The organism is Mycobacterium mantenii (assembly GCF_001667865.1).
GTDB classification, from domain to species: domain Bacteria; phylum Actinomycetota; class Actinomycetes; order Mycobacteriales; family Mycobacteriaceae; genus Mycobacterium; species Mycobacterium mantenii_A.
In genome coordinates, this window is record NZ_LZJP01000130.1 from 169,417 (window position 1) to 211,912 (window position 42,496).

General features: G+C 68.1%; 38 protein-coding genes (1 of these 38 cut by a window edge). 19 read left to right on the top strand and 19 right to left on the bottom strand.

Translation table 11 applies throughout. The annotated features are described in order from the left end of the window. On the top strand, positions 1-791 hold the 3' portion of the coding sequence (locus A5688_RS26010; RefSeq protein ID WP_067909476.1) for an AMP-binding protein. The gene continues 868 nt to the left of window position 1, outside the view; only the last 791 of its 1,659 coding nucleotides appear in the window; its start codon lies beyond the left edge, outside the window; its stop codon occupies positions 789-791. Between the two features lie 32 nt (positions 792-823). Here A5688_RS26010 and A5688_RS26015 read toward each other — a convergent pair whose 3' ends face one another. The 3 genes from A5688_RS26015 to A5688_RS26025 all read right to left on the bottom strand — a co-directional run bounded on the left by A5688_RS26015 (position 824) and on the right by A5688_RS26025 (position 3,048). Further along, positions 824-1,783 (bottom strand): alpha/beta hydrolase, encoded by a 960-nt coding sequence (locus A5688_RS26015; RefSeq protein WP_067909473.1) that lies wholly within the window; start codon positions 1,781-1,783, stop codon positions 824-826. 107 nt (positions 1,784-1,890) lie between these two features. After that, a complete protein-coding gene (locus tag A5688_RS26020; protein ID WP_067909470.1) occupies positions 1,891-2,370 on the bottom strand; it encodes a hypothetical protein in 480 nt (159 codons plus the stop codon). Positions 2,371-2,571: 201 nt separating this feature from the next. Continuing rightward, a complete protein-coding gene (locus tag A5688_RS26025) occupies positions 2,572-3,048 on the bottom strand; it encodes a DUF417 family protein (protein WP_067909467.1) in 477 nt (158 codons plus the stop codon). 177 nt (positions 3,049-3,225) lie between these two features. On the opposite strand from A5688_RS26025, the gene A5688_RS26030 reads away from it, so the two are divergent. Beyond that, on the top strand, positions 3,226-3,786 hold the full coding sequence (locus A5688_RS26030; RefSeq protein WP_067909464.1) for a pyridoxamine 5'-phosphate oxidase family protein: 561 nt from the start codon (positions 3,226-3,228) through the stop codon (positions 3,784-3,786). On the opposite strand, the gene A5688_RS26035 is transcribed toward A5688_RS26030, so the two are convergent. Beyond that, positions 3,787-4,257 (bottom strand): SRPBCC family protein, encoded by a 471-nt coding sequence (locus A5688_RS26035; RefSeq protein ID WP_067839504.1) that lies wholly within the window; start codon positions 4,255-4,257, stop codon positions 3,787-3,789. A gap of 227 nt (positions 4,258-4,484) precedes the next feature. On the opposite strand from A5688_RS26035, the gene A5688_RS26040 reads away from it, so the two are divergent. The 4 genes from A5688_RS26040 (at position 4,485) to A5688_RS26055 (ending at position 9,572) form a co-directional block, all read left to right on the top strand. Then, positions 4,485-4,697, top strand: coding sequence for a heavy-metal-associated domain-containing protein (locus A5688_RS26040; protein ID WP_067909461.1), 213 nt, complete (start codon positions 4,485-4,487; stop codon positions 4,695-4,697). Beyond that, positions 4,694-6,991 carry a heavy metal translocating P-type ATPase gene (locus A5688_RS26045; RefSeq protein ID WP_068268316.1) on the top strand — a complete coding sequence of 766 codons (2,298 nt, stop codon included), beginning with the start codon at positions 4,694-4,696 and terminating at the stop codon, positions 6,989-6,991. The genes A5688_RS26040 and A5688_RS26045 overlap by 4 nt, the downstream gene beginning before the upstream one ends. 173 nt (positions 6,992-7,164) lie before the next feature. Then, positions 7,165-8,556: an alpha/beta hydrolase gene (locus A5688_RS26050; RefSeq protein WP_068268318.1), complete on the top strand. Its 1,392-nt coding sequence runs from the start codon at positions 7,165-7,167 to the stop codon at positions 8,554-8,556. A gap of 206 nt (positions 8,557-8,762) precedes the next feature. Continuing rightward, positions 8,763-9,572 (top strand): polysaccharide deacetylase family protein, encoded by an 810-nt coding sequence (locus A5688_RS26055; RefSeq protein ID WP_067913688.1) that lies wholly within the window; start codon positions 8,763-8,765, stop codon positions 9,570-9,572. Between the two features lie 10 nt (positions 9,573-9,582). On the opposite strand, the gene A5688_RS26060 is transcribed toward A5688_RS26055, so the two are convergent. Beyond that, the gene (locus A5688_RS26060) at positions 9,583-10,959 is read right to left on the bottom strand and encodes an FAD-binding oxidoreductase (RefSeq protein WP_067913685.1); all 1,377 of its coding nucleotides are present in this window, start codon (positions 10,957-10,959) and stop codon (positions 9,583-9,585) included. Positions 10,960-11,117: 158 nt separating this feature from the next. Between A5688_RS26060 and A5688_RS28375 the strand changes: the two genes are divergently transcribed. Further along, entirely contained in the window at positions 11,118-14,027 is a 2,910-nt protein-coding gene (locus tag A5688_RS28375; protein ID WP_067839524.1) for a helix-turn-helix transcriptional regulator, read from the top strand. Positions 14,028-14,033: 6 nt separating this feature from the next. On the opposite strand, the gene A5688_RS26070 is transcribed toward A5688_RS28375, so the two are convergent. Together A5688_RS26070 and A5688_RS26075 are read right to left on the bottom strand one after the other, a co-directional pair. Then, positions 14,034-14,303 carry a DUF4242 domain-containing protein gene (locus tag A5688_RS26070; RefSeq protein ID WP_067839526.1) on the bottom strand — a complete coding sequence of 90 codons (270 nt, stop codon included), beginning with the start codon at positions 14,301-14,303 and terminating at the stop codon, positions 14,034-14,036. A gap of 75 nt (positions 14,304-14,378) precedes the next feature. Beyond that, positions 14,379-14,837, bottom strand: coding sequence for a MarR family winged helix-turn-helix transcriptional regulator (locus A5688_RS26075; RefSeq protein ID WP_067913682.1), 459 nt, complete (start codon positions 14,835-14,837; stop codon positions 14,379-14,381). A 74-nt stretch (positions 14,838-14,911) separates the two neighbouring features. On the opposite strand from A5688_RS26075, the gene A5688_RS26080 reads away from it, so the two are divergent. The 3 genes from A5688_RS26080 to A5688_RS26090 all read left to right on the top strand — a co-directional run bounded on the left by A5688_RS26080 (position 14,912) and on the right by A5688_RS26090 (position 17,856). Further along, positions 14,912-15,859: an extracellular catalytic domain type 1 short-chain-length polyhydroxyalkanoate depolymerase gene (locus A5688_RS26080; RefSeq protein ID WP_067913680.1), complete on the top strand. Its 948-nt coding sequence runs from the start codon at positions 14,912-14,914 to the stop codon at positions 15,857-15,859. Between the two features lie 71 nt (positions 15,860-15,930). Continuing rightward, positions 15,931-17,220 (top strand): lipase family protein, encoded by a 1,290-nt coding sequence (locus A5688_RS26085; protein ID WP_207546748.1) that lies wholly within the window; start codon positions 15,931-15,933, stop codon positions 17,218-17,220. Positions 17,221-17,295: 75 nt separating this feature from the next. Continuing rightward, entirely contained in the window at positions 17,296-17,856 is a 561-nt protein-coding gene (locus A5688_RS26090; protein WP_067913664.1) for a TetR/AcrR family transcriptional regulator, read from the top strand. Here A5688_RS26090 and A5688_RS26095 read toward each other — a convergent pair. After that, positions 17,853-18,515, bottom strand: a complete 663-nt coding sequence (locus tag A5688_RS26095; RefSeq protein ID WP_067913657.1) for a TetR/AcrR family transcriptional regulator — start codon at positions 18,513-18,515, stop codon at positions 17,853-17,855. The two genes, A5688_RS26090 and A5688_RS26095, sit on opposite strands and share 4 nt — an antisense overlap. A gap of 194 nt (positions 18,516-18,709) precedes the next feature. On the opposite strand from A5688_RS26095, the gene A5688_RS26100 reads away from it, so the two are divergent. Further along, positions 18,710-21,730: an MMPL family transporter gene (locus A5688_RS26100; RefSeq protein WP_067913654.1), complete on the top strand. Its 3,021-nt coding sequence runs from the start codon at positions 18,710-18,712 to the stop codon at positions 21,728-21,730. Here the strand turns inward: A5688_RS26100 and A5688_RS26105 are convergent, their stop codons facing one another. Then, positions 21,731-22,336 (bottom strand): TetR/AcrR family transcriptional regulator, encoded by a 606-nt coding sequence (locus tag A5688_RS26105; RefSeq protein WP_067839547.1) that lies wholly within the window; start codon positions 22,334-22,336, stop codon positions 21,731-21,733. 67 nt (positions 22,337-22,403) lie between these two features. Here A5688_RS26105 and A5688_RS26110 point away from each other — a divergent pair, with 67 nt between their 5' ends. From A5688_RS26110 to fadD1, 3 genes are all read left to right on the top strand, one after another. Then, the gene (locus A5688_RS26110; RefSeq protein WP_067913651.1) at positions 22,404-23,234 is read left to right on the top strand and encodes an alpha/beta fold hydrolase; all 831 of its coding nucleotides are present in this window, start codon (positions 22,404-22,406) and stop codon (positions 23,232-23,234) included. 48 nt (positions 23,235-23,282) lie between these two features. Continuing rightward, positions 23,283-24,053 (top strand): SDR family NAD(P)-dependent oxidoreductase, encoded by a 771-nt coding sequence (locus A5688_RS26115; protein WP_067913649.1) that lies wholly within the window; start codon positions 23,283-23,285, stop codon positions 24,051-24,053. A gap of 386 nt (positions 24,054-24,439) precedes the next feature. Beyond that, positions 24,440-26,128 carry a fatty-acid--CoA ligase FadD1 gene (fadD1, locus tag A5688_RS26120; RefSeq protein WP_067913645.1) on the top strand — a complete coding sequence of 563 codons (1,689 nt, stop codon included), beginning with the start codon at positions 24,440-24,442 and terminating at the stop codon, positions 26,126-26,128. Here fadD1 and A5688_RS26125 read toward each other — a convergent pair. The 6 genes from A5688_RS26125 to A5688_RS26150 are packed head-to-tail and all read right to left on the bottom strand — an operon-like array spanning position 26,067 to position 32,371. Beyond that, a complete protein-coding gene (locus tag A5688_RS26125) occupies positions 26,067-26,717 on the bottom strand; it encodes a MarR family transcriptional regulator (protein WP_067839558.1) in 651 nt (216 codons plus the stop codon). The genes fadD1 and A5688_RS26125 overlap by 62 nt on opposite strands. Beyond that, positions 26,714-27,148, bottom strand: a complete 435-nt coding sequence (locus tag A5688_RS26130) for a Zn-ribbon domain-containing OB-fold protein (protein ID WP_067913642.1) — start codon at positions 27,146-27,148, stop codon at positions 26,714-26,716. Before A5688_RS26130 ends, A5688_RS26125 begins: the two co-directional genes overlap by 4 nt. Then, positions 27,145-28,314, bottom strand: a complete 1,170-nt coding sequence (locus A5688_RS26135) for a thiolase family protein (protein WP_067913639.1) — start codon at positions 28,312-28,314, stop codon at positions 27,145-27,147. Before A5688_RS26135 ends, A5688_RS26130 begins: the two co-directional genes overlap by 4 nt. Before the next feature lie 25 nt (positions 28,315-28,339). Then, the gene (locus tag A5688_RS26140; RefSeq protein WP_067839567.1) at positions 28,340-28,678 is read right to left on the bottom strand and encodes a hypothetical protein; all 339 of its coding nucleotides are present in this window, start codon (positions 28,676-28,678) and stop codon (positions 28,340-28,342) included. Between the two features lies 1 nt (position 28,679). Beyond that, positions 28,680-31,013, bottom strand: a complete 2,334-nt coding sequence (locus A5688_RS26145) for a CaiB/BaiF CoA-transferase family protein (protein ID WP_067913637.1) — start codon at positions 31,011-31,013, stop codon at positions 28,680-28,682. A 2-nt stretch (positions 31,014-31,015) separates the two neighbouring features. Continuing rightward, positions 31,016-32,371, bottom strand: a complete 1,356-nt coding sequence (locus A5688_RS26150) for an amidohydrolase family protein (RefSeq protein WP_067913634.1) — start codon at positions 32,369-32,371, stop codon at positions 31,016-31,018. 299 nt (positions 32,372-32,670) lie between these two features. Between A5688_RS26150 and A5688_RS26155 the strand changes: the two genes are divergently transcribed. Then, positions 32,671-33,648, top strand: a complete 978-nt coding sequence (locus tag A5688_RS26155; RefSeq protein WP_067913631.1) for a LacI family DNA-binding transcriptional regulator — start codon at positions 32,671-32,673, stop codon at positions 33,646-33,648. Between the two features lies 1 nt (position 33,649). Here A5688_RS26155 and A5688_RS26160 read toward each other — a convergent pair whose 3' ends face one another. The 3 genes from A5688_RS26160 to A5688_RS26170 are packed head-to-tail and all read right to left on the bottom strand — an operon-like array spanning position 33,650 to position 37,513. Then, positions 33,650-34,060, bottom strand: a complete 411-nt coding sequence (locus A5688_RS26160; protein WP_067913628.1) for a Zn-ribbon domain-containing OB-fold protein — start codon at positions 34,058-34,060, stop codon at positions 33,650-33,652. A gap of 4 nt (positions 34,061-34,064) precedes the next feature. Continuing rightward, positions 34,065-35,273 carry a thiolase family protein gene (locus A5688_RS26165; RefSeq protein WP_067913625.1) on the bottom strand — a complete coding sequence of 403 codons (1,209 nt, stop codon included), beginning with the start codon at positions 35,271-35,273 and terminating at the stop codon, positions 34,065-34,067. Positions 35,274-35,281: 8 nt separating this feature from the next. Continuing rightward, positions 35,282-37,513: an acyl-CoA dehydrogenase gene (locus tag A5688_RS26170; RefSeq protein WP_067913622.1), complete on the bottom strand. Its 2,232-nt coding sequence runs from the start codon at positions 37,511-37,513 to the stop codon at positions 35,282-35,284. A 228-nt stretch (positions 37,514-37,741) separates the two neighbouring features. Between A5688_RS26170 and A5688_RS26175 the strand changes: the two genes are divergently transcribed. Beyond that, positions 37,742-38,338: a TetR/AcrR family transcriptional regulator gene (locus A5688_RS26175; RefSeq protein WP_067839587.1), complete on the top strand. Its 597-nt coding sequence runs from the start codon at positions 37,742-37,744 to the stop codon at positions 38,336-38,338. On the opposite strand, the gene A5688_RS26180 is transcribed toward A5688_RS26175, so the two are convergent. Further along, positions 38,339-38,935 (bottom strand): TetR family transcriptional regulator, encoded by a 597-nt coding sequence (locus tag A5688_RS26180; RefSeq protein WP_067839632.1) that lies wholly within the window; start codon positions 38,933-38,935, stop codon positions 38,339-38,341. Positions 38,936-38,997: 62 nt separating this feature from the next. On the opposite strand from A5688_RS26180, the gene A5688_RS26185 reads away from it, so the two are divergent. The 3 genes from A5688_RS26185 (at position 38,998) to A5688_RS26195 (ending at position 42,418) form a co-directional block, all read left to right on the top strand. Further along, complete coding sequence (locus tag A5688_RS26185; RefSeq protein WP_067913615.1) at positions 38,998-40,095, top strand: DUF1214 domain-containing protein; 1,098 nt, start codon at positions 38,998-39,000, stop codon at positions 40,093-40,095. Then, entirely contained in the window at positions 40,092-41,264 is a 1,173-nt protein-coding gene (locus tag A5688_RS26190) for a sulfotransferase family protein (protein WP_067913613.1), read from the top strand. The genes A5688_RS26185 and A5688_RS26190 overlap by 4 nt, the downstream gene beginning before the upstream one ends. Positions 41,265-41,344: 80 nt before the next feature. Beyond that, entirely contained in the window at positions 41,345-42,418 is a 1,074-nt protein-coding gene (locus tag A5688_RS26195) for a DUF190 domain-containing protein (RefSeq protein ID WP_067913691.1), read from the top strand. Positions 42,419-42,496: the final 78 nt, after the last annotated feature.

A 42,496-nucleotide genomic window follows, 5' to 3' on the forward strand; every position in this document is an offset into this window, starting at 1 on the left:
GCCTCGCCGAACGTCGTGCGACGGCGATGATCGCGGTGCCCATCATGCTGCGCCGGCTGATCGACCTTGGGCCGCAGACATTCTCGGGCAGGGATCTCTCGGCGCTGCGGATCGTGTTCGTCGCGGGCTCGCAGCTTGGCACCGCGCTGTGCCGAGAGGCCATGGACGCCTTCGGCCCGGTCGTCTACAACATGTACGGGTCCACCGAGGTTGCCTACGCCACGCTCGCCACACCGGTGGATCTGGCGGTCGAGCCCGGCTGTGTCGGCCGGGTGGTGCCCGGCACGGCCGTCAAGCTCTACGACGACCGCAATCGACCCGTGCCGGTCGGGTCACCGGGCCGGATTTTCGTCGGCAACGACATCACGTTCGACGGCTACACCGGCGGGGGTGGCAAGGAATCCATCGACGGCCTGCTGGCCACCGGAGATATCGGCCATTTCGATGCCGACGGCAGGCTGTTCATCGACGGTCGCGAGGACGACATGATCGTCTCCGGCGGAGAGAATGTCTTTCCCGGGGAGGTCGAGGACGCGCTGGCCGCCCATCCCGCCATCTGCGAGGCAGCGGTCGTCGCGGTGGCCGACGACGAGTACGGGCAGCGGCTGCGCAGCTTCATCGTGCTGAGGCCCGGCGCGACGCTCACTGAGCATGACGTCAAAGAGATTGTGCGGCAACGGCTTGCGCGGTTCAAAGTACCGCGCGACGTCTACTTCGTCGAGGCGTTGCCCCGCAATCCCACCGGCAAGGTCGTCAAGCGCCTGCTCGACACCGGCGGGACTCCTGATTAAGCACACCTAGATCACCGGCGCGGAGCGCAGCGCTACAGCGATCGCAACCGGCGGATCCGGTCGGCGATGACCCGCTGTGAAACGTCCGCGCGCGGCGCCAGCCATTCGAATGCGTGCGGACAGCCCGGGTGCACGTGCAATTCGGTCGGTACTCCGGCGGCCATCAGCCGGCTCGCGTAGGCAATGTCTTCGTCGCGGAAGATGTCGAGGTCCCCGACGTCCAGGTAGGCCGGCGGTAACCCGGCCAGGTCGATGGCCCGGGCCGGGGCGGCGTACGGCGCGACGCCAACACCGCCGACGGTCTCCCCGAGCAAGGCTGCCCAACCGGTCCGGTTGTCGTTGTGGGTCCACGTCAACAGCTGTGCCAACTCCGAATCGGGCATGGGGCTTCGATCATCGAGCATCGGATATGCCAGCAGTTGCAGGGCGATCGGCGGCCCGGCGCGGTCGCGGGCCAGGAGGCACACCGCCGCCGCGAGGCTACCGCCGGCGCTGTCACCCATAACCGCGAGCCGTGTCGGGTCGATCCGGAGTTCGGCGCTGTGACCGGCCAGCCACAGCAGCGCCGCGTAGCAGTCCTCGACTGGCACCGGATGGGGATGTTCGGGCGCGATGCGGTAGTCGACGACCAGCATCGGCACTCTTGAAGCGGCGACGTAATGACGCACCGCGGTGTCATACAACAGGCCGAGCTCGTCGAGCCCGAGAATCATCCCGCCGCCGTGCAGATACAGCCCCGCGCTACCCGGTTGTTGCGCCCCGGCGAGCCAATACCAGCTCAGCGTCACTGTTGCGCCGTCGTCGGTGCGCATCGCGAAGCGCCGCACGTCGACACCTTCTACGGACGGCAGAAAGCCGGCCGCTTGGTCAAACACTCGGCGTGCCTTGGCCCTTCGGGCCGAGATGTCGCCGACCGGGGGCGGTTCGGTGGGATCCGCGGCCGCCAGCGCGGCCAATGCGGCAGCGACCTGGGGATCGATTCGCAGTGCCACTTGCGGTCAGCGGTGGGCGCGTGGAAGCGCGAGGGCGATGGTGTCGATGATGTTCCACTGGATTTCGCCCCACGCGAAGACGCGTTCGCGGTGGGAACGCGTCCACTTCACGCGGGTACCGGGTCGGCTTCGAAATCGGCGACGAGAGAGTCGATCGTGATCTGGGCGACGACGTTCATGTCGGCGTCGTAGATCTCGTACAGCAGACCCGTCGGCGAGTCCGGCCGCGCGCCGAAGTAGACCAGGCCGCCGGCCGCCCCGCCTCGCTCGAGATGTGGCTTTTGGTCATTGCCGGTCAGTGCGTAATCGCCGGCGCGGCGGAACCGGTGGTTGTCGACCGACCCGTCTTCTTCGACGTCCCAAAGGTGTTGCTCGCCATCGAGGACGATGACGCTGGTGGTCGCGGCGTGGCGGTGGATGGGGCAATGGCCACCATCGCCCTGCCACCGGACCACCATGTCGAGGGATGCGGCGTCACGGTCGTAACCGAGGATCGTGTAGTCGTGGTGAATTTTGAACCTCGAGCCCGGACGTCCCGTCACCTCTTTCCAGCGGTACCGGGACTGATCGAACGTGCCGTTGATCATAGCTAGACCCCCTGACTGCACGGGCTTGGGAGGCGATCACCGTCTCGTGGTGGGGCACCATCCCCATTCATCACCGCGCACCGCCTTGGCCGCAATCACCAGTTCCTACAAAGCGTCCGACCGATTCGGCCGACGCATGCCAGTGAGCCTAATCCCGGCAGGTGATGTAATCAACCGCTTGATCACATCTCGCTGTCCGGGTCATCCTCTTCCGCGACCTTCGTCCAGCGAGTCGCCCAGCGTCCACACCGCGACCCCCAGCAATACCAGGTCCTTGAGCAGAAACTGGCCGGGCAGCGCCGAGAGCACCGGAAAGCCGTGGGTATACGAGGCAACGACCCCGGGGGTGTTAACGAGAAAGCTCAGCGTCCCCAAGAACAGCACCACCGCCAGCGCGCTGCCCGCCGCCGAGACCCGCGGCCATACCGGCCGCAGCGCGATGAGAAGCGCGGCAACGATTTCCATCGTCCCGAGCGCACGCGCGACGAACGTGACGCTGAAGACGTCGTAGACCCAGCTCATCAGGGGGCTGTGTTGGATGAGCACGCGGGCTTCCATCTTCACGTACTTGCCGAACCCGATCCAGGCCAGGACAACGACCAGACCGTAGCGGCTGATGAGCTGTCCCCACCGGGTCAGTGCCGGCGCCGCAGATGGCGCCAGGGTGCGGTCGAGCATCGGGCGAAGTCCTTTCGGGAGCTGTCACGCGGGTATCCACCCAAGCCACGGTTCAGGCGGCGATCGCGTTCACTTTTGGAGTTCCTCAAGCCCGGCGGCGATGAGCCGCAGCCCGAGCGCGAGTTCGTCGGCCATTACACTGTGAATCAACCCCCTTGACAGCAAGGAACATTCGCCATGCTCCTCCCCCTTGCGGCCGAGCCGTTCACCGCTCCCACCGACCGCGACATGCTGCCCTCCGAACGACGCGAATTCGTGCGCACGCATCGCACGTGCGTGTTCGGCTACCGTCGCCGCAACGATGGCCCGGCCATGTCGATCGTGTACTACATCCCCACCGATGCCGATGAATTGCTCGTCTCCACCATGGCCGGCCGCGGCAAGGCTCGCATCGTCGCACGGGACGGCAAGGTGAGCCTGTGCGTCCTCGACGAGCGGTGGCCGTTCGCGTATCTGCAGGTCTACGCCGACGCCACCATCGACACCGATCGGGATCTGGCGGTCGATGTGATGATGGCGGTCGGCGGCCGCATGTCCGGCCAACCACTCGGCGCCGAGGCGCGCCCGCACATCCAGGCGATGTGCGAACGCGAGGACCGGGTGGTCATCCGTTGCCGGCCCTACGCCACCTTTGCGACGCCACCGCGCCATCTGCACCGCAACGACCAGGCCAGCGAACTCAGCCATTGGGTATCCGGCGTGATGCCTTGGGATGCAGCCGATCCGGCGACGGATTGATCACCCCGCGTAGCGGTCGCGCAGTTTGCTCAGCGTCGCCTCGATACCCGACGCGTTAGCTTTTGCAAAACCCATCCGCTCGTAGTACTTCACCTTGTTCTTCAGCGCACCGGCATCACGGTAGTCGAACGTCTCGGTGACCTGGGTCAGCGTGGGTGACAACGACTCGAATTCCCACCGCCAGCGGTGGCCGAACGGGTGGCGCCACTCGACCACCTCGTTCGGCATGAGGGCGGTGATCGTGCTGGTGATGCGGTAGGGCATGCCGAACATCTTCATGTGCGTCGAAAACTTTGATCCCTCAAGAAGTTTCTCCGGCATCGTGATGTTGTCGCGTACCGTGCCGGAACCATCCAGCTCGTGGTGGCGGCGCGGATCGGCGACCATGGCATACAGCTCCGCGGCCGGTGCGGCCACTTCAACCCTGCGGCTCACCTGGCGGGGCCCGCGGTCGACAACGGTGACGGTCATTGGGGTCTCCTTCCGCTACCCGGCAGCCTAATCCCGTCCAGTTCTGCGACTCCGGAATGTTCGGATCCCATGCCGGCGACGGCACGAACCGCGCCCCGAATGGATCCCCGGTCAGGTCTGGTACATCGGCGCCGGATCGCACCTGCGGCAACAGGGGCGATAGGCCGCCCGACCGAGCAGGCAGAATGGTGTGGTCAAGACCTGCCGGGGGATCGAGAAGGAGCGGCATGCCCACCAGCGAATATCGGGTGAGCGGGATGAGCTGTGGCCACTGCGAGGCAGCGGTCCAGGCCGAGGTGGCCCAGATCCCGGGCGTCCAGGACGTGACGGTCAGTTCCGCCACCGGCAGGCTCGTCGTCACGAGTGCGCAGCCCATCGACGCGGACGCCGTCCTCGGCGCGGTCGACGAGGCCGGCTACGAGGCCGTCTTGGTCGCATGAGCACGCCCCCGATCAACGAGGGCGCCCTTCCCGGTAACACCGCGTCAACCGCCCAGCCCCGGATCGAGCTGGCGATCACCGGGATGACCTGCGCCTCCTGCGCAGCCCGGATCGAGAAGAAACTCAACAAACTCGACGGCGTCGCGGCGACCGTCAACTACGCCACCGAGAAAGCCACCGTCACGATCCCCGCCGGTTACGACGCACAGATTCTCATCGGCGAGATCGAAAAGGCCGGCTACGCCGCCGCCCTGCCGCAACACCCGCCGGAGCGCGTCCGCGAGGCCACCCCACCTACGCCGGACGACGCTGAGCTGACCTCGCTGCGCCGGCGTCTGGTCACCGCGATCGTGCTGGCCGGCCCCGTCATCGCCATGGCCATGGTGCCCGCCCTGCAATTCCCGCACTGGCACTGGGTCTCGCTGGCGCTGACCACACCGGTGGTCGTGTGGTGCGGCCGGCCCTTCCACGCGGCCGCCTGGGCCAACCTCAAACACGGCGTCGCCACCATGGACACCCTGGTCTCGATCGGCACCCTGGCGGCCTTCTCGTGGTCCCTCTATGCCCTGTTTCTCGGCACGGCCGGACAACCGGGCATGCAGCACGACTTCGAGCTGACCGTCGGGCGCGACGGCGCGCCCTGCCACGTCTACTTCGAAGTCGCCGCCGGCGTGACCCTGTTCGTCCTGGCCGGTCGCTATTTCGAACGGCGGTCCAAGCGGACGGCCGGCGCCGCGCTGCGGACACTGCTGACCCTGGGTGCCAAGGACGTCGCGGTGCTGCGCGGGGGCCTCGAGACCCGCATCCCCATCGAGCAGCTCGGGGTCGGCGACGAGTTCGTCGTGCGTCCCGGGGAGCGAATCGCCACCGACGGGATCGTCGTCGCGGGCTCCTCGGCCGTGGACGCCTCCATGCTGACCGGCGAGTCCGTCCCGGTCGAGGTCGGCGAGGGGGACGTCGTCACCGGCGCCACCGTCAACGCCGGCGGTCGGCTCGTCGTCCGCGCCACCGGCGTCGGTGACGACACCCAGCTGGCGCAGATGGCCAGCCTCGTCGAGCGGGCCCAATCCGGTAAGGCCCGGGTGCAGCGCCTCGCCGACCGCGTCTCGGGCGTGTTCGTCCCCGTTGTCATGACCCTGGCGGTGGCGACGCTGGCCGGCTGGCTCGCGGCGGGCTTCTCCCCCACCACCGCCCTGACGGCGGCGGTCGCCGTGCTCATCATCGCCTGCCCGTGCGCGCTGGGGCTGGCAACGCCGACCGCCCTGCTGGTCGGCACCGGACGCGCGGCTCAGCTCGGCGTGCTCATCAGCGGCCCCGAGGTGCTGGAGTCCACCCGCAACGTCGACACGGTCGTGCTGGACAAGACCGGCACCGTCACCACCGGCAAGATGACCCTGGTCGACGTGATCGCCGGAGCCGAGGCCGACCGCAGCACGGTGTTGCGCCGGGCGGGCGCCCTCGAAGATGCCTCCGAGCATCCCGTCGCGCGCGCGATCGCCCGAGGCGCCCGGGCGCAACTCGGCGCACTGCCCGCAGCCGCGGGCTTCAGCGCGGTCAACGGCGAGGGCGTGTGCGGCACGGTCGATGGCCAGGCCGTCGTCGTCGGGCGCGAGAGTCTGCTGACCGAGCGCGGAATGCACCTCGACGGCACGCTGTCGGCGGCCAAAGCACGCGCGGAGAGCGAGGGCAAGACGGCGATCACCGTCGGCTGGGACGGCGCGGCCCGGGGCATTCTGGTGGTCGCCGACACCGTCAAACCGTCCAGCGCCGAGGCGGTGCGGCGGTTCAACGAACTCGGCCTGACCCCGGTGCTGCTGACCGGCGACAACGCCACCGTCGCCGCCCGCATCGCCGACGAACTCGGCATCGCCCAGGTGATCGCCGAGGCGATGCCCGCGGACAAGGTCGCCGCCGTCCAACGCCTGCAAACCGAGGGCAAGGTGGTCGCCATGGTCGGTGACGGCGTCAACGACGCGGCGGCGCTGGCCGCCGCCGACCTGGGCGTGGCCATGGGCACCGGCACCGACGTTGCGATCCAGGCCGCCGACCTCACCGTGATCCGCGGTGACCTGCGTGCCGCGGTCGACGCGATCCGGCTCTCCCGGCGCACGCTGGCCACCATCAAGACCAACCTGCTGTGGGCCTTCGGTTACAACCTCGCCGCGATCCCGCTGGCCGCGCTCGGCATGCTCAACCCGATGTTCGCCGGCGCGGCGATGGCCCTCTCCAGCCTTCTCGTCGTCGGCAACAGCCTGCGGCTGCGCTCGTTTACCAGCGTCATCGCGGACGCATGAGCCGAGCGGCCCGGGCCGCGCCCATCTGGTCGGCCCACACGCAGAAACGGTCAGCTGACGGGCCGCGATCGTATGGGATAGTTGGTCCGGCCGCCGCCTTCGGTGACCCCGACCGGCCCTTCGATACTCACCTCACCCGCGCGCAGCGATCGATCTAGCAAAGGTCACGACCGTTGGAGCAGTTCTTCGGACAACTGTCCCTGTTGCATGGCTGGTTCCCGCCGGCCGTGCAGGGCCTGGCGCTGTTCGTGCTGCTCGTCGCGATCCAGTGGCGCGCGCGAAGCTGGCTCAAGCGGGTGCTGCCGGTGGCGTTGATCGCGGCCGTCGCGGTGACGCTGCTGGCGCGCTGGTACATCACCTCGCTCGGGGTGGCCGGCGACCCGGCGCCGACGACGCTGTGGCTCTGGATCGCGATGAGCGGCCTGGCCGCGGCGGTGTTCCTGGTGGGTTGGCGGGGAATCCGCTGGTGGCGGCGCGGGGTGGCGGTGCTTGCGATACCGCTGTGCGTCCTGTGCGCGGGCATGGCGCTGAACGGCTGGGTTGGCTACTTCCCCACCGCGCTCGCCGCCTGGAACCAATTGACGTCGGTCCCGCTGCCCGACCAGATCGACCGGCTGCGGGTGACCGAGATGCAGGTCGCCGGGACCAAGCCGACCAAGGGCGTGGTGGTGCCGGTGGACATCGACGACAACGCGTCCCACTTCCCCCACCGCAGGGAACTGGTCTACCTGCCTCCCGCCTGGTTCAACACCAACCCGCCACCCCGGCTACCGGCCGTGATGATGATCAGCTCGGCCTTCAACACCCCGGCCGACTGGCTGGGCCCCGGTGGCGCCTTCACCGCCATCGACAACTTCGCCGCCGCACACCACGGGTTCTCCCCGGTGCTGGTGTTCGTCGATCCCACCGGCTCCTTCGACAACGACACCGAGTGCGTCAACGGCACCCGCGGCAACGCCGCCGACCATCTGACCAAGGACATCGAGCCCTTCATGGTGTCGAACTTCGGCGTCAGCGCCGATCGGGCCAACTGGGGCGTCGCCGGGTGGTCGATGGGCGGGACCTGCGCCGTGACCCTGGCCGTCATGCATCCCGAGCTGTTCAGCGCGTTCGTGGACATCGCCGGTGACCGCAGTCCCAACGGCGGCTCCAAGGATCAGACCGTCGCCCGCCTGTTCGGCGGCAATCACGACGCCTGGGCCGCCTTCGACCCGGTCACCGTCATGACCAAGCACGGTCACTACGACGGCCTCTCGGGATGGTTCGACGTGCCGTCATCGACGGAGGCGCGCACCGTCGCACAGGAGGCCAATCCGACCCTCACCGCGTCCAGCAGCGATCCTGCCGCCAACCCCGAAGGCCAGGATGCCGCAGCGAACTCGCTGTGTGCCGTCGGTACCGCCCACGGCATCGCCTGCGCGGTGGTCACCCAGCCCGGCAAGCACGACTGGCCGTTCGCCGCTCAGGCGTTCGCCGCGGCACTGCCCTGGCTGGCCTCGGCGCTGGGCACGCCCAACACCGAACCGGTGCGGCTACCGCAGCACGCCACCGGGGAACCACACTGATCCCAAAATTCACAGCTGACCCACCCGTAACGCAGCCGACATATCGGCCCTGGTAGTGGTACGGTTCGCTGCTGATGCCTGGCGATTTTCTGCATGACGGGCCGCCCCCACGCGGGTCGGCTCGACGCTCGCCGCAGCGCAGCCAACATCGGGGCCGGCCCGGATCACCCCGTCCGTCGTTTACTCCAGGCCTTCGCCTGCCCGCGATGAACCGCCGTCAGTTCCTCGGATCGCTCGCCGCGTCAGTGGTTGCGGGCGTGGGCGCCGCGCGGCTCATTGTCGACCCACAGCCGCGAACGTTCGCCCAAGCACCGACCGATTTGGTGCCGACCTCCGGCCCCACCGCGCCGCAGGCCCTGTTGCCGCCCCCGCCGCCGAGCGCCCGCATCCCGCTGCCCGGCGGCGGCGCTCTGATGAAGATCCCGGGTGAAGGCGACCTGCTCGCGCTCACCGTCGACGACGGCGTCAACAGCGACGTGGTGCGCGCCTACACGCAGTTCGCTAAGGACACCGGCGTGCGGCTGACCTATTTCGTCAACGGGGTCTACGACTCGTGGACCGAGAACAAGGAAATGCTGCGGCCGCTAGTCGACAGCGGCCAGATCCAGCTCGGCAACCACACCTGGTCACACCCGGACCTGACGACGCTGACGAAAGAGAAAGTCGCCGAGCAGCTCACCCGCAACGACGAATTCCTCAAGAACACGTACGGGATTGGCGCGAAGCCGTATTGGAGGCCGCCCTACGCGAAGCGCAACGCCGCCGTGGACGCGGTGGCCGCCGACCTCGGGTACAAGACCCCCACGTTGTGGTCGGGCTCGCTGTCGGATTCGACGTTGATCACCGAGGAGTACATCGTCCAGATGGCCGATCAGTACTTCACTCCGCAGTCCATCGTCATCGGACACCTCAACCATCTGCCGGTGACGCATGTCTACCCGCAACTCGTCGACATCATCCGCGACCGCAACCTGCGCACCGTCACCCTCAACGACGTCTTCGTCAAAACGCCGTAGCCCCAAGCGTTTACCCGGCGGGCCGGATGTTCTGGTTGATGCGGAACACGTTGCCCGGATCGTACTGCGCCTTGATCTCGGTGAGCCGGCGGTAATTCGGGCCGTAGGTCGCCCGGACGCGCTCCTGGCCCTCGTCCATCATGAAGTTCACGTAGGCGCCGCCGGCCGAGTACGGATGGGTGGCGTCCCAGTAGTCGACGGCCCAGCGCCTCAACAGTTCCGCGTTCGCCGGGTCCGGGTCCACCCCCGCGATGACTTGCGAGAAGTTGACGTCCCGGTAGGCAAACGCCGTCTCGGTCTGGCCGACCCGATGCACGGCGCCGTCGATCGGGTACAGGTGCATCGTGGAGTGCATGGTCGGCAGTTCCTCGGTGAAACGGGCGTGCGCCGCCACGGCGCCGTCGTCGAGGTTGCGGAAGAAGTCGCCGCGCCAATACCATTGCAGCCCTTTGGGATACAGCGCATCAAAGGTGGAATTCAGGGCGGGGAAAGGCGCGGTGCCCAGGCCGTCGAATGCGGGTTGCATCTGGCGGACGGGCGCGAACGCCTCCTCGGCGCCGGCGGGATCGCCTGTGTAGCACCAGACCACGGCGCAGGCCTTCTGCAGGTGGAACGCCTCGGGGAACGGCGCCACCGGCGGGACGGTCATGGCCGCGAAGAATCCGTAGAGATTCTCGTCCTGAGCCGGGATGAACTCCCGATACCAGCTGAGGATGTCGGCGGTGGCCGACGCGGGCCAGGCGGTGGGACCGCAGATCACGGTGTGCACCGGATGCAGCCGGAAGGTGAAAGACGTTACGACGCCGAAGTTTCCGCCGCCGCCGCGCAGTCCCCAGAACAGGTCGGGGTGCTCGGTTTCGGACGCACGCGCCACGCGGCCGTCGGCCAGCACCAGCTCGGCCTCCACTAAATTGTCGATCGTCAGGCCGTATTTGCGTGACAGGTAACCGTGGCCGCCGCCGAGGGTGAGGCCGCCCACTCCGGTGGAGGAGATGATGCCGGACGGCACCACCAACCCGTGTGCGTGCGTCGCGGCGTCCACTTGAGCCCAGGTCGCGCCGCCCTGCACCCGGGCGGTGCGCCGCTGCGCGTCCACGTCGACCCGGTTCATCGGCGACAGGTCGATGACCAGGCCGCCGTCGACCGTGCCGAAGCCGGGGCCGTTGTGACCGCCCCCGCGCACGGCGACTAGAAGATCGCGATCGCGCGCGAATTCAAGGGCTGCCGCGACATCCGCGGCGGATCCACAGCGGGCGATCACCGCCGGCCGCCTGTCGATCATGCCGTTGTGCACCGCGCGGGCCTCGTCGTACCCCGGGTCGCCGGGCACGATCACCTCTCCGCTCACCCGGGCCCGCAGTCCGTCGTTCTCGATTGCCAGGCTCATGACCCCGCACCTCCTTGTTTGCTCGGCATTTCGTGATGCCGCGACGCTACGGGGCGCGACGTCCGCGCGTCATGACCATGATGAGGCACTTTGGCGTTGCTGGGCGATAGTTAGAACTGACTATCGACCAGCCCTGTCGGCGCGGTTACGTTGAGACGATGGCGCTGTGGGTGTCGCCCCCGCTCCCGGCCGAGCTGATCGCTCGTCGCCGCGGCCCGCTCGTGGGTCGCGACGCGGAACTCGCGGTGTTCGAGCAGGCCTGGGAGCGCGTCGAACGGGGCAATCGCCAGGCGGTTTTCATCGGCGGTGAGCCCGGGGCCGGTAAGACGAGGCTGGCCGCGGAGGTGGCCGGGACGTTGTCCGACCACGGCGTCGCGGTGCTGGTGGGAAGTTCGACCGCCGACGAGGATCTGCCCTACGCGCCGTTCGCCGAAGCGCTCGACCGGCTACTGATCGCGGGTTCGCCGGGTTCGATGGCCGCGCCGTTGCGCGACGTGGGATCGCAGCTGCGGCGCCTGTCGCCACACGTGAGTCGGCATTTGCCCGACGACGGCCCGGTGCCCGATGTCGGCCAGCCGCGCCTGGCCCTCTTCGACGCGTTGACCGGCTTGCTGCGGCGGCTCGCGGATGACCGACCGATCGCCTTGATCCTGGACGACCTGCACTGGGCGCAGTTGCCCACCCTCGCGCTACTCGAGCACGTGTTGATCGGCTGCGCCGACGTGCGCGTGCTGGTGGTGGTCACGTTCCGCAGCACCGAGCCCGACCGGTCCGACGAGCTGGCCACCCGGCTGGCCGAACTGCACCGGTTCGACGGGGTGCGGCGCCTGGACCTGGCGGGCCTGGACACCGAGGCGATCGCCGAGTTCGTGGCACGAACCCAGCAGCTGGCCCCGGCGTCCGCACGCACGGCCGCCGCCCTGCTGCGCGAGAGAACCGGCGGCAATCCGTTCTTCCTGACCGAACTGGTCAACGACCTCGAAATCCGCGGTGGTCTGGCCACATTGAGCACGCAGCAGACGGTCCCCGCATCGATCGGGGACGCGATCGCGCGCCGCCTCGCCGGGCTGGGGGCCGGCGTACGTGCGGTCATCGAGCAGGCGGCGGTGTTGGGCCAGACGTTCGACCTCCCGGCGCTCATCGCGACGTGTGAGGCGGAGGTCGGTGCGACGCTGGCGGCGATCGACTCGGCCGAGGCCGTCGGGCTGGTCCGTGCCGTGCACGGATCCGATGACGAATTCGCGTTCGTGCACGCGCTGACCCGTGAATCGGTGCTCGGCGGGATGGCGGCGTCGCGGCTGCGGATCATGCACGCGCGCGCCGCCGAGGCCCTGGAGGGACGCGCGGACCCGTCGCTCGTTCCGCGGCTGGCCAACCACTTCCTGGTGGCGCACGTGCTGGGCTACCACGAGCAGGCCTTGCGGTACGCGCGTCAGACGGCGCGGATGGCCGAACAGAGCCTGGCCTATGAGGATGCGGCGAAGTGGTTCGAGCGGGCGGCGTCGCTTCCCGAACTCAACCTCGCCGAGCGGGCCAGGCTGCAACTCGACGCGGCCGCCAACCACGTGCGCGGGGGCTCGTTCGCGCGGGCGCGGGCCATCTACGAACGCATCGGCGGGCTGGACGACCCGCTGATGCGGCTGGAGGCCGCCGTCGGCTACGAGGAGGCGAATTGGCGTCCCGGGCAGTCGAATTCGAAGGCGGCCGACCTGCTTGCGTCGGCGCTGGAATCGTGCGGGCTGCAGGCCGACGACCCCCGTTACGTGCAGGCGCTCGGCAGCTTCGGCCGGGCGCTGGCGTTCGCCGGTGAGGCGGCGCGGGCCCGCGAGGTCGGTGCCGACGCGATCGAGCGCGCGCGGGCCCTCCGCGACGCGGCCGTGCTGCTGCACACGTTGAAGACGAGCCTGTGGCAGGGCCTCACCCCGGAGATGAGCGAAGTCCAGGCGGTGCGTGCGGCCGAGGTGTCGGGGATGGCCCTGTCGCGTCGCGACTACGAGTCATTGGGTGCCGCATCACATTTCCACGCCTTGGTCAGCTACCTCGCCGGCCGGCCCGACGGCCTGGCAGCCGCGACCGCTGACATGCGGCGGGCGGCCCAGAGCTGCGGCCAACCCGCCTTCGGCTTTGTCGGCGCGTGCATGGAGCAGGCACTGGCCTACCTGCGCGGGGACTTCACCGGCGCCGAGCGGTGGGCCGACATCGCCCTGCGCACAGGCGATCTGTTCGGCGGCGACGACACCGAGGGCTCGAACGGTGTCCAGATGTTCATGATCCGCCGCGAGACCGGCGACCTGAAAAGGTTCGGCGAGTTTATCGACGGCAGTGAGACATTCGCCGGCCGCTGGGTGCCCGGCCTGCTTGCGCTCTACACCGAGCTGCAGTGCGAACGCGGCATGAGCCGCGCGTTGAATCAGTTGCTCAACCGCAACCTTGGCGACCGCCTCGAGGACGCGCAGTGGCCGATGGAGCTGGTGTTCATGGTGGAGGCCGCGTTGGAGCTGTCCCACCGTGAAGCGGTGCACGCGCTGCGCCCGTTCGTCTCGCGTTATGCCGGAAAGAATTTGGTGGCCGGCCAGTTCGTCGCGCTGTTCGGCAGCGCCGACCGGTATCTGGCGCGGATGGCGGCGCTCTGCGGGGACGGCGCCGCCGCCGAGCGGCACTTCGCCGTCGCACTCGAAATGGACCGCAGGATGGGCTCGGTGGTGCATGTCAGCGAGACGCTGGCCCGGCAAGCGTCGTTCGCGGCGTCCTGCGGTCGCACGGAGGACGCCCGGCACCTGGCCGACGAGGCTCGCGCCATCGCCGCTGCGATCGGGCAGGCCCGCGTCGTCGACCTTGCGGAGTCGGTGCTGACCACGGGTCCCATGGGCCCGGACGGCCTGACCGAACGGGAGGTCGAGGTACTGCGGTTGCTCGCAGAGGGGTTGAGCAATCGCGCGATCGGCCAACGCCTTTTCATCAGCACCAACACCGCCGCCAACCACGTGCGCAACATCCTGATCAAGACGGGCGCCGCCAACCGAACGCAGGCGGCGATGTACGCCGCTGATCACGAACTCCTCGGGTAGCGCGTCTCAGATGTCGGACAGGGCCCCGTCCGGCATCAGTCGGTCCTTCACTTCGACGACGGCGTCGGCCGGCAGGCCGGCACGCGCGGCCGCGGATCTGATGGCCTCGGGCGACGGCGCCTCGTATAGGCAGTAGGTCTTACGCTTGTCCGCCGACAGGAACGAGTACATCCAGCGCACACCCTCCTGGTCGTTGATCCGGTTGATACCGTCGGCGATCTCGAGGCCGGGTTCTAGTTCCTCGGCAAAGTTGCGCTCGACCATGAAGATGGGCACGGCGGACTCCTGTCACTGTGTTGGGTCGAGCCTAAGCCGTCGGCGCCGGTGACGACACGGGAATTCCGGGCGGGGTTATTCCCCCGCGGCCTCGCCCTGACCGGCGAGCAACATGTGTAAGGTCTCCCGGAATTCGTTCAGTCGCCGCCGTCCCAGGACTTGCTCCCAACGCTGCTCCAAATCGACTGCGTTCGAACGCATTACCCGCAGCGCCTGCCGCCCGCGCGGCGTCAGCTCGATGATTCGGGTACGCGCGTCCAGGGGGTTGGGGACCCTGGTGACGTAGCCGTGTCGCTCCAGTCCGGTGATCGCCTGGGCCACCGCCTGCCGGCTCACCCGGAGCCGATCGGCCAGATCGGAGGCATGCAACCCGCCGGCCGCCAGGGGGACCAGCGCGACCGCCTGCGCCGGGCGGATCCCGTCAAGTCCCGCCGCGGCAAACGCCGCCCGCAACCGCGGCGCCCCGGACGCGGCCACCATGTTCACCAGCGCGGGCACGGTGGGCTGCCAGTCGGGATGCAGAGGCTGTCGCATGGGGAAAGTGTGCCACCCAGTCCCAGATTGACAAGTTACTTGTCAAATCACTCGACGCCTGCCACGATGGCGTCATGCGATCGCCAAGCGCCCGGGCCGTCAGCGTTTCCCTCGTCGCCGTCTTGGCCGTCGTGCTGGGCGGGTGCCTCGGCGGCGGCGGCCATGCGCTGGGAACGCCTGGTGCGCAATCGATTCCGGTCGGGCAATCCAGCCAGAGCATCGAGTCGGGCGGGGTCAGCCGGAGCTTTCACCTGTACCGGCCGCGGGGGTTGACCGATGCGGTGCCGGTGGTGGTGATGCTGCATGGCGGTTTCGGCAACGGGGCGCAGGCCGAGCGCTCGTATCACTGGGACAGCGAGGCGGATGGCGGACATTTCCTGGTCGCCTACCCCGACGGCCTCAACCGCGCCTGGAACGCCGGGACCTGTTGCGGCGAGCCCGCGCACCTCAACACCGACGACGTCGGATTCATCAACGCCATGGTCGGCGCCATCGAGGAACAGATCCCGGTCGATCGCGCGCGGATCTATGTCACCGGCATGTCCAACGGTGCGATGATGGCGCTTCGGCTGGGCTGCCAGTCCGATACCTTCGCCGCGATCGCTCCGGTGGCGGGCACCCTACTGACCGACTGCTCCGCGGCACGGCAGGCATCGGTGCTGCAGATCCACGGCACGGCCGACGACCGGGTGCCGTATAACGGTGGTCCCGGAAAAGCGCTCGCGGTCAATGGATCTCCGCGCGTCGACGGCCCGTCGGTGGAGTCCGTCAATGCCACCTGGCGCGCTATCGACGGATGCGGGACGCCGGACTCGACCACCGCCGGCGATGTCACGACGCGGACGGCGGGCTGTACGGACGGACGCACCGTGCAGTTGATCTCGGTGGCGGGGGCCGGCCATCAATGGCCCGGCGGCGAGCCGAGTCCCCTCGCCGAAAAGGTCGCCGGGATTCCGGCGCCGTCGACGGCGCTGGACGCCACCGACACCATCTGGCAATTCTTCAGCCAAAAACATCGGTAGTGGAAAATCAATCTCTAAAAATTTAGAGATTTCCCTTCCGCTGGCGCGCCCGCGGTTGTTACCGTTCCGTAATGCGTCGGGCCGGGGGAGTTCTCGCAGCACTGCTGGTAATTGCTTCAGCGCTCGTGGGAGTCGGAAACGCCCGGGCCGACGGCGGGGACGAACCGCGGTACGCGGACTTCTACACCCCGCCGGATCCGCTGCCGCCCGGCCGGGCCGGCGATGTGATCCGTACCGAGCCGTCGCGGCTGGTGCTCGAGCCGTCCGGCCAGCTGGGCGCGATCATGGCCACCGGCACCCGGATCATGTACCGCAGCACCGATACTCGCGGTAACCCGATCGCGGTTACCGGCACCTACTTCGAGCCGTACAACGCGTGGCCGGGCAGCGGTCCGCGACCCTTGATCAGCTATGCACCCGGCACCCAGGGCCAGGGCAATCAATGCGCCCCATCGCGAATGTTCAACCAAGGCATTCACTATTCGGGCGGCTGGGACATCATGTTCAACTACGAGGAACTGTTCGTCGCCACCATGGTCGCGCGTGGCTTCGCGATCGTGATGACCGACTACGAAGGCCTGGGCACCCCGTCCATGCACACCTACGTCGGTCGGGTGGCCGAGGGACAGGCGGTGCTCGACGCCGCCCGCGCGGCCATGAAACTCCCCGACACATCGCTGGATCCCCGTGGGCCGGTTGCATTTTGGGGCTACTCGCAGGGCGGCGGTGCGACCGCTTCGGCGGCCGAGTTGGCATCGGCCTATGCTCCCGATCTCCATATCGTGGGCACCTACGCCGGGGCGCCCCCGGCCAACCTCAAGGAGCTGTTTCCGTACGCGGACGGCAGCGCCCTGGTCGGTGTCGTCGGGTACGCGCTCAACAGCGTGATGGCGGCCTATCCGGAATTCGCCGACACCATCCGGTCCAAGATGACCCCCCGCGGGCTGGCGATGCTCGAATCGGTCTCGCGCCAGTGCGTCGGACAAACCCTGCTGGACTTCATGTTTCGTCATATCCAGCCCTATTTCACCGAAGACATCAATCAACTGGTCAACGAGGAGCCGTTCAGCACCATGTTCGAAGACCAGCGGATCGGACGCTTCAAACCCAATGCGCCGGTGATGATCGACAGCAATCGCTACGACCCGCTGGTGCCGTGGACCGCAGCCAATCAGCTCGGCCGCGACTGGTGCGCCCAGGGCGCCGACGTGGAATTCCGCACCAACGAAGAGCCGCCCTTCCTCAACAAGCTCGTCATCAATCATGCGCTGCCCATGCTCGTCGACGGCGAACCGGCCATGCAGTGGATCGCCGCCCGCTTCAACGGCGAGCCCACCACACCGAACTGCGGTCAGTTTTAAACTGGACGCATCGCTGCACGTAGAAAGCACAACGCGCCGGAGCGGCGCCGCCAGCTCGCCGACGCCGCGATAGAACTGCTGGGCGGCGACGGGGTGCATGGCGTCAGTCACCCCAAGGTCGACGACCAGGCCGGAGTGCCGGCCGGCACCACCTCGTTCTACTTCAGGACCCGCAAGGCCCTGATGCATGCGATGGCGACGCGGCTGGCCGAACTCGACGTCGCCGACTTCTCGATGATGGCCGAACTCGCCGAGGATCACGCCACTCAGTTCACCGGCACCGCGGGCCTGGCCCGCATCGTCATGTACGTGAACAGCGAACCCTGGCTGACCCGCGCCAAGGCGCGCTACGAACTCGCGCTGCTCGCCGGCCGCGACCCGGAGCTCGCCGCGGCCCTCAACGAATCCGCCGACCGGCTCTATGCCCTGGCGCGCGACGTCGTCACGCAATGGCATCCCGCCGGCAGCGCACCCGATCCGGCATTGGTCGACGACCAGGCGACCGCCACCCTGGCGTTCATCAACGGCATCATGCTGACCTTCGTTGCGGGTCAGCCGGCCGTCGACGATCCCGAGCACCTGGACCGGCTGCTCCAGGGCGTCATCGCGGGCGTGGCGCAGGTGCGCGGCGCCTAGCGATCCTTGCGGCGCCCGGTGCGGCTTCGGGGCGCGAGTTGGCGTTCGAGCGCGCCGGTGATGTCGGTGGTGGTCACCACCAGGGCGGTCATGAACTCGATGAGCTGCGGTCGGCTGACGCTGATCTGGTCGCGGTACCACTGAGTGGTCAACTCGAGCAGGCCGCCGACGACGGTCAGGGCGGTCAGCATGACGTTGTCGTCGGTCCCTGCGGCCTCACCGAGCAGCGCGCGCACCTGCCCGATCATCACCTGGGTGAGGACGTCGATCACCTCGTGCCGGCGGTCGACCAGGGCTTCGGCCGTTTGCAGCTCTATCAACAGCCGGGGACGCCGCGGGTCCTCGTCGATGAAGGCGAACGCGAACTCGACGACGGCCCGCACCCGGGGCTTGAGTTCGGGTGGTGACTCCGCGACGGTTGCCATGATCCCTGTCAACGCGCGGTTGAACTGGTCCTCGAACGTCGCGATCAACAATTCGTGGCAGTCGCGGAAGCTCTCGTAGAAGTAGCGGTCGTTGAGCCCGGCCCTCGCGCTGACGGCCCGCACCCGTAGATTGCCCACCCCGTGCTCGGCGATGGTGTCGAAGGCGGCCTCGATGAGCTGCCCGCGGCGTTGCTCACGACGCTGATCCGCGGTCAGGCCGCGATGTACTGCCATGCGGGCGTCACCCCTCCTTGGCTCGCGGACTTGCGCCCGCGCCAATGTTTGGTGAAGTATTTCACCAAATGGTTTGGTGAACCTCTTCACCAAACGATCATAGGGGGAACGGTGCCACGGGGGACCTTTTCGGGGAACGGGTACGACCACGCCGATGGCGCTTGCGCGGAGTTGGCCGTCCGGCGGGGACCACGGTGACCACCTGCGTGGACGCGCCGCGGCGTGCTGGGCCGCCGCGTGAACGCACCGCAGAATACAGCGCGCGCCTTGCCGCCCTGGGCGGCTTTGCCGTCCGGCACAAGAGATTGGTGATCGGGGCGTGGATCGGCGTGGCGGTCATCCTCGCCGTCGGCTTCCCACAGCTGGAGACCGTCGTGCGCCGACAGTCGGTCCAGCTGTTGCCCAGCGACGTGGCGTCGTTTCAGGCGCTCGACCGCATGGCGACCGCGTTCGACGAGCGAGGCGCGAAGACCTCGATCGTCATCGCGATGGAAGACCCGGCCGGGCTGACCCCACCCGCGCGGCAACGCTACGACGCGCTCGTCGCCGCACTGCGCGCGGACAAGACCCACGTCCTGTTGGTCCAGGACCTGCTCGCCGATCCCACCACCAGAACCCACGCGTTGAGCCAGGACGGGAAAGCGTGGTTCCTGCCGATCGGGATCGCCGGCACACTCGGCGACCCCACGGCGGCGGCATCGGTCGACGCCGTGCGGGCGCAGGTTTCCTCCGTCTTCACCGGATCCCCGACCGTCGCCTACGTCACCGGCCCGGCCGCGACCTTCCGCGATCAGATCGCCTCCGGCGAACACGAACTGCTCTTGATCTCGGTCGCCACCGCCGCCCTCATCGGGCTCATCCTGCTGCTCGTCTATCGATCGGTGGCCACCGCCCTGCTGCCGCTGCTGGTCATCGGCGCGAGCGTGGCCGTTGGCCGGGGCGTGTTGTCGGCGCTGGGTGAATTCGGTGTTCCCGTCTCACAATTCACCATCGCATTCATGACCGCGGTGCTGTTGGGCGCAGGCACGGACTACAGCGTGTTCCTGATCAGCCGGTATCACGAGCAACGGCGACACCGAAACGCCCCGGATCAGGCCATCATTCACGCTTGCGGTAGCATCGGGCGCGTCGTGTTGGCTTCGGCGGCCACGGTAGCTCTGGCGCTGGCGTCCATGGTGTTCGCGCACCTGAGCGTGTTCCAAGGCGTGGGCCCCGCCTGTGGGATTGCCGTTTTGATCGGATTCCTGGCCACCGTCACACTGCTCCCCCCGCTGTTGGCGCTGGCGGCCGCCCGCGGCATCGCCGAACCCGGGGCCGACCTGTCGCGCCCGTACTGGAATCGGATCGCCGTCATGGTGGTTCGACGACCAACGCCATTGCTGGTCGCGAGTCTGGTGGCATTGCTGGCGCTGGCCGGGGTCGCGGCCACCATGACGATCAGCTACGACGACCGCACAGGCCAACCCGCCGGCACCGCCAGCAATCGCGGTTACCGGCTGTTGGATCGCCACTTTCCCAAAGACACCGTCATCAACGAATTCCTGCTCGTGCAGTCCGACACCGACATGCGCACGGCGAAAGGCCTCGCCGACCTCGACGGGCTGGCGTCGCGGGTCGCCCAGCTGCCCGGGGTCACCCGTGTCTCCGGTGTCACCCGCCCGACCGGGAGCCGGCTCGATCAGGCCCAATTGTCGTGGCAGAACGGGCAAATCGGCGACAAGATGGCTGGCGCCGTCGCCGACGGGCAGGCCCACCGCGACGACCTAACCAAGCTCACCAACGGGGCCGACCAACTAGCGGCCGGTTTGGGCCAACTCGACGCCACACTGCGCCGCGCGCTTACGCCGCTGACCGATCTGTTGAACCAAGCACGCAGCAGGGGCCAGACGCTGCAGACCGCTCGGCCCTTGCTGCAACAACTCAACGCCACCGCACCCGCGGTCGATCAGGCCGTCCACACCGGCGCGGGGCTGCGGCCGCTGGCCCAACAAGCCACCGGCGCTATCGCGGCAATCGAACCCCTCATCGACGGCCTCAACACCTCGGCCTGGTGTGCGGCCACGCCGCAATGCGGGCAGCTGCGCGACGAAACTCAGGTGCTGGTCACGCTGCGCAACGGTGGATTCTTCGACCGGGTGGCCGGTCTCAGCGATCAGTTCAACCAAAACACCTCCCTCGCAAGCACACTCGCCGATGTGCAGAACGCCGCCACCACCCTGCAGCAGACGCTCGGCGCGACCGGCGACCCCGCCGACCTCGCGGGCAACGTCCACCGCCTGCAAGACGGCGTGAGCCGGCTCGCCTCGGGCGCCCAGGCACTGGCCGCGGGGGTTCATGCCCTGGCCGACAGCAATATCCGTCAGCTCAGCGGCATGAGCCAAATCGCCGCCCAGCTCCAGAATTCCGCACGCGCCACGGCAGGATCGGACGCCGCCTCCGGCTTCTACCTCCCCCCAAACACATTCGAGAATCGTCAATTCGGCGATCTGGCGCGCCAATTCATTTCCCCGGACGGACACACCGCCCGGTTCGCCGTCACCTCTTCATTCGATCCCTATTCCGCCGCCGCAATGGACCTGAACCACAAGATCATTGACACCGCCAATGCCGCCCGGCCCAATACCTCGCTGGCCGGCACGACGATCTCCATGGCCGGCTTCACCGCCGTCAATTCCGACCTGCAGCACCTGCTGTCCGCCGACTTCGGCCGGCTGGCCACCACCACCCTGCTGATCGTCGGCCTGGTGTTGATCCTGCTGCTGCGCGCCCTGGTCGCCCCGCTCTACCTGCTGGGCACCGTCGTTCTGAACTACTTCGCCGCCCTCGGACTGGGAGTGCTGGTCTTCCAGTACGGGCTCGGCCACGACATCGCCTGGCCCGTACCGCTTCTCGCGTTCATCCTGCTGATCGCGGTGGGCGCCGACTACAACATGCTGGTGATCTCCCGCCTGCGCGAAGAATCCGTCCGCAGCATGCGCGTCGGCGTCCTGCGCACCGTCGCCGGCACCGGCTCCGTCATCACCTCCGCCGGACTCATCTTCGCGGCCAGCATGTTCGGGCTCATGATCGGATCGCTCGACATGATGATCCAAGCCGGCTTCATCATCGGCTGCGGACTGTTGCTGGACACCTTCGTCGTGCGAACCCTCACCGTCCCCGCTATCGCCACCCTGTTACGGGAACGGAGCTGGTGGCCCCAGCGGCGAAGCGCGTGATCACCCGTCGAACATCGCATTGATCAGTCGATGAAAGACCTGACCGACTTCGAGGCGGGACCGCTCCGGGTCGTCGGCGGTCGCAATGACCATCGCCGCCTCGTCCAGCGCGCCGATCAGCACGTGCGCCAACGGCCGCACCGGTTGCTCGGCCAGCTGGCCGGCCCGGATCGCCTCGGCGAGCATCTGCTCGGTCATGCCCAGGCTGTACCGCTGGGCGACATCACGAAAACCGGCCCAGCCCAGCACGCTCGGGGCATCCAGCAGCATCAACTGGCGCACCTCCGGATCGCCGGATACGTCCAGCCACGCGTCGACCGCGGCCCGGACCGCTTCCGCGGGTGTGGTGGCTCCGGACTCGGCCACCATGACGGCCATCCGCGCCATCACGTCCTGCTCGACGGCCTCGACGACCTCGCGGAATAACGCTGCCTTGTCGGCGAATTGGTGGTACATCGCGCCCCGGGTGACCCCGGCCGCGCTGGCGATCTCCGGCGTCCCCACCTCGGTGTAACCCCGCAGCCCCCACAGCTTGCGGGCAGCCGAGATCAGCGCGTCGCGGGTCGCCGCGGAGCGCTCTTCCTGGGTCCGTCTCTTGCTTTCCATACAGCCTGTTGGTAACTTACGAACAGGCAGCCTGTTTGTAAGTGTATCCCTGAACTAGGAGTTTGCTATGTCGACGATCGACATTAGTGCCGGAACCATCCATTACGAAGCAACCGGACCCGAGGACGGCAGGCCCGTCGTGTTCGTGCACGGATACATGATGGGCGGGCAATTATGGCGCCAGGTCAGTGAACGCCTGGCCGCTCGCGGGTTGCGGTGCATCGCCCCGACCTGGCCGCTGGGCGCGCACCCGGAGCCGCTGCGCCGCGGCGCCGACCGGACCATCACCGGTGTCGCCGGCATGGTCGCCGAGGTACTTGACGCGCTCGACCTGCAGGACGTGGTGCTGGTCGGCAACGACACCGGCGGCGTCGTCACCCAGCTGGTGGCCGTGCATCATCGCGAGCGGCTGGGTGCGCTGGTGCTCACGAGTTGCGATGCGTTCGAACACTTTCCGCCGCCGATCCTCAAGCCGGTCATTCTGGCGGCGAAGACCAAGCCGACCTTCCGGGCCGCGGCCCAGGCCATGCGCTTGCCGGCGGCGCGCAAGCGCGCGTTCGACGGGCTGGCGCATCGCAACATCGACGCCCTCACCGAGGCATGGGTGCAGCCGGGGCTCTCCGACCCGCGCATCGCCGAAGACCTTCGGCAGTTCACACTTTCGATGCGCACCGAGGTGACGACGACCGTTGCGGCCCGGCTGTACGACTTCGACAAGCCGACGCTGATCGCGTGGTCGGCCGACGACGTGTTCTTCGAGCAGGAAGACGGGGCGCGGCTGGCCGCGACCATTCCCAACGCCAGGCTCGAAGTCATCCCGGGAGCCCGTACCTTCTCCATGATCGACCAGCCCGACCGGCTCGCGGATCTGCTGTCGACGATCGCGGTCCGCACCTGAGCGGCTGGCCTGCATGACGCCACCGCTGCTCGCGGTAGCGTCTTGGCCATGTCAGATGCAACGTCGCCCCTGCACGGCCGGCGAATCCTGGTGACCGGCGGCGCCACCGGTATCGGCGCGGCCGCCGTCGAAGTCCTCACGGCGGCGGGAGCCGAGGTGGCCGCGACGTATCACCAGACGCCACCGCCGGAAGACCTGGCGGCCGAGTGGCTGCAGTGCGACGTGCGCGAGGCCGAGGCCGTCTCCGCGATGGTCGCCGAGGCGGCGCGGCGCCTGGGCGGCCTCGACGTTCTGGTGAATGCCGCGGGCCTGTGGCAGGCGGGGATCCCCGGCTACATCGACGCCGACGCCATCTCGTTCCTGTTGGACACCAACGTCAAGGCGACTATCCTCACCAACCAGGCCGCCTACGCGGTGATGAAGGATCAAGACCCCAAGGGCGGCAGGATCATTAACTTCGGGTCCTCCGAAGCCGTTATGGGCAGCCCGATCTCGGCGGTCTACGCGGCGACCAAGGGTGCGGTGCAGGCGTGGACGCGGTCGGCCGCCAAAGCCTGGGCCGGTGACAAGGTCACCGTCAACGCGCTGGCGCCGGCGGTGCAGACGGCCGGCGCCGATCGGCTCCGGGAATTCCTCGGCCCGGACGCCGCGGCGCTGATCGACCAGCAGATGCAGATGATGATCCCGCTCGGCGGCACCCTGGGCGAGCCCGCCCGCGACGTCGGGCCGATGCTGGTGTTCCTGGCCGGGCCCGGTTCTGGCTTCATCACCGGGCAATTGCTGGCGGTGGACGGCGGCCTGATGATGGTGGGCGGATAGGCAGTGCGCCCCGCTACCAACACCGCGGCGCCGCATCAGCTTTGGGTGTCGCCTTCCGGCGAGGCCGATCGGCTGCCGCGACGCCGCCGGCCGGAGGAGCCAACCGACCGCGATTCCGAGACTTCGTCACGTATCTCGCGCGCTCGGTTCCTGAGCAGGATCAGCGACCTGTGCAGTTCAAACAGCATGGGGCAATGATCGCACCCCGATGCGGACGGACCCGCCATACACGCTGGCTTCGGCGGGAACCCTGGGCGAAATGGGCGTGAAGACTTTTACAACACCATCGGTGGGTGTGCGGCGGTTTTCCGGCGCGGAACCGCCCGCTACTATAAGACGGACCGTCTCGTCTCGTAGGATGGGCAGAGTGAGGGTGAATCCGGCCGATGGCTGACGACACGATTCAAGCACTGCTGCGCAAGCGCTTGTCCGACCCGTCGATCGCGGTGAAATACCGTGACGTGCAATGGACTTGGCGCCGATATCTTCAGGGCGCCGCGTCGCGGGCCGCCGCGCTGATCGCCGCCGCCGATCCGAACCGGCCGATGCACATCGGCGCGCTGCTGGGCAACACCCCCGAGATGGTCAGCCAGATGGCGGCGGCCGGGCTCGGTGGCTACGTGCTGTGCGGACTGAACACCACCCGGCGCGGTGAGGCGCTGGCCGCCGACGTTCGCCGCGCGGACTGCCAGTTCGTCGTGACCGACGCCGAACACCGGCCGCTGCTGGACGGCTTGGACCTGGGGGCGACGCAGATCCTCGACTCGTCGACGCCGCGATGGGACGAATTCGTCGACGCCGCCGGTGAGCTGGAACCGCACCGTGAGGTGACTGCGATGGACGCCTTCATGATGATCTTCACCTCGGGGACGAGCGGAAATCCCAAGGCGGTGCAGGTCTCCCACCTCATGGCGACGTTCGCGGGCCTCAACCTGGTCCAGCGCTTCGCCCTGACCGAACAGGACACCTGCTACGTCTCGATGCCGCTGTTTCACTCCAACGCGGTCGTCGCCGGGTGGGCGCCCGCGGTGTGCTCCGGTGCCGCCATGGTGCCGGCGAAGTTCTCGGCGAGCAGTTTCCTCGACGACATCCGTCGCTACGGCGCCACCTACATGAACTACGTCGGCAAGCCGCTCGCCTACATTCTCGCCACCGCCGAACGCGACGATGACGCCGACAATCCCCTGCGGGTGGCCTTCGGCAACGAGGCCAACGACAAGGACATCGACGAGTTCGGCCGCCGGTTCGGGGTGCAGGTCGAGGACGGGTTCGGCTCCACCGAGAACGCCGTCATCGTGATCCGCGAAGAGGGCACCCCCAAGGGCTCGATCGGCAAAGGCATGGACGGGATCGCGATCTACAACAGCGACACGATCACCGAATGCGCGGTGGCCCGATTCGACGCCGACGGCGCCCTCGCCAACGCCGACGAAGCGATCGGCGAGTTGGTCAACACGGCCGGTTCGGGTTTCTTCACCGGCTACTACAACGACCCGGACGCCAACGCCGAACGCATGCGTCACGGCATGTACTGGTCCGGGGACCTGGCCTACCGCGACGCCGAGGGCTGGATTTACCTGGCCGGCCGCACCGCAGACTGGATGCGGGTGGACGGCGAGAACCTGGCCGCGGCTCCCATCGAGCGGATTCTGTTGCGGCACAGCGCGATCAGCCGGATCGCGGTCTACGCCGTGGCGGACGGTCACGTGGGCGATCAGGTGATGGCCGCGATCGTACTCAACGACGGTCACACCCTTGCGCCCGCCGATTTCGAAGCGTTCCTCGACGCGCAGCCCGACCTGTCCCCCAAGGCCCGCCCGCGTTACGTCCGCATCGCGGCCGACCTGCCCAGCACCGCCACGCACAAGGTGCTCAAGCGTCAGTTGATCGCGCAAGGCACGGCCGTGGGGGCCGACGAAGTGCTGTGGGAGCGCGAACCGCGGGGCACGGCCTACACGGTTCGCAGCGATCCCAAGGGCGGCGGGGCCGGGCAAGGCGGGTCGCCACCCACGGCTAGGCCGGGCTCCTCGGTGCCCGACGCCGGATCTGACCCTTCGACCGCCGCACCCGTTTGACCGGGTCTCGGCTTGTGCCGCCGGCGATCTCGTCGCGCAGCTGAGAGATGTTGGAGATCTCCGCGTACAGGCCGCGGATCGCGTAGTCCAGGACGGCGAAGGAGTAGCGCTGCTCGGGGTCGTCGGTGATGCCGAGTTCGACCGACCGCTGCCGCGACCAAAGTGCCTCGTCCAGCCGGGCCCGGGTCGCGTCGAGATGCCGGTCCAGGGTGTCGAGGACGTGTTCGGGATCCTGGCCGCGGGCCAGCCAGGTCTTGAGGATGACGGGGTGTTTGATGACCACCTGGTCCTGACCGGGGAAATGCTGGACCCAGCGGCGCAGCGCGTCGAGGCCGGCATCGGTGGTCTCGTACAGGGTGATGGCGCGCTTGCCCGATTGTGCGCCGGTCTCGCTGACCATGCCCCGCTGCAGCAGGCGGGTCAATTCGCGTCGCACGTGGCTGACCGATGGAGACCAATAGAAGTGGCCGACCGAGAGTTCGGCGCGCATCTTGATCTCGCCGGCGGTGAGTTGCTCGTCGTTGGCCGCCAGCACCCCCAGGACCAGGTAGGCGGTGACCGGCAGTCCGTTGGCGGTTCTGGGGCTCACGGACCGTCTGTTTCCGCGCCGGTGAAGTACGGGAGCGTCACGTCGGGTCCCGCGGTATGGAATTCCACGCGCACCCGCATGCCGATGGCCAGGTCTTCCGGCGGCACGCCGACGACATTGGTCAGCATCTGGTAACCCTCGTCCAGGGTGATGATGGCCGGCGCATAGGGCGGCTCGAATTCCGCTGTGACCGGCCGGTAAACGACCGTCCAGCTGTAGATCTCGCCCCGGCCGCCGCCCCACTGCCAGCTGACGTCCTCCGAAAGGCATTGGCGGCAATGCTCGGTCGGCGGGAAGTTCGCCAATCCGCAAGCGCCGCAACGCTGGTAGCGCAACTCTCGGGCGCGGCATCCCTCCCAGAACGGAACGCTGACGTGGCTGCTCGCATGCGGGACGGGCCCGGACTGGGGCCGCAGTGGATCTGACGTCATCGTGGTTCGTCTCCCAGGATCAGCACCGTTGTGAACAGGGCCCCCGCTCCCCCGTTGCTGCACAGCGCGACGTGCGCGTCGGGGACTTGAAGCTCGCCGGCCCGTCCGCGCAGCTGTTGGACCGCCCGGATGGCGCGCTGCATCATCTGCGGGTTGGCGCCCGCGTGGCTGAACGACATGGTTCCGCCATCGGTGGTGATGGGATGGCTGCCGTCGATGGCGATGTGACCGTCGGCGACGAACGGTCCACCCTCGCCGTCGCCGCAGAAGCCGAATGCCTCGAGCTGGCGGATGATTTCGAACGAGAACGGGTCGTAGAGCTCCAGCACGTCGACGTCGTCGCGGCGCAACCCGGCGTGGGCGAACGCGCATTCGGCCGCACGCCGGCCCACCACACCATTGACGTACCTGCCGTGATCCCCTCGCCGCCCGGCAAGATCATAGGCGGGCGGGTGCTGGTACGACGGGCCGTGGAAGTCCGCGCCACTGCCCAGCACGTAGATGGGCTGGCTTGCACCGTCGGTCTTTTCGACGTTCGCCACGACCAGTGCGCAACCTCCTTCGGAGGTGGTGGCGCAATCCAGGAGGTGGAACGGGTCGGCGATGGGCCGGGACGCGGTGATATCCGCGGGCGTGAACGGTCCACGGTCGTAGTAGACGGCCTCGGGATTGCGGGAGCCGTTGTTGCGGATGGTCGCCGCCACCATCGAAAGTTGTTCGCGCGTGGTGCCGTACACGTGCATGTGTCGCCGTGCGATGAGCGCGAACTCGGCGGTGGTGAACATGCCCCAGGGGGCGACGAATTCGTTCTCGGGCCGGGTCCACGGCGCCGTGGCCTCGTGGTCGCGGTATTCGCCGGCCTGGGCCGCGACCAGCACCACCACGTCGGCCATGCCGTGCTCGATGGCGGTGACCGCCTCGGTGATCATGCCGACCCCGAACGCCAGGCCCTGCCAGGCCGGGCCGATGCGCAGGTCGTAGATCAACGAGGTCGACTGCGGGCTCGCGCTGATGCCGTCGACGTCGTCAAGCGTCAGGCCGGCATCGTCGAGCGCGCCCAGGATCGCCTTGATCGCCAGGCCGCGTGAGGTTTCGCCGTCCAGCCGCCGCCCCTGCCGGGTGTTGTGCACTCCGACGATCGCCGCGGTGCGCTTCGCCGCGGTCATCGATATTCCATTCCGTTTCAGCCCTTCAGTTTTCGTCCGCGACGACACCGAGGTAGGTGCCGCGGATTTCGTATCGTCGCCCGTCGCGGATGATGGTGCCGATCGTCGTGGCACGTGTGTCGATCGTCTGGGTGTCGGCGGCATCCATATCCAAGACGTCGATTCGCACGTCCACCGGGCGTGCCGTCTGCGGGTCGGTGATCTCGACGACCATCGCGACCGCGTGCTCGCCGGCGTCCCATTCGACGCTGGTGATGCGGTGACGAGCGGTCAGCTCCATCACCACGGAGTCCTGGCGCACCAAGAAGCGCACCGGTGCGCACAGTTCGCCGGCGCGGGGCGGCACGCACAGGCTGACCGCCATCTCACAAACCCGCCGGCCGGTCGCTGATGGTTCCCGACTCCCGCAGTTCGGCCAGGTCGTCCTGGCTGTGCCCCAAAACGTTGGTCAGCACCTCACCGGTGTGCTGGCCATACAGCGGCGCCACGCGCCGAATCCAGCGCCGTGGCATGCCGAGGAACACGAAAGGCATTCCGGTGCAGAGGAAAGAACCTGTCACGGGGTGGTCGACGGTCTCCCAGAAGCCGCGGGCCCGCAGCTGCGGATCGGTCAGCAGGTCCGCGGCCGGTGTGACGCGGGCAGCGGCGACCCCGGCTGCGCGTAACGCATCGACGGCCTCGGCCGCCGAATGCAAAGCGGCCCAGTCGGAGATCAGCTTGTCGACGTCGTCGCCCCGTTCGGCCCACCCGGTTTCGTCCAGCCCCGGCCGGCCGAGAAGCCCGGCCAGCGACACGCGGGCGGCGTCGTCCATCGCGGCGAGCGCGACCCATTCGTCGTCGCCACGGCAGCGGTAGACGCCCTGGGGCGCGGCCCCGGGGCCGCGGTTCCCGTTGCGGTGCATCGCGATTCCGTTACGCGAATACTCGACCAACATTTCGGCCGCCACGTTCAGCGCGGCCTCGACCATGGTCGATTCCACCTGCATTCCGGCGCCCCGGCGGTCGCGGATCACCAGTGCCGCGATGGCGGCGAACGCGGCGTGCAGGCCGGCAATCGGGTCGCACACACCGCGCGGGATCACCGGTGGGCCGTCGGCGTGCCCGGTCATCCACGCCATGCCGGTCGCCTGCTCCATGGTCTGCGCGAAGCCGACGCGATCGCGCCACGGGCCGTCGAGGCCGAACGCGGGCATCCGGACCAGGATCGCCCGCGGGTTGGCCGCGCGCACCGCGTCGAATTCCAGGCCGAAGTTGGCCATCACCCGGGGCGAGAAGTTCTCGACGACGAGATCGCTTGCGGCGATGAGCTCGAGCGCCAGCTCTCGTCCGGCGTCGGTGCCCAGTTCGATGCTGACGCCCCGCTTGTTGTTGTTGCTGCACAAGAAGACCGCGCCCCATTCCCACCATTGGTCCCAGTCGGGCGGGCGGCCGGCGGCAAACCGCATGCCGTCGGGCCGGCGCACGCCCTCGATCTTGATCACGTCGGCGCCCAGGGCGCCGAGCAGTTGGGTGGCGACCGGGCCGGCCCAGAAGGCGGTGAAGTCGGTCACCCGGACGTCGGACAACGGCAGCGTGTCGGCGTCGTCGCCGCGGGGCGGCTCGGGTCGCACCGGCCACTGCACGCGTCCGTTGTCGGCGCCGAGCACCGGCGGTTCCCCGGGTGCCGCGGTTGTGATGGCGTCGCTGCGATACGGCACCCGCGGCGCCAGCACCCCGGTGCGCGATTCGACGAAAACGCCGCGATCCACGAAGTGGTCGATATTCGGGAGCATCTCGGGCGTGGCGATGGGGGCCACCGGAATCCGGAACGCCACCGCGAGATCGACGATCTCCTGGGTGGTACGGCATCCGGTCCATTCGGTGAGCATGCCGAGGAACTCGTCGCGGCGCTCGACACGGCCGGCGAACGAGGCCAGTTCGGCGTCGTCGACGAGGTCGGGGCGCTCGATCATCACCAGGAAGTCCTGGAACTGTTGCGCGGTGATGGTGCAGAAGCCCACCATGCCGTCGGCCGTGGGGACGATCGACGGAAGTTCCAAACTGCGTTCGTACAGAAGCGAATCGGCGCCCAGCACGCTGGCCGACATCGCGGACAAACCGCCCATGGCGATCGCCATGGCCTCGTACGTCGAGACGTCGATGACCTGGCCCCGGCCGCTTCGGCCCGCATGCCTGGTTGCCGCCGCGGCGGCCGCGGCCGCGAACGTGCCCGCCAGCCACTCACCGAGCCGGCCGCCCGCCTGCACCGGCTCGTCGTCCGGCCAGCCGCGACCGGCGATCGATCCGCACAGCGCTTGCAGGATGAACTCGTTGGCGACGACCTGATCGTCGACGTAGGGCCCGGTGGTGCCGAACGGCGTGACGGCCACCACCACGGCCGAAGCCGCCGTGTGCGTGGTGATGTCGTCGAGCGTCCACCCGTCGGTGAGGTCGGTGAGCACCAGGTCGGCGCCGGCCAGCAACGCGGTGATCTCGGCCTGGCCGCGGTTGACCACCGACTTCTTGCCCGCGGCCAGGTAGCCGAACAACGCGCCGGGTGGTCCGCCAGCCGACCAGCCGCGCAGCGAATCACCCTGCGGGGATTCGACTTTAACCACGTCGGCGCCGGCGTCGGCGAACATCTTGCCGCAGTAGGACACCGCCAGTCCGTTGCACAACTCCAGCACGCGCCAGTGCGCGAACGGCGCCTCGGCCCGCACGCTCAGTTGCCCAGGGTGGTGGCGCGTCCGGCGATGCCGGACACCTCGACCGTCACCGGCGCCTGCGCCGAGGCCTGAGCCTGCAGCGCGAACTGCGTCATCCGCGTCCACGCGTCACGGTCACGCTGGCTCGCGTGGCGGCCGACATGGGTGACCACGTCCACGTCGGTGGCCTGGGCGCGCAGATAGCCGGCCCGCGCATGCTCCTTCGGGATGTACCGGAACGGGTCGAACGAGTATGCGGCCATGGCGTTTTCGTGGGTGATCTTGTTGATGACCGCGTCGTCGAGGTGGCCCATGGTGGCGATGATGTCCTCCGGCGCGAAGGGCCAGTTGCTGTCGGAGTGCGGGAAGTCGGACTCCCAGCACAGCATGTCCTCGTTGAACCAATTCATGTTCTGCACACCGACTTTGTCGCTGATGAAGCAGGTGTAGAAGTGTCGCTTGAACACGTCGGTGGGCCCGTCGTAGCCGGGCGGGAAGGACGCCAGCGTCCAGCCCGAGTGACGGTTGTAGACGTGCTCGGCGCGCCACAGGAAGTACGGGATCCATCCGACGTCGCCCTCGGTCAGCGAGAACTTCAGCTGCGGAAAGTCCGCCCAGAACTGCGCCCAGATCAGCTCGGTGAAGGTGAACATGCTCATCATCGACGAGGCGGTCATCTGCACGCTGGGCGGGGCGTCGGTCGACACCTGCGGGGATCGCGACGCGGAGCCCACGTGCGTGCACAGCACCGTGTTGCTCGCGCAGACCGCCTCGAACAACGGATACCAGTACTTGGTGTGAATGCTGGGCATTTGCAACGCCTCTGGGTTCTCCGAGAACGTGACGGCGTGACAGCCCTTGTCGGCGAGGCGTTTGACCTCCTTGGCGGCCTCGGCCACGTCGAACAGCGGCAGGATGCCGCACGGGATGAACCGGCCCGGGTAGGCGCCGCACCATTCGTCCACGTGCCAGTCGTTGTAGGCCTTGATCATCACCAGGTTCGTGTCGCGGTCGGGGCCCTGGTTGAGGACCTGGCCGGAGAAGCCGGTGAAGTTCGGGAAGTTCAACCCGGCCAGCTGGCCGCCGGCGTTCATGTCCCGCACCCGCTCGTCGACGTTGAAGCAGCCCGGCCGCATCTCGTCGTAGCGTGAGGCGTCGATGTTGTACATCTCGCGCGGCTTTCCCGCGACGGCGTTCAGGCCCATATTGCGGCCACGGATCTCGCCGTAGTACCACTGCTGAATTCCGTCGGGTTCCAGGACGACCCGCGGGGCGCGGTCTTTGTAGGCGGCGGGAACGTGGGCGTCGAACATGTCGGCCGGCTCGGCGATATGGTCGTCCACGCTGATCAGAATCAGATCGTCCTTGTTCATGCCGCGCTCCTCGATCGATTCGATAGCGACTAGTAGACAATGGTGTGCATCACAGTGTCAACCGGTGTCGCTGGTCAGCGTTTCCCGTCGTCAACGGGCTTAACTTGCTGCAGTGCAAGGGTGAAGCTGCGTGCGACGAGGCCACGGGGCGCGGGTCAGTTTCGTCCCGCCACGGGCACCGATAGCGACTATTAGTCGATCAATCCGGGCGGCGGTGGACTCCGGTGGTGGGATCCCGCGATGTCGATCGGCATCGCGTGCCACCATGGGGCATGGCCGGGCCGGGAAGGTAGCGGGAGTTGACCACCAATAAAGCTGCGCGTCCGACCACCGCCGACGTGGCCCGGTTGGCCAGCGTGTCGACCGCCACGGTCAGTTATGTGCTGAACAACGCGCAGGGGCGGCGCATCTCCGCGGACACCCGCGATGCGGTGTACCGCGCGGCCAAGCTGCTCGGTTACCGCCCCAATCTCGCCGCCCGCAACCTCGCGCGCGGCAAGAGCGGTGTGGTGCTCTACGTGGTGCCGCACGTGGCCGTGGGCGAGATGCCGATGCATGCCGGTAGCCGGATGACCACCGCCCTGGCCCGCGAGGGTTTTCTTCAGGTGCAGATCTTCGAAACCGACGACGACCAGCACGTGGTCGACGCCATCGAGAGTCTGGACCCCGTCGCGGTCACCAGCCTGTTCCCGCTGAGTGCGGCCGCCCGCCAAGCGGTGACGACGGCGGGCATCCCCCATATCGAGATCGGGACGCTGCCCGCGCTCAGGGACCCGCATCTGTCCGTTGGTGAGATGCGGGTCGAGCACCTGGTGGAACGCGGCCACCGCCGGATCGCGTTCGCCTACACCGGAATTGCGAGGTGGCGCCCGCTGGGTGACTACTGGTTCGAGGGCGTTTCACGCGCGGCGCAGTTGCGTGACCTTCCCCCGGTGCGGGTCGGCGAGGTCACCCTGGACACCGCCGCCGACGTGGTCGCCGGCTGGGTGGGCGACGGGGTGACCGCCGTGTGCGCGCAAAGCGACGAGATCGCCTGCCTCGTCCTCTACGGACTCCATAAGGCGCGGCTGCGCTGCCCCGGTGATCTCGCGGTGATGGGCGTCGACGCGAGCCCGATGGGCATGGTGAGCACGCCGCCGTTGACCACCGTGCAATTCGATCCCTGCGCGGTCGCCGACGCGGCCCTGGCCGCGGTCTTCGAGCGGCTGGGTCACCCGGCACCACCGTCTCCCGAGCTGACCGACATCGCCCGCCTGGTGGTACGGTCGTCGACCTAGCTCAGTCGGCGGGCTCGTAACGCAGCAACGTGACGTCGTGTTCGGGGTAGTCACAGAACACCGGCCTCACCCGCATCCCCACCTTGAGGCGGGCCGGGTCGACGTTGACCATCTCGGTGGAAAACCTTGGGCCCTCGTCCCATTCGACGATGGCGGGCAACTGGGGCACGGCGTCGGCGAAATGCGGGCTGACCGGCCGGTGGGCCACCGTGTAGGAGTAGAGCGTCCCCATCCCGGAGATCTCGCGCCATTCCAGGTCGTCGGCCAGGGTGCGCGGCGCGCGCACCCGCGGGTAGAACACATAGGCCTGCAGCGACGGCGAGTACTGGATGACGATGCGGTGCTCTGCCAGCGCATCCCAAAAGGGTGCGCTGGTAGGCGTTTTGACGGGCATCGGGCGTTCGAACTTCATCTCCTCAGTCTCCTTGCAGAATCAGCGTGGTCTGCTCGGACAGGATCCCGCCGTTGCCGGACACGAAGGCCCGGTTGCAGTCCGCGACCTGCGCGGCGCCCGCCCGGCCCATGATCTGGCGGGTGGCGTCGCAGACGTGGTGCATTCCCCCTGCCAATCCCGCTTGGCCGAAACCCAATTGGCCACCGGCCGTGTTGAGCGGGAAGTCGCCGCGGAAGGTCAGGTCATGGTTGTTGACGAACTCCATGCCCTTGCCCTTCTCGCAGAAGCCGGCATCCTCAAGCGAGAGCAGCACGGTGATGGTGTAGCAGTCATAGATCGAGACCATGTCCATCTGGTCTCGGGTCAGGTCGGTCATCGCGAAGGCGGTGTCGGCGGCCTCGGCGATCGGAGTATGCAGGAGATCCTTCGCGTAGGTGGGGGTCTTGAATGGCACGTGCTCGCCGAATCCCTTGATCCACACCGGGCGATTACGCGACCGCTTGGCGACGTCCGCGCTGGCGACGACCACGGCGGCGCCGCCGACGCAGGGCATCACGATCTCGAGCATGTGCAGCGGGTCTGCGATGACCGGGCTGGCCAGCACGTCGTCGACGGTCAGTGGCTTGTCCTTCCAGATCGCGCCGTCGGTGTGGTTGGCGTTGACCCGCTGGTCGACCACGATCTTGGCCATCGCGCGCTCGTCGTAGCCATAGACCGCGGCGTAGCGCTGCGCCACCTGACCGTACGGCCCGTTCTGTCCGAGGTTTCCGTAGGGAATCTCGAATTCGGCCTGCGGAGAACCATATTGGTTGCTCGACGAGCCGAAGAAGATCGCGTCGACCATGGGCCGCGGCTTCTTCTTGGACGACGGGGTGATGTAGCGCGCGGGCAGCGCGCACAGGACGGCGTCGCAGATCCCCAGCTCGATGGCCGCGGCCGCGCGCCACACCATGGCCGCGGCGCTGGCGCCGCCCAGATCGACGTGCTCGGCGAATCGCGCTCCCACGCCCAGGTATTCGGCGATCGTGGACGGGACAAAGATCTCCGACTCGGCAAGGTGCGATGCCGCGATTCCGTTGACGACGTCGCCCGGCAGCCCCGCGTCCGCGAGCGCGGCTGCACCCAGTTCCGCCCACTGCTCGAGGACGAACGGCGCGGGCGAGGCCTTGTTGAGCCGCTCGGGCGGAAGTTCGACATATCCGACGATCGCGGCTTCTCCGCGTAATCCCATGCCGTGCCCTACTTTCGGGGTAATCCGAGAATCATCTGCGCGATGATGTTGAGCTGAATCTCGCGGGTGCCGCCGCCGATCAGTTCGGCGGGGAGGTGCAGATAGGGTTCCACGACCGCGGCGTCGGGGTCGTCGACCATCGCGACCTGCCCGGTCAACTGCAGCGTGGCCTGGAAGGTGCGCCGCAGCAGCACATTCATGGCGACCTTGGCGATGCTGGACGCCGGGCCGGACGCCTGGCCGTCGAGCAGCCGAATGGTTTCCCGCACCCCCAGCGCCCTGATCGCGTTGGTGTAGGCGTCGAGCTCGCCGAGCTCACGCGACGCGTCCTCACGATCGGGTCCGGGCTGAGCGGCCAGCCGGCGCAGCGCGACGGCGCGGTCGAACTTGACGTATCCGCTGATGGCCGAACGCTCTTCGGCCATCGTGGCGATCGCGAGGCTCCAACCGTCGGTGGGTCCGCCCAGCAGCATCTCGTCGGGAACGAATACGTCGTTGAGGAACACCTCGTTGAAGTGTGCCTGCCCGGTTGCCGTCTTGATCGGCTGGATCTCGACCCCGGGGGATCGCATGTCGAGGATGAAATAGCCGATGCCGCGGTGCTTGCTGGCTTCGGGGTCGGTGCGTGCGAGCAGCGCACCCAGGTCGGCGTACTGCGCCAGCGACGTCCAGATCTTGTGGCCGTTGATCCGCCAGCCGCCATCGACCTTGGTCGCCCGGGTGCTCAGCGACGCGAGGTCCGAGCCGGCTCCCGGCTCGCTGAACAGCTGGCACCACAGGATGTCGCCGCGTTGGGTCGCGGGAATCAGCGCCTCTTGCAAATCTTTTGGTGCCGCTGCCAAGACCGAGGGCAGGATCCATTCGGCGATGTTCAGCGACGGCCGGACCAGACCGGGTCGCTTGGCGAACTCCTCGTCGATGATGAGCTGCTTCAACGGATCGGCGCCCACGCCCCACGGCGCCGGCCAGTGCGGCGCCATCAGACCGGCGTCGGCGATCAGCGTGCGTTGCGGCCCGGTGGCGAGGTGCTCATAATCGCCGTGCGGTGCGGGTTTGTCATTGCGCAACTGCAGGGCCGCATCCAGCGTTTCGGCCACCCAGGAACGGAATTCGGGTTCCGCGTCGCCGAGATTCACCGACATGTCGCGCGTCTGGGTGCACGTCAACTCCCCCAGCCGCCGCGCCCAGCGATTCGCCGGACCGATCGATCCCGCCAGGCTGATGGCCCGCCGCCAGTACAGGTGCACGTCGTGTTCCCAGGTGAAGCCGATGGCGCCGAGCATGGTCAGGGCGTCGAGCACCAGATCCGGCGCGGGCGAGATCGCGATCACGGCCGCCCCGGCCGCGGCGAGGCGGTGCTGGTCGAGTGACTCGTCGACGGCGCGCACCGCGTCCCAGGCTGCCGCGGTGGCCAACTCGCTGTTGACCAAGAGCATCGCCGCACTGTGCTGCAGCGCCTGGAAGGTTCCGATCACCTTGCCGAACTGCTCGCGGATGCGTAGGTGCGCGGTGACGGCCTCCACGCACCACTGGACGATCCCGGCGGTCATGCTGGCGACGAGTCCCACCATCACGCAGCGGGCGCGCTCGGGATCGATGGCGGTGAGCAGGTCGGGCTCGGCCGCCCGGTAGTTGTCGAGTCGCAGGATCCCGGCGTCGCCGACCAGGTCGGTCCCGGAGACGGGTTCGGCTGTGGCCGTGGGGTTTTCGGGGTCCACCTGCAGCCAGACGACGTCGCCGTCATCGGTATGGGCGCCGACGAGGAGTATCCGCGCCGCGCAAACGCCGGCGGTGATCGCCGATGCGCCGCTGATCAGCCATTGCCCCTCTTCGGCCCGCGCGCGCAAGCCGCCGCCGTCGTCGTCGGGCAGGACGATCGCCGCGGTGGCGCCCGACGCCAGGTCGCGCAGCAATGACTGCGCGGTCGGTGTCGGCTCGGCGAGCAGTGCGACGGCTCCGGCGGCCACCGTCGGCAGCAGCGGCCCGGGCAGCAGCGCCTTGCCCGCCGATCCCAGGACGCATGCGGCGTCGATCGGCCGTCCGCCTTGGCCGCCGAGGTCTTCGGGCAGATGCACGGCATGAAAGCCGTTTGCCACCAGGGCATCCCACCATTCCGGCACTCGTCCGGCGGCAAGATCGTCGAAACCGTCACGCGTCGCGGCGATGGGAGCGTTGCGGGCGGCGAACTGGCCCACGGCGTCGCTGAGCGACTGCTGCTCCGGACTCAGTCCCAGGGTCACGAGGACGGCCGAGAGATGACTGGCGTTGGCCGCACGGACTGCTATCCTTTCGGCTCTGATGGCGGCGACCCGCTGCGCCCGGCTTCCGCCGCGCGTGCGATCACCGCGATGCAAGACGGACCGTCTCGTCTTGTGGAAGACTACCGGGGCGAGTCAGGATATGTAAAGCGGGCCCGATCCCCCGGCGAGCGGCTTTCGATCTGAGTTCGCAGAAGCGAGGACCACCAGATGCCAACCGATCTCAGCGGGGTGAACGCGCAGGCGGGCGCGCCTCGTAGGCGCAGCGAGAAGTCTCGCACGGCGATCGTCTCCGCGACCCGTGAACTGTTGCTCGAGCGCGGATTCGACGGGCTGACCATCGAGGCGGTCGCCGCGCGCGCCGGTGTGGGCAAGCAGACCATCTACCGGTGGTGGCCCACTCGTCCCGCGCTGGTCGCCGACGTGATGCTTCAGGACGCCGACAAACTGCTCGCGTCGGTCAACCACAGCGGCAACCTCACCACCGACCTGGTGGCCTGGGTGGGCAAGCTGTTCGCGAGCCTGACGACGGCACGGGGTTCGGCCATGCTGCGAACGCTGACCGTCGCCTGCATGGAACACGAGGACACCGCCGTCAAACTGCGCGCCGGATTCAGTGCCCCGCTGCACGACAGCGTGCGGGCCCGGCTGCTGGCCCATGGGATCAACGAGGCCACCGCCGAATCGGCCGCGGACGCGATCGTCGGCGGGGTGGTGTACCCGATCCTTTCCGGCGCGCAGCCCTACTCGCGCCGGCGAGCCGAACGGACCACCCGGCTCATCGTCGAGGCGCTTACCGAAAGCTGATCATCCGACCGTCACCGCGGCCAGCCCCCGGCGCACCCGGTCGGGCAGGGACCCGCCGTGACTCAGCCAGTCATCAAGCGCGATGCGCACCGCCGCCATGGCCAGGGCACCGATCAGTCGCGGGCGCGGATCCTGCGCGGTCAGCCCGGGCATCCGGGGGGCGATGAGCTCGGCGATCGCCGACTCGTAGCGCACATAGATGTGCAGCGTCCACGCGTCCAGCGTCTCGGATGACCTTGTCAGCGTGGCTAATTCGCGGATCTGCGTTTCGATCTCGGCGAAGCCGCGGGCGAGTTCACCGAATGCGCCGGCCACCGCTTCGAGGGCGGTCAGCTGCGGCGGCTGGGCGGCCAGCGCCGTGGTGATCCGGTCCAGCCAGTGGGCGTTCATGCCCTCGGCGACGGCGTCTTCCTTGGAGTTGAAGTAGCGGAAAAACGTCGCACGGCCGATATCGGCGGTGTCGGCGATGCGGTCCACGGTGGCGCCGGCCAGGCCGCGACTGGCGACCAGCTGGGCCGCGGCCGTGGCGATGCGCTGACGCGTCGCCGCCCGCTTCCGCTCGGCCAGCGACGGCGTAGCGGACGCTGAACCAGACATGTCCCCACCCTTTTCTTGCGAATCGACACCGAAAGCGTAAGACATAGTCTTAGCATGAGACGATGTCTCATAGCCCCGATTCGTCCGATCCGCCGGCCCCCCAGGCGCGCGCCGCATGGCAGTTCTTCCAGCAGATGCTCACCGACGTCACGAAGATCGTGACCGAGGACGCCGAGTCGGAGCGAGAACTGGCGGAGGGTTTGCGCCTGATCGCGCGGGTGTCGTCGCTGTGTGCGCAGATGACGGTCGAGTCCGACGCCGAGCGGCCGTCGTTCTTCGATATGTGTTCGGAGAACCGGATGGTCGGCGGCCCCAACCCCGACGGGAACTACTACCTGGCGATGATTCGCGGCGACCGCCGCTACCGGATCGCCGGAACCCGCGGCACCAGCGCCTACCTCGGATTCCAGGTTCTGGCCGGCACCGGACTGACCCCGCGGCGGATGGCGGGCTATGTCAGCGACGGCGACCTTGCGGTCGACTCCGGCGAATTCGCGCTCGTGCTCTCCGCCGACGAGCCCACCGATCTGGCCGGCGCCCAGTGGGTGAAGATTCCCGGCGACGCCTCGTCGGTGGTCGTCCGGGAATACATCGGCGACCGGGCGAGCGAGGAATTGGCCGTGCTACGAATCGAGGCACTGGAACCCGGGCCCGTGACGACGCTGACCGACGACGAGCTGGCCGACCAGTTCACCGCGATGGCGTGGTCGCTGATGAAGCTCGCGTCGCTGCACCGCACCATCAAACCGGAACTGCTGCAAACCCCGAACACCTTGTTGACTGCCCAGGCCGCCGACCTGGGTGCGGCCGACACCACGCCGGACAACCTGTACATGATGGGGACCTTCCGGCTCGAACCCGGCCAGGCCCTCCTCCTCGAGATCGCGCCGCCCGACACCCGGTACTGGAACGTCACGCTGGAAAGCATCTGGCATGAATGCCTGGAGCCGCGCCGCCGGCACAGCTCGGTGACGAACCGCGGCGTCCAGCCCGACGCCGACGGACGGGTGCGGATCGCAATCTCCGCCAACGACTTCGGGCTCGGCCATTGGCTCGACACCGGCGGCCGGCATCGGGGCTTTATCGTCCTGCGCTGGCTGGGCAATCCGAGCCCGCCCGAGGTCACGGTATCGGTGCGCGAAGGCGAGGAGCGGATATGACCTTGCAGGACCGATTCGCCCCGGAACGGCTCATCGCCGCCGCCTGCGAGGAAGTCGGCAGCGACGACTTCGGCGACGAGGGCTGGCGGCCCGGGCTGCACCGGGTCACCGACGGACTGATCAATGACGCTCGGCTGTCCGATATCGGTGTCGAGATCGCTCACCTCGACATCATGCGGGCATTGAAGAACCGGCTCGGCGTAATCGCTTGGCGTAAAAAGCATCCCGAGGTCGCCGCGGAGGAGATCAAGGCGCCGATCTTCATCGTCGGCCAGCCGCGCACCGGCACCACGATCCTCTACGACCTGCTCGCACAGGACCCCGAACTGCGCGCACCGTTGACCTGGGAGGTCGACGAGCCGTGTCCGGTGCCGCAGCCCGAGACCTACCACAGCGATCCCCGGATCGCCCAGATACAGGCCAGCATTGACCTTTCCGAGCAGATCATGCCCGGCTTCCTGGCCTTCCATCCGATGGGCGCACTGGTCGGCCAGGAGTGTGTGCGCATCACCGCGGCCGAGTTCGTCAGCATGATCTTCTCGGTGCAGTATCGGCTGCCGAGTTACTACCGTTGGCTGCTGTATGAAGCCGACCACGCCGGCGCCTATCGCTTCCATCGAATCTTCTTGCAACACCTGCAGTCTGGCGTGCCGGGCCAATGGCTGCTCAAGTCGCCGGCGCACCTGTGGCAGCTGGATGCGCTGCTGGCCGAATACCCGGACGCGCTGATCGTGCAGACCCACCGCGACCCGCTCAACGTCATCTCGTCGATCGCCGCGCTGACCCACCACCTGCGCCGCATGTGCAGCGACCAATCCAGCATCACCGAATGCGCGGCCCAGTCTTACGAGGAGATCGTCGTCGGCCTGGAGCGCGAGATGGCCTTGCGTGACAGCGGCGCGGTGCCGGCGGGCCGGGTAATCGACGTGCAATTCGCCGACTTTATGACCGATCCGTGGACCACGATCAAAGACATCTACCAACGGTTGGACCGCGAGCTGCGGCCCGATGCCGAGGGCAAGATGCGCGACTTTCTCGCCTCTCACCCGTCGGACGGCGGGCGGGGCCGGTACACCTGGTCGGACACCGGGCTGGACGCCGTCGAGGTACGTGATCGGGTCAGCGCCTACCAGGACCGCTACGGGGTGCCCACCGAACAGCTGCGCTGAGGTCGGCCGCGCATCGAACACCGCTGCGGCGCTTGACGTCTGCGAACGGGTAGGCTCACCGCAAGGCGACGGGAGTGGTGATGGACGACGATTGCCTGAAGCTCACCACCTATCTGGCCGAGCGCAGGCGAACCGGGGACAGCTTTGTCTCCGATGTGCTCCTCGGCTTGTATGCAGAGCACCGCATCGCGTGCGGCGTCCTGCTGCGCGGCATCGGCGGGTTCGGCACCGGGCATTATCTGCGCACCGACGAGTCCTTGACGTTGTCCGAGGACCCGCCCGTCGCGGTCGTCGCCGTCGACACGAGGACGAAGATCGAAGCCCTGCTGGATCCGGTGCTGGCGGTCAAGCAGCGCGGCCTGGTCACCCTGGAGCGCGCCCGGCTGCTCCACGACGGCATCGGGCCACTGCAGCTGCCGGAGGATCTTCGCGGCGCCGTCAAGCTGACGATCTACGTCGGCCGCAAGCAACGCGTCAACGGCTCGCCCGCCTACATCGCCCTCTGCGACCTGATGCACCGGCGCGGTCTGGCCGGCGCCACGGTGCTGCTCGGGGTCGACGGCGTCGCACACGGAGAACGCCAGCGCGCCAACTTCTTTGGTCGCAACGCCGACGTTCCGATGATGATCGTGGTCGTCGGATCCGGTGAGCGCATCGGCGGCGTGCTACCCGAGCTCGGCGAGCTGCTGCGCCGGCCGCTGTTCACGCTGGAACGGGTCCAGGTGTGCAAGCGCGACGGCCAGTTACTGGAGCGCCCGCACGCCCTGCCCGGCGTCGACGAACGGGGCCTGCCGCTGTTTCAGCAGCTGACGGTCTACACCTCGGAGTCGGCACACCACGGCGGGGTGCCCATTCACCGCGCGATCGTCCAGCGGCTGCGCCAGGCCAAAACGGTTGACGGCGCCACGGTGCTGCGCGGCGTCTGGGGATTCCACGGCGACCACCCGCCGCATGGGGATGGCGTGTTCTCCCTGACCCGCCGGGTTCCCGTCGTCACCGTCGTGATCGACACCCCGGCCAGCATCGCCGAATCCTTCGCCCTCATCGACGAATTGACCCGGGACGAGGGCCTGGTGACCAGTGAAATGGTGCCCGCGCTGGTCTCCGACGACGGCGACACCGGACCACCGCGGATGGCCCAGCACCGCTGCTAGCTGTACCCGGCAGGGACGTTGTTGACGATTCGGCTGTGAGAAGGGAGGACCTCCGGGCTTAGTGGAGATGTCTGACGT

Excerpts from the sequence above, each read along its gene's own strand:
- A5688_RS26105 (WP_067839547.1), bottom strand. The coding sequence starts at position 22,336 with ATGGAAAGCAAGAGACGGACCCAGGAAGAGCGCTCCGCGGCGACCCGC.
- A5688_RS26195 (WP_067913691.1), top strand. The coding sequence starts at position 41,345 with ATGGACGACGATTGCCTGAAGCTCACCACCTATCTGGCCGAGCGCAGG.
- A5688_RS26055 (WP_067913688.1), top strand. The coding sequence starts at position 8,763 with ATGAACCGCCGTCAGTTCCTCGGATCGCTCGCCGCGTCAGTGGTTGCG.
- A5688_RS26165 (WP_067913625.1), bottom strand. The coding sequence starts at position 35,273 with ATGGGATTACGCGGAGAAGCCGCGATCGTCGGATATGTCGAACTTCCG.
- A5688_RS26160 (WP_067913628.1), bottom strand. The coding sequence starts at position 34,060 with ATGAAGTTCGAACGCCCGATGCCCGTCAAAACGCCTACCAGCGCACCC.
- A5688_RS26190 (WP_067913613.1), top strand. The coding sequence starts at position 40,092 with ATGACCTTGCAGGACCGATTCGCCCCGGAACGGCTCATCGCCGCCGCC.
- A5688_RS26175 (WP_067839587.1), top strand. The coding sequence starts at position 37,742 with ATGCCAACCGATCTCAGCGGGGTGAACGCGCAGGCGGGCGCGCCTCGT.
- A5688_RS26095 (WP_067913657.1), bottom strand. The coding sequence starts at position 18,515 with ATGGCAGTACATCGCGGCCTGACCGCGGATCAGCGTCGTGAGCAACGC.
- A5688_RS26115 (WP_067913649.1), top strand. The coding sequence starts at position 23,283 with ATGTCAGATGCAACGTCGCCCCTGCACGGCCGGCGAATCCTGGTGACC.
- A5688_RS26075 (WP_067913682.1), bottom strand. The coding sequence starts at position 14,837 with ATGCGACAGCCTCTGCATCCCGACTGGCAGCCCACCGTGCCCGCGCTG.
- A5688_RS26080 (WP_067913680.1), top strand. The coding sequence starts at position 14,912 with ATGCGATCGCCAAGCGCCCGGGCCGTCAGCGTTTCCCTCGTCGCCGTC.
- A5688_RS26020 (WP_067909470.1), bottom strand. The coding sequence starts at position 2,370 with ATGATCAACGGCACGTTCGATCAGTCCCGGTACCGCTGGAAAGAGGTG.
- A5688_RS26025 (WP_067909467.1), bottom strand. The coding sequence starts at position 3,048 with ATGCTCGACCGCACCCTGGCGCCATCTGCGGCGCCGGCACTGACCCGG.
- A5688_RS26180 (WP_067839632.1), bottom strand. The coding sequence starts at position 38,935 with ATGTCTGGTTCAGCGTCCGCTACGCCGTCGCTGGCCGAGCGGAAGCGG.
- A5688_RS26035 (WP_067839504.1), bottom strand. The coding sequence starts at position 4,257 with ATGACCGTCACCGTTGTCGACCGCGGGCCCCGCCAGGTGAGCCGCAGG.
- fadD1 (WP_067913645.1), top strand. The coding sequence starts at position 24,440 with ATGGCTGACGACACGATTCAAGCACTGCTGCGCAAGCGCTTGTCCGAC.
- A5688_RS26110 (WP_067913651.1), top strand. The coding sequence starts at position 22,404 with ATGTCGACGATCGACATTAGTGCCGGAACCATCCATTACGAAGCAACC.
- A5688_RS26030 (WP_067909464.1), top strand. The coding sequence starts at position 3,226 with ATGCTCCTCCCCCTTGCGGCCGAGCCGTTCACCGCTCCCACCGACCGC.
- A5688_RS26040 (WP_067909461.1), top strand. The coding sequence starts at position 4,485 with ATGCCCACCAGCGAATATCGGGTGAGCGGGATGAGCTGTGGCCACTGC.
- A5688_RS28375 (WP_067839524.1), top strand. The coding sequence starts at position 11,118 with ATGGCGCTGTGGGTGTCGCCCCCGCTCCCGGCCGAGCTGATCGCTCGT.
- A5688_RS26085 (WP_207546748.1), top strand. The coding sequence starts at position 15,931 with ATGCGTCGGGCCGGGGGAGTTCTCGCAGCACTGCTGGTAATTGCTTCA.
- A5688_RS26130 (WP_067913642.1), bottom strand. The coding sequence starts at position 27,148 with ATGACGTCAGATCCACTGCGGCCCCAGTCCGGGCCCGTCCCGCATGCG.
- A5688_RS26185 (WP_067913615.1), top strand. The coding sequence starts at position 38,998 with ATGTCTCATAGCCCCGATTCGTCCGATCCGCCGGCCCCCCAGGCGCGC.
- A5688_RS26140 (WP_067839567.1), bottom strand. The coding sequence starts at position 28,678 with ATGGCGGTCAGCCTGTGCGTGCCGCCCCGCGCCGGCGAACTGTGCGCA.
- A5688_RS26150 (WP_067913634.1), bottom strand. The coding sequence starts at position 32,371 with ATGAACAAGGACGATCTGATTCTGATCAGCGTGGACGACCATATCGCC.
- A5688_RS26045 (WP_068268316.1), top strand. The coding sequence starts at position 4,694 with ATGAGCACGCCCCCGATCAACGAGGGCGCCCTTCCCGGTAACACCGCG.
- A5688_RS26135 (WP_067913639.1), bottom strand. The coding sequence starts at position 28,314 with ATGACCGCGGCGAAGCGCACCGCGGCGATCGTCGGAGTGCACAACACC.
- A5688_RS26060 (WP_067913685.1), bottom strand. The coding sequence starts at position 10,959 with ATGAGCCTGGCAATCGAGAACGACGGACTGCGGGCCCGGGTGAGCGGA.